At 42.2% G+C, this 57,671-nt stretch carries 43 protein-coding genes and 10 pseudogenes (2 of these 53 only partly in view); 26 read left to right on the top strand and 27 right to left on the bottom strand.

The features are described from left to right. Both ANSO36C_RS19760 and ANSO36C_RS19755 read right to left on the bottom strand, forming a co-directional pair. Window positions 1-1,030 carry the 5' portion of a DUF58 domain-containing protein gene (locus tag ANSO36C_RS19760; protein ID WP_251955894.1) on the bottom strand. Its footprint begins 152 nt before the window's first position, so only the first 1,030 of its 1,182 coding nucleotides appear in the window; it begins with the start codon at window positions 1,028-1,030; the stop codon falls past the left edge of the window. 307 nt (window positions 1,031-1,337) lie between these two features. Further along, the gene (locus ANSO36C_RS19755) at window positions 1,338-1,745 is read right to left on the bottom strand and encodes a Uma2 family endonuclease (RefSeq protein WP_251960383.1); all 408 of its coding nucleotides are present in this window, start codon (window positions 1,743-1,745) and stop codon (window positions 1,338-1,340) included. A gap of 333 nt (window positions 1,746-2,078) precedes the next feature. On the opposite strand from ANSO36C_RS19755, the gene ANSO36C_RS19745 reads away from it, so the two are divergent. From ANSO36C_RS19745 to ANSO36C_RS19720, 6 genes and pseudogenes are all read left to right on the top strand, one after another. Continuing rightward, window positions 2,079-2,438: a hypothetical protein gene (locus tag ANSO36C_RS19745; protein ID WP_251955893.1), complete on the top strand. Its 360-nt coding sequence runs from the start codon at window positions 2,079-2,081 to the stop codon at window positions 2,436-2,438. 82 nt (window positions 2,439-2,520) lie between these two features. Next, the gene (locus ANSO36C_RS19740; protein WP_251960382.1) at window positions 2,521-3,543 is read left to right on the top strand and encodes a spore photoproduct lyase family protein; all 1,023 of its coding nucleotides are present in this window, start codon (window positions 2,521-2,523) and stop codon (window positions 3,541-3,543) included. A gap of 260 nt (window positions 3,544-3,803) precedes the next feature. After that, a complete protein-coding gene (locus tag ANSO36C_RS19735; protein WP_251955892.1) occupies window positions 3,804-3,995 on the top strand; it encodes a hypothetical protein in 192 nt (63 codons plus the stop codon). A gap of 233 nt (window positions 3,996-4,228) precedes the next feature. Further along, a pseudogene (locus ANSO36C_RS19730) lies at window positions 4,229-5,710 on the top strand (site-2 protease family protein). A 5-nt stretch (window positions 5,711-5,715) separates the two neighbouring features. Further along, the gene (locus ANSO36C_RS19725; protein WP_251955891.1) at window positions 5,716-5,892 is read left to right on the top strand and encodes a DUF6888 family protein; all 177 of its coding nucleotides are present in this window, start codon (window positions 5,716-5,718) and stop codon (window positions 5,890-5,892) included. Next, the gene (locus ANSO36C_RS19720) at window positions 5,889-6,080 is read left to right on the top strand and encodes a DUF6887 family protein (RefSeq protein ID WP_251955890.1); all 192 of its coding nucleotides are present in this window, start codon (window positions 5,889-5,891) and stop codon (window positions 6,078-6,080) included. Before ANSO36C_RS19725 ends, ANSO36C_RS19720 begins: the two co-directional genes overlap by 4 nt. Before the next feature lie 85 nt (window positions 6,081-6,165). Here ANSO36C_RS19720 and ANSO36C_RS19715 read toward each other — a convergent pair. Continuing rightward, a pseudogene (locus ANSO36C_RS19715) lies at window positions 6,166-7,426 on the bottom strand (glycoside hydrolase family 10 protein). Window positions 7,427-7,996: 570 nt separating this feature from the next. On the opposite strand from ANSO36C_RS19715, the gene ANSO36C_RS19710 reads away from it, so the two are divergent. Further along, complete coding sequence (locus ANSO36C_RS19710) at window positions 7,997-13,990, top strand: DUF4347 domain-containing protein (RefSeq protein ID WP_251955889.1); 5,994 nt, start codon at window positions 7,997-7,999, stop codon at window positions 13,988-13,990. A 420-nt stretch (window positions 13,991-14,410) separates the two neighbouring features. Here the strand turns inward: ANSO36C_RS19710 and ANSO36C_RS19705 are convergent, their stop codons facing one another. From ANSO36C_RS19705 to trxA, 8 genes are all read right to left on the bottom strand, one after another. Beyond that, window positions 14,411-15,109 (bottom strand): glutathione binding-like protein, encoded by a 699-nt coding sequence (locus ANSO36C_RS19705; protein ID WP_251955888.1) that lies wholly within the window; start codon window positions 15,107-15,109, stop codon window positions 14,411-14,413. A 72-nt stretch (window positions 15,110-15,181) separates the two neighbouring features. Next, entirely contained in the window at window positions 15,182-15,958 is a 777-nt protein-coding gene (locus ANSO36C_RS19700; protein WP_251955887.1) for a class I SAM-dependent methyltransferase, read from the bottom strand. Window positions 15,959-15,992: 34 nt separating this feature from the next. Beyond that, on the bottom strand, window positions 15,993-16,682 hold the full coding sequence (locus tag ANSO36C_RS19695; protein WP_251955886.1) for an SDR family NAD(P)-dependent oxidoreductase: 690 nt from the start codon (window positions 16,680-16,682) through the stop codon (window positions 15,993-15,995). A 74-nt stretch (window positions 16,683-16,756) separates the two neighbouring features. Then, entirely contained in the window at window positions 16,757-18,055 is a 1,299-nt protein-coding gene (locus tag ANSO36C_RS19690; RefSeq protein ID WP_251955885.1) for an MFS transporter, read from the bottom strand. 314 nt (window positions 18,056-18,369) lie between these two features. Then, entirely contained in the window at window positions 18,370-19,035 is a 666-nt protein-coding gene (locus tag ANSO36C_RS19685; protein ID WP_251955884.1) for a nitroreductase family protein, read from the bottom strand. Window positions 19,036-19,282: 247 nt separating this feature from the next. After that, the gene (locus tag ANSO36C_RS19680) at window positions 19,283-20,395 is read right to left on the bottom strand and encodes an alkene reductase (protein ID WP_251955883.1); all 1,113 of its coding nucleotides are present in this window, start codon (window positions 20,393-20,395) and stop codon (window positions 19,283-19,285) included. Window positions 20,396-20,504: 109 nt separating this feature from the next. Continuing rightward, window positions 20,505-21,299 (bottom strand): SDR family NAD(P)-dependent oxidoreductase, encoded by a 795-nt coding sequence (locus ANSO36C_RS19675; protein WP_251955882.1) that lies wholly within the window; start codon window positions 21,297-21,299, stop codon window positions 20,505-20,507. Between the two features lie 186 nt (window positions 21,300-21,485). Beyond that, a complete protein-coding gene (trxA, locus tag ANSO36C_RS19670) occupies window positions 21,486-21,809 on the bottom strand; it encodes a thioredoxin (protein WP_012412473.1) in 324 nt (107 codons plus the stop codon). Between the two features lie 81 nt (window positions 21,810-21,890). Between trxA and ANSO36C_RS19665 the strand changes: the two genes are divergently transcribed. Continuing rightward, window positions 21,891-22,241, top strand: a complete 351-nt coding sequence (locus ANSO36C_RS19665; protein ID WP_251955881.1) for an ArsR/SmtB family transcription factor — start codon at window positions 21,891-21,893, stop codon at window positions 22,239-22,241. 245 nt (window positions 22,242-22,486) lie between these two features. On the opposite strand, the gene ANSO36C_RS19660 is transcribed toward ANSO36C_RS19665, so the two are convergent. The 3 genes from ANSO36C_RS19660 to ANSO36C_RS19655 form a co-directional block, all read right to left on the bottom strand. Further along, entirely contained in the window at window positions 22,487-22,675 is a 189-nt protein-coding gene (locus ANSO36C_RS19660; RefSeq protein ID WP_251955880.1) for a hypothetical protein, read from the bottom strand. Between the two features lie 9 nt (window positions 22,676-22,684). Further along, entirely contained in the window at window positions 22,685-22,810 is a 126-nt protein-coding gene (locus ANSO36C_RS33925) for a hypothetical protein (RefSeq protein ID WP_267145326.1), read from the bottom strand. A 76-nt stretch (window positions 22,811-22,886) separates the two neighbouring features. Further along, window positions 22,887-23,132: a hypothetical protein gene (locus ANSO36C_RS19655; RefSeq protein WP_251960491.1), complete on the bottom strand. Its 246-nt coding sequence runs from the start codon at window positions 23,130-23,132 to the stop codon at window positions 22,887-22,889. Between the two features lie 123 nt (window positions 23,133-23,255). Here ANSO36C_RS19655 and shc point away from each other — a divergent pair, with 123 nt between their 5' ends. Together shc and gatB are read left to right on the top strand one after the other, a co-directional pair. Continuing rightward, window positions 23,256-25,097, top strand: coding sequence for a squalene--hopene cyclase (gene shc, locus ANSO36C_RS19650; RefSeq protein WP_410174621.1), 1,842 nt, complete (start codon window positions 23,256-23,258; stop codon window positions 25,095-25,097). Window positions 25,098-25,635: 538 nt separating this feature from the next. Then, window positions 25,636-27,115, top strand: a pseudogene (gene gatB / locus ANSO36C_RS19645) (Asp-tRNA(Asn)/Glu-tRNA(Gln) amidotransferase subunit GatB). A gap of 97 nt (window positions 27,116-27,212) precedes the next feature. Here the strand turns inward: gatB and ANSO36C_RS19640 are convergent. Then, window positions 27,213-27,389 (bottom strand): hypothetical protein, encoded by a 177-nt coding sequence (locus ANSO36C_RS19640; protein WP_251955879.1) that lies wholly within the window; start codon window positions 27,387-27,389, stop codon window positions 27,213-27,215. 200 nt (window positions 27,390-27,589) lie between these two features. Further along, window positions 27,590-31,189: a GAF domain-containing protein gene (locus ANSO36C_RS19635; RefSeq protein WP_251955878.1), complete on the bottom strand. Its 3,600-nt coding sequence runs from the start codon at window positions 31,187-31,189 to the stop codon at window positions 27,590-27,592. Between the two features lie 159 nt (window positions 31,190-31,348). Here ANSO36C_RS19635 and ANSO36C_RS19630 point away from each other — a divergent pair, with 159 nt between their 5' ends. From ANSO36C_RS19630 to ANSO36C_RS19595, 8 genes and pseudogenes are all read left to right on the top strand, one after another. Continuing rightward, window positions 31,349-31,531, top strand: coding sequence for a hypothetical protein (locus tag ANSO36C_RS19630; RefSeq protein ID WP_251955877.1), 183 nt, complete (start codon window positions 31,349-31,351; stop codon window positions 31,529-31,531). 69 nt (window positions 31,532-31,600) lie between these two features. Continuing rightward, window positions 31,601-32,841 (top strand): annotated as a pseudogene (gene argJ, locus ANSO36C_RS19625) (bifunctional ornithine acetyltransferase/N-acetylglutamate synthase). A gap of 556 nt (window positions 32,842-33,397) precedes the next feature. Continuing rightward, window positions 33,398-34,780 (top strand): CmpA/NrtA family ABC transporter substrate-binding protein, encoded by a 1,383-nt coding sequence (locus tag ANSO36C_RS19620; RefSeq protein WP_251955876.1) that lies wholly within the window; start codon window positions 33,398-33,400, stop codon window positions 34,778-34,780. Window positions 34,781-34,886: 106 nt separating this feature from the next. Beyond that, entirely contained in the window at window positions 34,887-35,726 is an 840-nt protein-coding gene (gene ntrB / locus ANSO36C_RS19615; protein WP_251955875.1) for a nitrate ABC transporter permease, read from the top strand. 171 nt (window positions 35,727-35,897) lie between these two features. Further along, window positions 35,898-37,896: pseudogene (locus ANSO36C_RS19610) on the top strand (nitrate ABC transporter ATP-binding protein). Between the two features lie 692 nt (window positions 37,897-38,588). Next, a complete protein-coding gene (locus ANSO36C_RS19605; protein ID WP_251955874.1) occupies window positions 38,589-39,446 on the top strand; it encodes a nitrate ABC transporter ATP-binding protein in 858 nt (285 codons plus the stop codon). A gap of 213 nt (window positions 39,447-39,659) precedes the next feature. Continuing rightward, window positions 39,660-40,139: a YbjN domain-containing protein gene (locus tag ANSO36C_RS19600; protein WP_251955873.1), complete on the top strand. Its 480-nt coding sequence runs from the start codon at window positions 39,660-39,662 to the stop codon at window positions 40,137-40,139. A 173-nt stretch (window positions 40,140-40,312) separates the two neighbouring features. After that, window positions 40,313-41,041, top strand: coding sequence for a lipoate--protein ligase family protein (locus ANSO36C_RS19595; RefSeq protein WP_251955872.1), 729 nt, complete (start codon window positions 40,313-40,315; stop codon window positions 41,039-41,041). Here the strand turns inward: ANSO36C_RS19595 and ANSO36C_RS19590 are convergent. From ANSO36C_RS19590 to ANSO36C_RS19560, 7 genes are all read right to left on the bottom strand, one after another. Beyond that, the gene (locus ANSO36C_RS19590) at window positions 41,038-41,646 is read right to left on the bottom strand and encodes an HD domain-containing protein (RefSeq protein ID WP_251960381.1); all 609 of its coding nucleotides are present in this window, start codon (window positions 41,644-41,646) and stop codon (window positions 41,038-41,040) included. The genes ANSO36C_RS19595 and ANSO36C_RS19590 overlap by 4 nt on opposite strands. Window positions 41,647-42,030: 384 nt before the next feature. Further along, a complete protein-coding gene (locus tag ANSO36C_RS19585) occupies window positions 42,031-42,819 on the bottom strand; it encodes an ABC transporter permease (protein ID WP_251955871.1) in 789 nt (262 codons plus the stop codon). Then, complete coding sequence (locus ANSO36C_RS19580; RefSeq protein WP_251960380.1) at window positions 42,820-42,969, bottom strand: helix-turn-helix domain-containing protein; 150 nt, start codon at window positions 42,967-42,969, stop codon at window positions 42,820-42,822. Continuing rightward, the gene (locus ANSO36C_RS19575) at window positions 42,935-43,528 is read right to left on the bottom strand and encodes an IS607 family transposase (RefSeq protein ID WP_251955870.1); all 594 of its coding nucleotides are present in this window, start codon (window positions 43,526-43,528) and stop codon (window positions 42,935-42,937) included. The genes ANSO36C_RS19580 and ANSO36C_RS19575 overlap by 35 nt, the downstream gene beginning before the upstream one ends. A 118-nt stretch (window positions 43,529-43,646) precedes the next feature. Continuing rightward, the gene (locus ANSO36C_RS19570; protein WP_251955869.1) at window positions 43,647-44,630 is read right to left on the bottom strand and encodes an ABC transporter ATP-binding protein; all 984 of its coding nucleotides are present in this window, start codon (window positions 44,628-44,630) and stop codon (window positions 43,647-43,649) included. Window positions 44,631-45,076: 446 nt separating this feature from the next. Continuing rightward, the gene (locus ANSO36C_RS19565; protein WP_251960379.1) at window positions 45,077-46,723 is read right to left on the bottom strand and encodes an ABC1 kinase family protein; all 1,647 of its coding nucleotides are present in this window, start codon (window positions 46,721-46,723) and stop codon (window positions 45,077-45,079) included. 193 nt (window positions 46,724-46,916) lie between these two features. Continuing rightward, on the bottom strand, window positions 46,917-47,984 hold the full coding sequence (locus ANSO36C_RS19560) for a mannose-1-phosphate guanylyltransferase (protein ID WP_251955868.1): 1,068 nt from the start codon (window positions 47,982-47,984) through the stop codon (window positions 46,917-46,919). Window positions 47,985-48,099: 115 nt separating this feature from the next. Here ANSO36C_RS19560 and ANSO36C_RS19555 point away from each other — a divergent pair, with 115 nt between their 5' ends. The 3 genes and pseudogenes from ANSO36C_RS19555 (at window position 48,100) to ANSO36C_RS19545 (ending at window position 51,072) form a co-directional block, all read left to right on the top strand. Beyond that, entirely contained in the window at window positions 48,100-49,620 is a 1,521-nt protein-coding gene (locus tag ANSO36C_RS19555; protein WP_251955867.1) for an LCP family protein, read from the top strand. 64 nt (window positions 49,621-49,684) lie between these two features. Then, complete coding sequence (locus ANSO36C_RS19550) at window positions 49,685-50,191, top strand: pentapeptide repeat-containing protein (protein ID WP_251960378.1); 507 nt, start codon at window positions 49,685-49,687, stop codon at window positions 50,189-50,191. A 115-nt stretch (window positions 50,192-50,306) separates the two neighbouring features. After that, window positions 50,307-51,072, top strand: a pseudogene (locus ANSO36C_RS19545) (ABC transporter ATP-binding protein). An 81-nt stretch (window positions 51,073-51,153) separates the two neighbouring features. Here ANSO36C_RS19545 and ANSO36C_RS19540 read toward each other — a convergent pair. After that, window positions 51,154-51,684, bottom strand: coding sequence for an orange carotenoid protein N-terminal domain-containing protein (locus tag ANSO36C_RS19540; RefSeq protein WP_251955866.1), 531 nt, complete (start codon window positions 51,682-51,684; stop codon window positions 51,154-51,156). Between the two features lie 222 nt (window positions 51,685-51,906). Between ANSO36C_RS19540 and ANSO36C_RS19535 the strand changes: the two genes are divergently transcribed. Further along, on the top strand, window positions 51,907-52,281 hold the full coding sequence (locus tag ANSO36C_RS19535; RefSeq protein WP_251955865.1) for a hypothetical protein: 375 nt from the start codon (window positions 51,907-51,909) through the stop codon (window positions 52,279-52,281). A 155-nt stretch (window positions 52,282-52,436) separates the two neighbouring features. On the opposite strand, the gene ANSO36C_RS19530 is transcribed toward ANSO36C_RS19535, so the two are convergent. Then, window positions 52,437-52,967, bottom strand: coding sequence for a hypothetical protein (locus tag ANSO36C_RS19530; protein ID WP_251955864.1), 531 nt, complete (start codon window positions 52,965-52,967; stop codon window positions 52,437-52,439). Between the two features lie 360 nt (window positions 52,968-53,327). On the opposite strand from ANSO36C_RS19530, the gene ANSO36C_RS19525 reads away from it, so the two are divergent. The 3 genes and pseudogenes from ANSO36C_RS19525 to ANSO36C_RS19515 all read left to right on the top strand — a co-directional run. Continuing rightward, entirely contained in the window at window positions 53,328-53,573 is a 246-nt protein-coding gene (locus ANSO36C_RS19525; protein WP_251955863.1) for a hypothetical protein, read from the top strand. 230 nt (window positions 53,574-53,803) lie between these two features. After that, window positions 53,804-54,559: pseudogene (locus tag ANSO36C_RS19520) on the top strand (IS4 family transposase); the annotation flags it as partial. A 147-nt stretch (window positions 54,560-54,706) separates the two neighbouring features. Continuing rightward, window positions 54,707-55,291: pseudogene (locus tag ANSO36C_RS19515) on the top strand (IS4 family transposase); the annotation flags it as partial. 116 nt (window positions 55,292-55,407) lie between these two features. Here ANSO36C_RS19515 and ANSO36C_RS19510 read toward each other — a convergent pair. Beyond that, the gene (locus tag ANSO36C_RS19510; protein ID WP_251960377.1) at window positions 55,408-56,043 is read right to left on the bottom strand and encodes an HAD-IA family hydrolase; all 636 of its coding nucleotides are present in this window, start codon (window positions 56,041-56,043) and stop codon (window positions 55,408-55,410) included. Then, window positions 56,018-56,991 (bottom strand): annotated as a pseudogene (gene queG / locus ANSO36C_RS19505) (tRNA epoxyqueuosine(34) reductase QueG). The gene ANSO36C_RS19510 and the pseudogene queG overlap by 26 nt, the downstream one beginning before the upstream one ends. Before the next feature lie 401 nt (window positions 56,992-57,392). Between queG and ANSO36C_RS19500 the strand changes: the two are divergent. Next, window positions 57,393-57,671 (top strand): annotated as a pseudogene (locus ANSO36C_RS19500) (helix-turn-helix domain-containing protein); its annotated part runs 189 nt beyond the window's last position; the annotation flags it as partial.

The raw sequence follows: 57,671 nt of genomic DNA, 5'->3' as shown, positions 1-57,671 counted from the left end.
TGCCTTGAGGAAGAGTAGCAAGGCTCAGGGGGTTTTGAGTCAGCCAAATCAAAGGATGGCTTTTAGGAACTACTGAACTGGCATCTTCTAATGCTCTGGTTGCTGCTAAAGTTTCTAAAACATAGGCATCGCCTTTAATTAAACTTGTTGATGCTGTCCATAGTTGCACCTGTAATTGCTGTTGCTGTGCATAAAAATACAGCGAGGCTGCGGCAATTACTGCTTGTTCAAAGTTTTCTTCTTCCCAATTGCTAGCACTGTCAAGGGCAATAACTATTTCTTGTCCACCTGTCACCATTTCTAACTCCCGCACCCTTAATTCTCCATAACGAGCGCTAGTCCGCCAGTGAATCAGACGGGTGGGATCTCCTACACGATAAGGACGGAGCGATCGCACCAGCCCCGTTGTCGCTGTCTGCAAGGGTCTACCACGAGGATCGCCCCTTTTGCTCTCTTGTTGCCCCATTTCGTCTACTAGGGGGCAGGTAGCCAAGGGTAACACTGTGGGATAGACGATCGCTGTGGCAGCACAATCACGCTGACGGCGACACCAGAATAATCCCAAAGGCGCACCAGAACCTAGTTCGACTCTATGCCAGCGATAAATGCCCCGGCGCACAGTAGGGTGGTAATATACCCAACGGTAACTACCTTGACTAGGAATTGTCTCAATTGCCTTTTTTACTGGTTTCCCTAAGACGAAGGGCAGTATATCTTCAACTTGCAATAAACTTACAGCCTGTTGTGTCTGATTGCGGATTTCTAACTCCACCGTTAGATCGTCGCCGGCTGATACTGGCTGCATGGGACGGCGGGTGATGGATAGACCTGTGAGCGATCGCGGCGGTAAAATAGCTGCTACACCCAGAAGTGCAAAACTGATGCCGCTAATGGCATACAGCCAACCAGCCATCGTATTGATACCTGCACCAAAAAAACAAATAGCGGTTACTGCTAGTACCCAACCGCCATAAGCAGGGGCACTGGCGCGGGTTTCTAACCAATTGGTGATGGATTTTATAATTTTCATGTTTCTTTTTTAACCCAATACCACCTGAAATTCACAGTGTCTCAAGGGTTACGCTTAATGTCCTGATCGAAACCGCTCTATAATTTGGTTTACTAGGTGGTGTTTGGTCTGAAGCTATAAATCCCTGCATCAATTTTTTCTCGTATATCCTCAATCCCTTTAGCATCGACGCGATCGCATTCATCAAACAAGCGTAAGGTAATCTCAAGGGTTTCTTTTGCAAAGCAATATTTCTCAGTCTGAGGCTTGGTTTGAATAAAGCATTCTTGAGCGAGTATTTAGATTTTTTGATTATTGGGAGTTGCTGTCAAACTTGACGCTGTAACCAAGCAAAGACTTCATTCACAGAGAGCGTCAAATTCAAATCTTCTAACACTGTTAATATATCTTGTCCTGCTAACAAATCTGGTAAAGAATTAGGCTGATAAACTAAAATACAGCGTTCACTTGGATCAATCAACCATCCTAACTGACTGCCATTTTTCAAACAGTGTAGAATATTTCCAGTTACTTTGGTTTGGCTTTGAGCAGGGGAAAGAATTTCGATGACCCAAGCGGGTGCAAAATCAATACCGCTGCTAATAATTTCACCGCTTTCATCCAGTGGTATTTGATTGCTAGAAATAATAACCACATCAGGAACTACTGAACGATTACCGCAGGTACAGCGCAATTCAGGAAAAGCTTCATAGTTACTGCCCAAGGCATCAATCACTGCAACTAAACGTTTTTGCATTGAATCTCTCGACCACAAGCTCATTGCTATTATTAGACAAATTACCAGATGTGCTGGTAACGAACGATGGCGTTAACTGAACCGTATTGGGTTATAACTGCAATCTAAAACTTGAGTTTACTGAGCTTAGTGAAACCCCAGAACAAGCCCAAAAGCTGGCAAAAATAGTGTGATTGACATAGAGATATCAAAGAGTAATTGGGAAAGGAAACTACTACCTTGAATTGGGTATAACCCGTATGCTCTATGGGTTCAAGTCACTTTTCTAGATTTTACAATATAAGTAAGACATAAAAATAACGCTTCAATTATATGAAAATACTCTCATCAGAGCTAGTCCATTTGGGATTTGGCAAATATGTGCGTTCTGACCAAGTGACAGCAGTTATCCCAATAGAAGAGGAGCGAGGCCCTGGGCGACGAACCTTTGTTCACGTTCAAGGGCAAAACGATCCAATTATCGCCTCTCGCGCTGAAGATACCATCATCCGTGATTTGGTACAGGAACCACGCGAAGTTACTCAAGCCCGTCAGCAGCAGGAAATTCTTCAAGATTTATTGGTTAATTTAGCTAATGTTAATTCAACTGTGCGCCGAATTAACCGTGATGAAGGCAGTTTGGATCTTGATTTGTTAGAGCGACGAATTAAGCAAGTCCTTGAAGCAAATTAAATAACGGAGAAAAATATTGCTGAATACCATTACAGACCAAGTTTCAGTATCAGATACACAAACAAGATCATCAAGGTTGTGGATACCTGAACGGGTAATGTTTACACCTGCTGCCCTAGATGAGGATTGGGGGCAGCAGATTTTTAAACGTGTGCAGTCACTCAACTTACCAATAGAAGAATTATCACAGAACCGCCTGAAGGGACTGCGTGGTGAGTCTGAGCGTGATACTTACAACATCGCCAAGCGTACTTTAGCGGTGGTTACTGCACCACCCAGTTCTTTTAAGCTGAGTCCCATTCCACCTTCTGCGGATTGGCAGTTTCACCTTGCCGAAGGTTGCCCGGCTCACTGTCAATACTGCTACCTAGCTGGTAGCTTGTCGGGGCCACCTGTCATTCGCGCTTTTGCCAACTTACCGCAGATATTAGAGAACTTAGGGAACTACGAGCAACAGGGTAAAAACACGAGTTTTGAAGTTAGTTGTTACACAGATCCATTAGGTATTGAGCATTTAACTGGAAGTCTTGCTGAATGTATCCGTTACTTTGGCACTCGTCCCAATGCACATCTACGTTGGGTATCGAAGTTTGATGCTGTGGATGGATTACTCAATTTACCACACAATGGGAATACTCACTGTCGGATGAGCGTTAATGCTGCACCAATTTCTGGTAAGTTTGAAGGTGGCACGGCATCCGTAGCATCCAGACTTAATGCGTTGCGACGGTTGGCGTTACCACAAGAGCGCGGCGGTGGCAATTATCCAATAGGATTGGTTATCGCGCCAATTATGCCGATAGACGATTGGCAGATGCACTATAGTCGTTTGTTTGAGCAGATAAACGAAGCACTGGATTTTGATTGTAACCTTACCTTTGAGCTAATCTCCCATCGGTTCACACCTGGTTCAAAAGAAGTGTTACAAACTTGGTATCCGCAATCGAAATTAGAGATGGATGAGGCAAAACGCAGCGTCAAGCGTAATAAGTTTGGTGGGACGAAGTACGTTTACGAGAAGGATACAATGAAGGCGTTGCGTAGCTTTTTTGAGAGTGAGATTAGTAGGCGCTTTCCAAATGCTGAAATTCTTTATTGGACTTAGAAGACGACTTCGTTCAAATACAGTTTGAACTCTTGACCTACTCATAAGCTAAATCACATCTAGTGGTCTATCGCATTAATTTTGAGGCGCTGCCAGATCCCCGACTTCTTTAAGAAGTCGGGGATTTTACCACCATCAGTGGAACAGCTTATCATGTCCGGTAAATTAGTTGTAATTCCTGCGTGACTTCTCAAGAGCAGCCCCTCCCGTAGTAAAGCTACCCTACGGTGTACACACAAGTTTCTTGACCTGCACGTTTGTTGCATCGACTTGTACCTTTGTTGCATCGACCTGCACCTTTGTTGCATCAACTTGCACGTTTGTTGCATCGACTTGCACCTTTGTTGCATCAACCTGCACCTTTGTTGCATCAACCTACACCTTTGTTGCATCGACCTACACCTTTGTTGCATCGACCTGCAAAAATTAACCTACCCTCTGTTAGGCAGTAACTTTAAAAGACTTGTGTGTACACCGTAGACATCTCCGAAAATGAATGTAAAGACGTTGCATTGCAACGTTTTTACAAGGGTTTCAGGTAACACATAATTAATTTCTGGAGATGTCTAGTAGCTCTACACAAAGCGGGATAATTTGGGCAGATTACAGGCGGCGTTATACATTAATAAGTGTATCTGCAATACCGGACTTGTTCTGGCTTAGTCTCAATAGCAAAGGTTTGGAGATGTTTACTTTATCAGAAACTTCTATCCTAGCGGCAATCCTACTGTTAGCTTTAGGCATTTTGGGCTGGGGCTTTTATCGCGCCAGACCTTTTGGTAAACTGGGAATCTTGGCCTGGTTACAGTCGGTGGTGTTGATGGCTCCCTGGCTCCTGTTTTTTGGATTGTTTGCCGCAGGGATTTACATCAATATAGCTGGTATATTGTTCTTAGTGGTGACATCCGCCGGATTGTACGTCTACTTGGGCAGACAGTTACGCGCAGCTGGGCAAGATGCCATCCTCAAGCAACGCGCCACAGAAAGACTCGCTGCTGCTTCCTCACTTGAAGCAAATTCCCCACAACCAACAGCAGCAGAATTGAAACCGGAGATCCCACCGATACCGGAAGAAGACTTGAATGCAGTTAAAGGAATTTTCGGTATCGATACATTTTTTGCCACAGAAACGATCGCTTACCAAGATGGAGCCATTTTCAAAGGTAATTTGCGGGGAGAACCAGAAGAGACTCACAACCGTCTAACTGCAAGTTTACGGCAACGCACTTGGCGATCAATATCGCCTGTTTTTAGTGGAAAATACAGACGGCAAACCAGTAGTAATCGTCCTACCCAGCCGCAACGATCCCAAGCCGATGTTGCGATCGCAAAAAGCTTTTGCAGGTATTCTGTTGATAGCCACCATTGCCACAAGTTTAGAAGCTGCGGGATTACTACTGAATTTTGATTTCTTTGGCAATCCAGGGCGGTTTCAAGAAGCTTTGCCTATAGGCGCTGGGATATTTGCGATTTTAGTTGCTCACGAAATCGGTCATTGGTTACTTGCTCGGCGTCACCAAATTCGCCTTAGCTGGCCTTTCTTTCTGCCGGCTGTGCAAATTGGTTCTTTTGGTGCAATTACCCGCTTTGAATCTCTATGCCTAACCGGAAGGTATTATTTGATATCGCCTTGGCAGGGCCAGCCGCAGGTGGTATTATTTCTCTGTTAATGCTGGTGACGGGCTTGGTGCTTTCTGTCCCAGGTAGTTTATTTCAATTGCCAAATCAGTTTTTTCAAGGGTCGATTTTGGTGGGAAGCTTGGCGCGAGTTGTCCTCGGTTCGGCGTTGCAGTCATCCCTGGTAAGTGTTCATCCCTTAGTGATAATTGGTTGGCTGGGGTTAGTAATTAACGCTTTGAACTTAATGCCAGCCGGACAACTCGATGGTGGGCGCATTGTTCAGGCGATTTATGGACGCAAAACCGCAGGACGAGCAACAGTAGCAACTTTAATTTTACTAGCGTTAGTGTCTCTCGGTAATACTCTTGCCATGTACTGGGCGATCGTGATTTTCTTCTTGCAACGGGATCAAGAACGCCCCAGCTTGAATGAAGTCACTGAACCCGATGATGCTAGAGCCGCTTTGGGTCTTTTGGCTCTATTCTTGATGATTACCACACTTCTACCCCTAACTCCCGGTTTGGCTGGGCGTTTGGGAATAGGATAGTGTTTATGGAGCCTACACCCAAACAAGCAATATCTGCAATTCGGGTGTGCGCTCAACTTACCAGAGTTTATAAACGAATAGACCTTGTGAGATTAGATGAGCGCACCAGAAATGTTTATATCTTGGCGAATAATTCAATTGAAGCTGAGGTAATACCAACTGGAGAAATTCTTTGGTTATGACAAAACCTAACTTTCAACAAATGCTTTTAGAGCAGCTAAGAACTTATATTTTGGAGCATCGCAACGACGATGATGCATTCCATATTTACATTGATAGGAGACGCGCCCAATCTCCAAAACAGATGCCCATGACAATTGAGGAAGCGGAGGCTGATTTACAGAGACGGTTTGGACAGCAAGCTAGTTAAAAGACGGTGACAGATTCTTAAGTGATTGTCGGTGAACCTTCACTGAACATGAAGTGATGTGTTCACCGACAGATTGCTAGAAAAATTAACTAAATGGTTTCCAACCTGCTAACAAATTTGGGTAAGCCGTTGGTGTAGGGAAAATTTTCTGTAAGGCAGTTTGACGCTCTTGTGGCTTTTCTTTGCTCATGTTCCAGAGGGTTTCATAGAAAAAGAAAGAGACTCCGGCGAAATTGCGATCGCGTACTTTTTGCACTTGTGTCTGAATCTGCTGCATTGGTATAGATCGATTTTTCAACCCAGCCAGAATGCCCACACTCACTGGAATATGGCTCTTAGCCGCTTTCACTTCTGGATATTCTAATTCGCTAACAAAAACATTCAAATCATCACGATATATCTGCAAAACTAAGTCTTCAATGATTCCCATCCGTTCCCACTTCTGCCAGTCTGCTAAAAAGAAATCGTAGGAAAAACGTTGAGGGTTAGGAGCAACGGAAACCAGGCAATTTTTCTTAGTAGCTTTGATGGCTGTAAATACCCGTTTCATAAACTCGGTGATTTTGTTAGCTCTCCAGCGCACCCATTCTGGATCTTTGAAGTTTTTAGAGGGAGCTTTACCACGGTGTTCTTTCTTGTAAAGTGCCACCGTATAGGCATCGTAACCTAATTCTGATGGTAAGCCAAAATGGTCATCAAATTGAATACCATCAATATTGTAGTTTCTAACAATTTCAACGATTAAATCTTGGATAAACTGTTGTACTTCTGGACGAAAGGGATTTAGCCAAACACGATTATGTGTACCTTCTTTGACAATCCGAGTTCCATCGCTGCGACTAGTGAGCCATTGGGGACGATTTTTAGCTAATAGAGAATCTGCTGGTGCCATGAAGCCAAATTCAAACCAGGGAATTACTGTTAAGCCTTTTTGATGTCCCACATCGACAATTTCTTTGAGAATATCTCGCCCTTTAAGTCCGGGTGTGGGAATCGAGCGATCGCCCGATAACTTTTTGGGCAACTTTGCTAGGATACAATGTATATCCCCAATTCCAAACCGCCGGATATATCGTGTTAAAATTGAGTTCGTCAAGGCGTTGCAAAGATCCCTTGAGGCGATCGCGCTCAAATAACACATCACTATCAATATTTGTTAACCACACTCCCCTTAACTCAGATGCGGGCGTTTGCGGTAAATTTGTTTGAGCGTTCAAGGGGAACGACAGCATCACCGTACTTACCACACTCAAGATAAGCATAACGCCAAACAAAAGAGACTTTCTGGTTTGGCGAATACTCCACCAAGAAAGAAACCCAGCAGACGATTTTACAAAAATTTTCATCATTTGGCTACAGACATCATCAAATTATGAACAATCAACATAAATAGCGATCGTTTCGATTGTAAGCGCTAAAACAATCGTCATGAACTGCAACATGAAAGAAGGACTGGAGATTGAGGAATAGAGGCTAGGTGCTAGAAAAATTTTAATTTCTAATGATTTCAGATTTAGTTAAAAAACATCCCATCTCCGGGTAGCCCAGATGTACGCCCTACAAATGTAAAAATAATTTCAGATAATTTATTTTTCTCAGTCCCTAAATTAACTTTCTAAATCTAAATTTTTCGCAGATTTTAGTTATTACAGTAATAATACAGTAGAAAATCAAATAAGGTTTGGTTAAGATAAATTGCTTATCGATAATACTTGTAGAGACATGGGAATGCAATATCTCTACTACACACCATAAAAGCCCATCCATAATCTTAACCGAACCACATTGGTAGAAAATCTAGTATTCTTAGCCTAAATTTTGATTGCAGTATCATATTTCTGTATTTCTAAAGTCATTCTTTTAGAATTGATAGTTTCGAAATTACACTTTATAAATTAATAACAATAATTATGCAAATGCTAAAAACTCAAACTAATTTTGCTAAGGAATTACAAGTGCTAAATCAAAATATCGCCTTTATTGATACCGCAGTAACAGACTACCAAAGTTTGATTGCTGGGATAAAACCAGGAATTAGTGTAGTAGTTCTTAACTCTAACAAGGATGGAGTAGAACAAATCACTCAAGCTTTGCAAGGTGGCAAATACAAATCAGTTCATATTGTCTCGCACGGCAGTACCGGAAGCTTGCAACTGGGTTACACGCAATTAAATAGCAACAATTTAAACTACTACACCAATCAATTACAACAGTGGAGAAATTATTTAAGTGATGATGCGGATATTTTACTCTATGGCTGTGATGTTGCAAATGGAGAAGGCACAGAATTTGTGGAGCAGATTAGCCAAATCACCGGGGCAAATGTTGCCGCCTCTACTGACAAAACAGGAAGTAAAGCTTTAGGTGGCAATTGGGATTTTGAGTTTAAAATTGGAAAAATTGAGTCTTCCTTGGCATTTAAAACCCATGTAATACAGACTTATGACTACGTTTTAGCCGGCACTGGCGACGTAATTATTAATGAATTTTCCCAAGGTAGTGATGGAGCCAAAGAATGGGTTGAACTTTTAGTTGTTAGGGACAACGTAAATCTCCAAAATCACACATTAGTTGACGGTAATGGCTCCCTGAATATCACTTTGTCTGGCTCTGGCTTTAGCTCTTTGAAAGCTGGAACTTTAATAGTGCTGTATAACGGTGGTGATATCGATGCCACTATTACTCCAGACTTAACTTACGACCCGACAATTGGAGACTATGTACTAAAAATATCATCTTTAAATAGTAGCGGAGTATATGCAGTAACACGTAACAATAGCTGGGATACAACAACAGAGGCTTTTAACAACACCGACAATACAGATGTTCCCCAGTTGCTGAACTCTAGCAATACTCCCATATATACCTTTCCTCGAACCACAACTCCTACCACTAGTAAATTTAGTGCTTACACTAGTAACTCAGCTGTGGGTGCTACAAATACTAATAACTGGTCAAATGATGCTATATTTACAAGCGCTACTCCTGGTCTAGGTAATACTGAAAATAATACGACTTGGATTAACATTTTGCGTGGGGCTATTACAGTTTTAACTGCCCCCTCTGTAACAATTAATAACCCATCACCTGCTGCTAATGAGCAATTTGGCTTTTCTCTAGCATCTAATAATACCAATATTTTAATTGGAGCGCCTCTAGCTAATAGTAATAAAGGGGAAGTCTACCAAGTAAATATCAATGGTGTACTCCAACAAACATTTACTAATCCTTCGAGTGGGATAGGAGAGTTATTTGGCTTTTCGGTGGCAATGAATGACATCGATTACCTAATTGGCGCTCCTAAATTTGATGATGCGGTTGCAGATGTCGGACGAGCATACAAATTTAATGCAAGTGGCTCACTTCAACAAACTTTCAATAATTCGGTTAATAATGACGATAGTGAATTTGGTAGTGCCGTAGCAATTCTCAGTAATGGTAACTACGTCATTGGCGCACCAGAAAAGGGCAAAGTGACTGCTAATGATAATGCTGGACAGATACGCCTATTTGATAATGCTGGAGTATTACAGACAATTAGTAATCCTGGATCAGGATTTATTCAAGATGCACGATTTGGCTTTTCATTAGCAGCTGCTAACAATGACATTCTCATTGGTACACCTGGATTTAGTTTTGGTGTTGGACAAGTTGATCGTTACAACACAACAGGCACACGGTTACAGACATTCACTAACCCAAATCCAACAGCGCAAGATTTCTTCGGCTTCTCGGTGAAGTCGAATAGTGCTGGTACACGCTTCCTGATTGGGGCTCCAGGTGAAGACAACGGTGCAACTGATGCTGGGGTTGTATATTTATATGACAGCACCACCGCAACTCCCACACTTTTGAAAACCTTTACAAATCCAGATATTACCAATCTCGGTTTTGGTTCTTCTTTAGCATTTCTTGATAACGATATCCTGATTGGTGCATCTGGTAGTTTTAGTGTTATCGGTGCAAATTTCACCCCTAATCCAGTTCGTGGTGCAGTTTATCTATATGATGGCGATGGAGCATCACCAACCTACAAACTCGAAAAAATCTTTAGCAATCCAGGTACAAGTAATGATGCCTTTGGAGCAGCGATTAGCATTATTGACAGCAATAGAATTGCTATTAGCGCTCCTTATTATGATGCCGATACTAATACTGATGCTGGAATTGCCTATATCTTCAACTTGAAAAATGCCCCCGTACTAGACAACACAGGTAATCCCACATTAGTAGCAATTAACGAAAACTCTACCAACAATGATGGCACTCTCATTTCTGCCATCCTTGCCACAGGTGCAGGTGGCAACCCCATTAGTGATGCAGACGCAGGTGCAGTGGAAGGAATTGCGGTCATTGGTGTAGATAATACTAACGGCAAATGGCAATACTCTACAAATGGCGGTAATAACTGGATTGATTTCGCTGTATCCAATACTTCTGCTACATTGCTCAGAGATACAGAAAAAGTCCGTTTTATCCCCAATGCTAACTACAAAGGCAAGGCTGAAATCACCTTTCGCGCTTGGGATGCCTCAGACGGCAAGGCTAGTGGCACTACTGGCGTAGATGTCAGTGTTGGCGGTGGCACAACAGCCTACAGTGCTGCTACTGAGACTGCCAGCATCACGATCGCACTTCTTGTAGGGCTAAGACCCTATTCTATCGTTACAGGCGACTTTAATAAAGACGGTAATACCGATTTAGTAACGGCAAACAAGTCCTCACAAAGCGTTTCGGTACTTTTGGGAAAGGGTGATGGCACTTTTAACCCTGCCAGCAACTTTAGCGTGGTCGGGTTCAACGGATTAAATCCTTATTCTGTCGCTGTAGCCGACTTTAACAAAGACGGTAATACCGATTTGGTAACGGCAAACAATACTTCCAGTAACATTTCGGTGCTATTTGGAGATGGCAAAGCTACTGGTGGCTTTGGGCCTGCGATCAATTTTGCTCTGCCATCAGGATCATCATCTCCCGTATCCATCGCAATGGGCGACTTTAACAAGGATGGAAAATCTGACATAGTAACAGCAAACAATGCTTCCCAAAATGTTTCAGTGCTGTTGGGAGATGGTAATGGCGGCTTTGCAGTTGCCAAAAATTTTAGAGTTCCCAGCCGTCCGACTTCCGTCACAGTTGGCGACTTCAACGGGGATGGAAAATCTGACCTAGCGGTGACGAGTTCTTACTTCAACAACGTCTCAATCCTATTAGGAAACGGTGATGGCACTTTTAACTCAGCCACTCAATTTGACGTAGGAACAAATCCTCATTCTGTCATCGTAGGCGACTTCGATAAAGATGGTAAATCTGACTTGGCGGTGGCAAATTCGGACTCTAACAATGTTTCGGTGTTATTGGGCAATGGTGATGGCACTTTTAAACCTGCTGCCAACTTTAATGTGGGGTTAAATCCCGTATCTGTGACAGTGATTGACTTCAACGGGGATGAAAAATTTGATTTAGCAGTCGCAAATGCAGATTCAAACACGGTTTCAGTTCTGCTAGGAGATGGCACTGGCAGCTTTGGAAATGCCACGAACTTTGACGTAGGCACAACACCCTATGCTGTCACTGTAGGCGACTTCGACAAAGACGGTAAATCTGACTTGGCGGTGGCAAACAGTGAATCTAAAAATGTTTCGGTGCTATTTAATAATCCTGGTAATCCCAATAATCCTGTTGAGCCCGTTCCCCCTCAGCCGATACTCATCAACGAAATTCTCTTTGATCCTCCAAGTACAGATGGCTCTAAAGAATACATCGAACTGCGTGGTACTCCCGGTGCAACTCTAGCACCCGGAACTTATCTAGTTGGGATTGAAGGTGATTCTGGCTCCTCCAATCCTGGCAATGTTCAAGATATTTTTGATTTGTCTGGTAAGCAGTTTGGAAGCAATGGATTGCTGGTTCTGTTACAAAAAGGCAATACTTATACAGTCAACTCTGGTGCAAATGTCTTAACTAATAATGGAAGTGGAGCCGGATGGGGAAGCGGAGCCTCAAGTTCAATCGGTCACACGGGCGCAACTGACATAGAAAATAACTCTGTTAGCTTTTTCCTGATTCAAACTACTAGCGCACCCATCCTTAGCAATGATATTGACTCAAATAACGATGGTATTGCTGATGGTACTGTGTACTCAAATTGGACTGTATTAGATTCAGTTTCCGTCTTAGATGGCACATCTACTACGGACAGAGCATATAGCTCGATTGTATTTAGAAAAGGTTCTACTGGCGGTTCAGTTCCAGCTAATGCCACAGTTGTTGACACCTCATTTATCGCTGGATATGTAGGGCGTTCAAGTAACACCACTGGTTCAACAGCCTCAGATTGGGTAGCGAGTTTAATTACTGGGACAGCGCCGAATTTAACATTAGGTACTGTTGCTAACACATCACCTGGAAACTTTGCCGAGCAACCATTGAATCATATTGGGGATACTAATTTTGCTCCTGGTGCTAATCTCAATTACGCCATTTCAACTACTATCCCAACTGTGACTGAAGGTAATAGTGGTAGCAAAATTGTCAATTTCACCGTGACTCGCAGTGGTAATACTGCCATTGCCACTACCGTAAATTATGTCTTAGATGGCACGGCAACTTCTGGCAGCGACTACAATAACATTAAAGTTGGAACTGTAACAGGTACTTCATCTGGGACTTTAAAATTCGCCGTTGGGGAAACAACAAAGACCATTTCACTCAATGTTCTGGGTGAGAAGGTGACTGAAACTGACGAAACCATTAATCTTAACCTGAATTACCCCAACCAAACAGTTGCGATCGCTCCTGGTACAATCACCATAGTTGATGATGACAACATTCCCACTATCTCCATCGTAGATAAAAGTGGTAGCGAAAGCGCTGGCAATTTTGTGTTTACTGTCAAACTCTCCAATGCCAGTAGTGAAATAGTCACAGTCGCTTACAACACTAGTAATGATACTGCGATCGCAGGCGTTGATTACACCGCAGTCACAGGCAGCCTGACTTTTAACCCTGGAGTTACCACTCAAACAATCACTGTACCAATTCTCAACGATTTCGTTGCTGAATCCGGCGATCGCTTTTTTGTCAATCTCATTAACCCCACTAATGCCAGCATTGGTGATAACCAAGCTATTGGTACAATTACTGACAATGATACAGCTGGTTTTACTATCTCTCCTCTAACCGGATTAATAACTACAGAGGCTGGTGGTACTGCGAACTTCAGTATCCAACTTACTAGCCAGCCTACTGCTAATGTCACCTTAAATTTGAGTAGTTCCAATGTCAATGAAGGTACTGTTCCAGTTTCTAGCATTACATTTACGGCTGCTAACTGGAATACACCCCAAGTAATCACAGTTACAGGTGTTAATGATGGTATTGCAGATGACAACATTGCCTATAAAATCATTACTGGCACAGTAGTTAGTAGTGATGCCAAATATAACAATTTCAACCCCGCCAATATTGCCGATATTGATGTCATCAACATTAAAAATGGCAACCAAGTCAATAGCGTTATGACAGGTTCAGCCAAAGTTGATAATTTGCAGGGAACTACCTCAGACGATCTGATTTTTGGCTTTGCTAGTAATGACGTAATTGTTGGCGGGTTAGGAAACGATCAGATTTATGGCGGTTTAGGTGTCGATAATCTCACAGGCGGTGCAGGTAATGATATCTTTGTGCTTGCCAAAGGTGAAGGTAGAGATACTATTAGAGATTTCAAGACTGGTGAAGATTTGATTGCCTTAGCAGGTGGTTTGCTCTACTCTGGTTTGTCTGTTACTCAGAGCGGCAGCGCTACCTTGATTAAGGTTACTGCCAATAACGAAAGTCTTGCTCTGTTAACTGGAATTATGGCATCAACTTTGAACGCTAGCGACTTTATTACCATTAGTGTCAACTGAAGCTAAAATTCCGGATTGGGTAGCGAGGTTAATGAGTGGAACCGCACCGAATTCTACCAAAAAATTGGGTCTAAAGCCCCGTCGTTCTACGAGAGTCTCACCTCTGGCTTGGATGACGCAAGAACTCCAAGTTAAGTGATCTCATTGATTCAAGAATCCTCGTCTCTTTAGAGCGAGGAGTGTCAAATTAGGTACTGCTACTCGAGTTCATTCTAGATATCGCAACTTTATACCAATTTAATAAATATCATGTCCGGCTAATTAGTTATGATTCCCACAGTCATTAGACATCTCCAAAGCGTTGGCGAGAAGAGACAAAGCGTAGCTTTGGCGGGGTGGGGTTCTTTGGGTTTAATACAAGCGGACATGATATTAGAGCTAACTTAGCGATCGCCACAATGACAAGACAATTCTAAAGGCTCAAGGCTGAATAGTTTTCGCCGACTGGTTAAATAACAAATTTCGTGACTTATCTGGATCGATCGCTTGAGTTTTCAATGCTTCGGCTTTCTCGTAGGCGCGAATTGTTGCCGGACGAGCTTTGATTGCCTCAAACCAGCGTTTAACATGAGGAAAATCTTCTAGATTTTGACTTTGGCGTTCATGGGGCACAATCCACGGATAAGCTGCAATATCGGCGATGGAATAATCGCCAGCGACAAATTCTCTATCTGCTAGTTGCTTATTTAGTACTGCATATAAGCGTCCCGTCTCATTCACATAGCGGTTAATGGCATATTCAATCTTTTCGGGAGCATAAGTACTAAAGTGATGATTTTGTCCCGCCATTGGCCCCAGTCCTGCCATTTGCCAGAACAACCATTCTAAAACTTGAGTGCGTTGGCGTAAATCTTGCGGGATTAATTTCCCGGTTTTTTCTGCCAAATATAGCAAAATTGCACCAGACTCAAATACAGAAATTGGCGGACCTCCATCTGCTGGTTTGTGGTCAACGATCGCAGGAATACGATTGTTAGGAGAAATTTTCAGAAATTCTGGTTTAAATTGATCTCCAGCCCCAATATTCACAGGAATTATAGTATAAGGTAAGCCGACTTCTTCCAAGAAAATCGTAATTTTATGACCGTTGGGAGTTGTCCAATAATAAAGTTCAATCATGGTTATTTCTCCTAAATTTATCCAATTTTTTTGTAGGTTAATAGTGCCTTACAAACATCTCTTCATTACGAATTACGAATTAGATTGCGGTGATTTTGCGATCGCAGCCCAAACTCGATGGTGAACCTGAAGAATTGGTGTAGGATATTTCGTTTCGAGTAATGTCGCCAATTCTTGGTCAAATACTTCTACCTTTTCTGGTGTCAAACTGGCTCCCACGCCTGCACTAGCACGAATTCGTCCCCGCCAGTCTTCGTGTGTATAAGATACAAAGACATCGTAAGAAAATGTGCGGATTTCTCGGAATCCTCCTTCGCCAATGTCTTGCAACCACAAGGGATACAACCCATTACCGCCATCCATATTCCACGCTGGATTATGAGCCTTGATCAGTTGTTCGGTTGCGTCAACTACATTACCTTTTAAGGGTATCCAATCAAAATGTGCGATCGCAAGCGAACCATTTTTTTTCAATATCCGAGTAATTTCTTGGACAGCACGCGGACGATCAAACCAATGCCAACACTGTCCAGCTGTCACTACATCTGCGCTTGCATTTGGTAACTCGGTATTCTCGGCAGTTGCGACTCGATAATCTACTTTGAGTTCGATAGATTCGCTTAACTGCCTCGCTTGTTCTAAAAGTGAGGCTGATGGATCTATGCCAATTACATAAGCACCTCTATCAGCAAAGCCCCGCGCTAGTGTTCCTGTCCCTGTGCCGAGGTCAACGATATTCTGCCCTGGTAAACCTATACCATATTCAGACAGTTTGTTAAATAATGAACTGGGAAAGCCAGCACGGTGTTTTGCATAATCAGCAGCAGTTGCACCAAAATCAATTTTCATACCTACAAAACCATTCTTGTAATAATAGTCTAGGCTAGAAGTTCTCTACCCAGGGACGTAGTTCTACTTCATAAGTCCAAGCACTGCGGGGTTGGCGGAGAATACTGAGATAAGTTTGAGCGATCGCATCCGGGTCGAGAGTACTATCAGGATTATCTACTGGATCTTGGCGAACTGCTGAACGGATTACACCATCAATCACAAAATGCGCTACATGAATATTCTTTGGTGCTAATTCTCTGGCAATACTCTGAGCCAAACCGCGTAGTGCAAATTTACCCATTGCAAAGGGGGCAGACTGAGCATAACCCTTAATACTTGCTGAGGCTCCAGTAAAAAATATAGCACCGCCACCAAGTTGCAAAAACCTTTTGGTAGCAGCTTGGGCAACCAGAAAGCCTCCATAAGCAGTTACATCTAGGGTTTTTGCTACCTCAGCAGGGTCTAAATCAACAAGAGACCCACGCACTCGGTAACTGGGATTATAAACGACAAGATTCGGGGAACCAACTTTATTATCAATATCAATAAATAACTGTTCTACTTCATCTGGCTTTGAGACATCAGCAGCGAAACTAAATGCGCCAATTTCACTGCTCAATTGAGTCAGTTTTTCAATTTGGCGAGCCGCTAAAGCTACGGTGAATCCCTCTTTGGCAAATAGGCGGGCTAAAGAAGCGCTCAATCCACTACCTGCACCGACAATTAAAGCTGTTGTTGCCATATTTTCAACTTGTAGTGCTTATTCTGCCAAGCTTAGAGCTTTTATTAGTGCCATGCGATTAAAACATTCAAAGATTAAGAATTGAACGTCACTGAAGATAACTTTGAATTGCCCTTAGTGGGACTTTGACCAATTTGCAGTACACAAACTGCGGCAATCAGACAGAGAACACCTGATAAAATAAACGCTTGTAAATAACTACCTGTCCAAGTTCTCAACACTCCGGCTCCGAATGCTGCTGTGGCTGCACCTAGCTGGTGTCCTGCTACAATCCAACCGAACATCACGCCGACATTTTCTTTACCGAAGACGTTGGCAACAAGACGGACTGTCGGTGGTACGGTGGCAATCCAATCAAGTCCATAGAAGACGGCGAAAATGGAAAGTCCATAAAAAGAAAAGTTGAAACTGAATGGTAAGAAAATCAAAGACAAACCCCGTAGTCCGTAATACCAGCACAATAAGTAACGATTGTTCCATCGGTCAGATAGCCAACCGGACATAGTAGTTCCAAAAAAATCGAATAGTCCCATGATTGCTAAAAGACCAGCAGCCTTGACTTCAGGAATACCGTGGTCAATACAAGCGGGGATAAGATGAGTACCAATTAACCCATTTGTGCTAGCACCACAGATAAAAAAGCTACCAGATAGTAGCCAGAAATCTCGATTACGCATTCCCAGCCAAAGAGCGTTGAGGGTAGAGGCGATGGAATTTGCTCTAGGCTGTAACACTTCCACAGTTTCGCTGTTGTCACCAAAGGGTCGCAAACCGACATCCGCCGGACGATCGCGCATAAAGGCTGCGATCGCTGGAATAATTAGGAGTGCTGCACCAGTCAAAGCTAGAGCAGCAGTTCGCCACCCAAAGCGATCGGCTACTGAGGCCAGCATGGGCAGAAACACTAGTTGCCCCGTGGCTGTACTGGCGGTTAAGATGCCCAGAACTAAACCCCGCTTTTCCAAAAACCAGCGATTGACAACAATAGCACCCAAAACCAGGGCAATAACTCCGCTACCAGAACCGACAATTACACCCCACAGCAAAACTAGCTGCCAGGAAGTTGACATCAAAGTAGTTAAACCGACACCGAGAGCAATGACAGCAAGTGAGAACACCATCATCCGGCGAATGCCGATTCGCTCCATAACTGTGGCGGCAAAAGGGCCAATTAATCCGTAGAGTACTAAGTTGATAGAGATTGCCAAAGATATAGTTGCTCTACTCCAGCCAAACTCCTGTTCGAGAGGGACTATAAAAACTCCGGGAGCAGAGCGAATTCCGGCTGCAACAAGCAAGGCTAGGAATGTTAAACCAGCTACGATCCAGGCATAGTGGAACGAACGACGCGCTAGGAAGGAGGGTAGGGACATGGGTGGGGCAGGGGGCAGGGGGCAGGGGGAGCAGGAGGAGCAGGGGAGGCAAGTATCAAAGACTCATTCACGAGTATAAAAGACTCGTTGGCGAGTATCAAAGGCTCGTCGGCGAGTATCAAAGACTCATTCACGAGTATCAAAGACTCGTCGGCGACTATAAAAGACTCGTTGGCGAGTATCAAAGGCTCATTCACGAGTATCAAAGACTCATTTACGAGTATAAAAGACTCGTCGGCGAGTATAAAAGGCTCATTCATGAGTATCAAAGACTCATTCCCTATTCCCTATTCCCTATTCCCATTTAAAGGAAACTACCCTGTATAAGGATTGCCAATTCTATCTACAGAGACGTTGGAGGAGAATGGCAAACGACCGGGATTTAAGCGTGGTTCGGCTGCATAGCCAACAGGAACAACAACAGCGATCGCTAAATCTGGATTATCCCCAGCCCCAATCACTTGTTTTACTTGATCCTCAATCCAACCGTTCATAAAACAAGTGGATAATCCCAAACTTTCTGCTGCTAACACCAAATGAGTAGCAGCAATAATGGCATCTTTGATCGCATATTCGCGTCGCTTCTCACCTAGCCCAGCTTGAAATTGCGGGATAGCGGTTTTAAAGTAGTTTACTGTGCCTTCATTCCATGCCCCAGTTTCGAGTCCCTGCTCTAGAATTGGGGTCAAGTTTTGTTCGCCTGCGTTAGGATCGGCGGCAAAGACGAAAGTTACAGGTGCTTGGACAATTTGCTGTTGATTCCATGATGCGGCTGACAATGCTGCCTTTTGCGCCTCATCTTGCACAAGAATAATTTGCCAGCCTTGGATATTATAGCTGCTGGGCGCTGCCACAGTTAACTCTACCAGTTGCTTGAGTAGTTCTGGGGCGATGGGGTCTGTTTTAAAAGTTTTGATTGAACGGCGTTGAGCGATCGCACTTGGTACATCTAAAGGTTGAGTTTGAGTGATGGAACTCATGAGATTCTCCTGATAGTTGAGTTTTAACCAAATACAGCAGATTGCAACAGGCGTGAGGAAAAGATTATTGTAAGGGCACGGCACTGCCGTGCCCCTACCCCATACTTCATTTACCTGAAAAACGCTGTAATTCGTCAGTCGTAATTACAATACAAGCGAGTTTATTTATTCATGAAACAAAAATAAAAATTATTCCTTGTTTCCGAACAAAAGTCAGAATTACGAATTACGAATTACGAATTACGAATTACGCCCTAGCTACCGGTTCATTAGCAGCCGACCAAAATGGATAATCTGTATAACCTTCTTCACCGCCACCATAAAAGGTTGCTTGATCTGCTTCATTTAATGGTGCATTCAAAGCCAAGCGTCGGGGTAAATCGGGATTTGATATAAATAATGTGCCAAAGGCAACTAAATCTGCTGCTTTGTTGGCTAGTACAGCATCGCCTTTTTCACGAGTATAACCAGCATTGACGATGAGTGTACCTGTAAAGCGATCGCGTAGATGGCTCGTCGGTACAATTATTCCGCCATGTCGGATGTCTGCTTCTGTTGCTTCATAAATATGCAGATATGCCAAATTAAACTGGTTCAACGCTTGAGCCGCATAACCGAATGTCTCCAGGGGATTGGAGTCACCTATATCGTTAAAAGTCCCACTGGGAGATAAACGTACCCCTACTCGGTTAGAATCCCACACACTAGTTACCGCCTCTGTCACTTCTAACAGGAATCGGGCGCGATTCTCAATGGAACCGCCATATTTATCTGTACGTTGATTGGTGCGATCGCGCAGAAACTGATCTATTAAATAACCATTAGCTCCATGAATTTCCACCCCATCAAACCCAGCAGCTAGGGCATTTGCCGCTCCCTGACGGTACTGTTCTACTATCTGCGGTATTTCTGAAGTTTCTAAAGCACGGGGTGTAACATAGGGTTTTGGCCCCTCATACGTTGCAGCCTCACCTTTAGGAGCAATGGCAGAAGGTGCTACTGGTAAAGCTCCATTTGGTTGTAAGTCAGGATGGGAAATCCTACCTACGTGCCATAGTTGCAGAAAAATTCTCCCTCCGTGCTGATGTACGGCATCGGTTACTAATTTCCATCCTTCCACCTGTTCTGGTGAATGAATGCCTGGTGTAGCGGGATAGCCCTGTCCTTCAGGAGTTACCTGTGTTGCTTCGGAAATAATCAGTCCGGCGGAAGCACGTTGAGCGTAGTAGGTAGCATTCAATTGGTGTGGTACATTTCCTTTACCTGCCCTATTCCGGGTTAAGGGTGCCATTACTATCCGGTTGGGTAGTTCCAGATTCCCTAATTGGTAAGGAGAGAATAAGTTGATATCAGTAGTCATTGGTTATATCTCCAAATTATTTTAGTCATTGGTTATTGGGCATTGGGCATTGGTTATTTCTCCTTGTCCCCAGTCCCCAGTTCCTAATCACCGCATCAAAGCACATTAACTAGACAATCGACCGAATAACGCCACCATCTACCCGCAAAGCTGCACCATTAGTTGCTGAAGCTACAGGGCTAGAAAGGTAAACTACGATCGCTGCTACTTCTTCATTAGTTGCAAAGCGTTTGATTAAGGAACTTGGACGCACATTCTGAAAAAACTCAGCCTCGACTTGGGCGCGATCAATACCGCGTTCCTGTGCCAAGTTGGTGATAAACTCTTCAACTCCTTCTGAACGGGTTGGCCCGGGAAGGACTGAGTTTACCGTGACTCCAGTCCCGACAGTCATTTCTGCTAGACCTCGTGCAACAGCTAGCTGCGCTGTCTTAGTTGTACCGTAGTGAATCATTTCTACGGGAATTTGAATAGCAGATTCGCTGGAGATAAAAATTATCCGCCCCCAGTTTTGCTCTAGCTGCTTTTGCAGATATTGCCGACTCAAACGGACTCCACTGAGGACGTTAACCTCAAATATGTTTAACCAGTCTTTATCAGTAATATCAAAGAAACTTTTTGGCTCGTAAATACCTAAATTGTTTATCAAGATATCAACGTGAGGAACCTCTTGAAAGAGTTTCTCTACACCTGATGCAGTCCCTGTGTCAGCAACAACACCAGAAACTTTTGCGTCGGGTGTAGAATGCTTAATTTTAGCGATCGCTTGATTTACTCGTTCTGAAGAACGACCGTTAATAATAACTGATGCACCCTCTTGAGCTAACCCAAGAGCGATCGCCAAACCAATACCTGCGGTTGAGCCACTCACCAGCGCGGATTTACCATGCAATTTCAAGTCCATTTCGCTCTTTTCCCGTTAGTTGAAACAGAATTCAGAAGTAGGGAGTAGGGAGTGGAGAATGGGGCATTGGTAATTGGGCACAAGAGTCAGAGGGGAAAGGGGAAGGGTGCAGAGGAGAGGAATTTTCTCCCTGCTCCCTGCTCCCTGCTGCCTGCTCCCCTAATCCCCACCCCCCTTTCACTTAAATTAAAGATGCTGTGCTAAGGTCTTATTCAAGGTAGTTTTTGGGACTGCCCCGACGACAGTATCAACCTGCCGACCGCCCTTAAAAACCATCAGTGTGGGAATGCTGCGAATTCCATAATGGCTGGCGACAGTAGGATTTTGATCTGTGTTCAGCTTCACAAATTTCACCTGTCCTTCGTATTCAGCAGCAACTTCATCGACGACTGGGCCCACCATCCGGCAAGGGCCGCACCACGGTGCCCAAAAGTCCACTAATACCGGAATCTCACTTTCCAAGACTTCTTGCTTGAATGTGGCTTCTGTGACATTTGTAATGGATGACATAAAATTGCCTTCCTAATTAATTCTATAATTCGATAATATCGAATAATAAAAATATATGCCACCTGATGAGATAATGCAACTATGAGATTTCTTTATCATCCAGATAGAAAAAATATTTCTTTACCGGGCGTATTGTATGCATTGGGCGATCCAGTGCGGTTAGAGATTGTGCGGCGGCTGGCGACTGAAGGGGAACAATGCTGTGCCAGTTTTGATTTTGCGATCGCTAAGTCTACTATGTCCAATCACTTCAAGATTTTGCGGGAGTCGGGGATAGTCTTGACACGCAAAGAAGGTACACACCATATTAACATCCTGCGGCGTGAAGATTTAGAGATGCTGTTTCCAGGGTTGCTAGATGCGGTATTGAAAGCCGCTCAACCATTGCCTGTTGACCCTGCGAGTGCTAAACAAACAGCTTTTAGGATTTAGAGGTATGGGGCATAACCTGTTTAAGAATCTTCTTGTTTTTCAATTTGTGTTTCTAAATCAGCAAAGATATCATGTTGTTCTCGAAAAGTCCTTGGAGTGGGAGATAAACCTACATCCATAGAGAGTAAATCAATACCGTCGATAATTTTGGGTATCTGAGCTTGATCAACTTGCAGACCAAGAAAGCATTTCTCCCTGTAATCTGGTTTTTCCTGAAATAGTGCGATGTCTACGACGGGCTATGCCTACGCTCTTTCCAAAGGGCGCATAACCTGATATGCTCTTTTAGCCTTCTCAATTGATGCTTGAGGGATTGGCGATCGCAGCCTGAGAATTGCTAGATCGATTAAATCTCTTGCTTCAACACTGTCATCTGCGTAACGGTCAGAATTTGACAGCAGCTTAAACTGTAAGAATTTTATTATGGTGTTCAAACCTAGAAGTCATAAACAAACTTGCAACCAGGATTTATAGCGTTTGGCGAGTTCCTTAAGAAAACTGAGTTCTTCACCCTCAAGATTATTAAATAGGTTGCAATATTGCCAACCACGCTCGTAGCGACTCAGCATTTGTTCTGGAGGAAACCGATATACATCAGCAGTTTGCCAACAAATTGACTCCAGAAAAGGCAGCTTTTTGGGGACACTAATTAAGATTATCTTTTGGTGTTGCGGTTGTCATAATTTTTTTAATCAACCACTTTTGGCTTACTTTCATTTTACGGGGTAAACTCTTCCTTTCCAAGCACCGCCGCGCCCTTGCCAGTGTCGGAGTGCTGAGTCTAAAGTCATCATATTGCTCGTCTGTCCGCCAAAACTGTCCCCAAAAACTCAGTAATCCTAACCAAATTGTCAAGGATAAAAGCATCAATCCTAATACAATTACACCCATGACCTATTGCAAATTTTCAGTGACTCAGACACAATACTATGTCTACTGATAGAGGAAAAAGTTTTTTTTACTGTACGGCGGTGTTCATAACTAGCGTTGAGTGTTGAGGTTAGATAGTATTTGATGCAAACACAAGACAGGGTAAAAGTCAATCAAGTCGCAACAGCGATCGCAGCCAGCCAAGAATATCTGCTTTCAATTCAAAATCCGGCAGGTTACTGGTGGGCAGAGTTAGAATCTAATGTCACTATCACTGCTGAAGTCGTTCTCCTACATAAGATTTGGGGAACAGACCAAACAAGACCTTTACACAAAGTCGAAGCCTACCTGCGTCAAGAGCAACGGCAGCATGGCGGTTGGGAACTTTACTACGGTGATGGCGGAGAACTTAGCACTTCGGTTGAAGCTTATATGGCGCTGAGGCTGCTAGGTGTACCAGCAACCGATCCGGCAATGATTCGGGCGAAAGCCTTTATTCTCCAACGGGGTGGTATTAGCAAAACTCGGATTTTTACCAAGTTACACCTGGCCTTGATTGGCTGCTACAACTGGCGCGGTATTCCCTCACTACCGCCTTGGATAATGTTGTTGCCCAAAGCTTTCCCCGTCAATATCTACGAAATGTCTAGTTGGGCACGTTCTAGTACTGTGCCGTTGCTGATTGTATGCGATCGCAAACCTGTTTTTCTCACCGACTCAGCGATCAATCTAGATGAGCTATACGTTGAAGGTGTTGATCGAGTCCGGTGGGAATTACCTCAAAGTGGCGATTGGACAGATTTATTCCTCACCCTCGATCAGGGTTTCAAGTTGGCAGAAAGTCTGAATTTAGTACCCTTTCGTCAAGAAGGCATCAAAGCCGCCGAAAAATGGATTTTAGAGCGTCAAGAGGCTACAGGCGACTGGGGTGGCATTATTCCGGCGATGCTGAATTCAATGCTAGCTTTGCGGTGTCTGGATTATGACCGAAACGATCCCATTGTGGAACGAGGTTTGCAAGCAATTGATAACTTTGTCATTGAAACAGAAAATAGTTACCGAGTACAACCTTGTGTTTCACCCGTTTGGGATACAGCTTGGGCGATACGTGCTTTGATAGAATCTGGCTTTGCACCAGATCATCCAGCTGTGGTAAAGGCTGGAGAATGGTTATTGCAAAAACAAATTTTAGATTACGGAGATTGGGCTGTCAAAAATCGCCAAGGAAAACCAGGGGCTTGGGCGTTTGAGTTTGAGAATCGCTTTTATCCCGATGTAGATGACTCGGCTGTGGTGGTGATGGCACTACATTTGGTGAAACTTCCAAATGAAAAAATCAAACAGGCTGCGATCGCTCGTGCCTTAAACTGGATTGCATCTATGCAATGTAAACCAGGTGGGTGGGCAGCTTTTGATTTGGATAACGATCAAGATTGGCTGAACTCCATCCCTTATGGTGACTTGAAAGCGATGATTGATCCAAACACCGCAGATGTTACGGCTAGAGTATTAGAAATGCTGGGTGCTTGTGATTTGGCAATTGATAGTGATAATTTGGAGCGATCGCTTATTTATCTTCACAGAGAACAAGAAACCGAAGGCTGTTGGTTTGGTCGTTGGGGTGTAAATTATATTTACGGCACTAGCGGCGTCTTGTCAGCCTTGGCGTTAATTGATCCTCAAAGGCATAAACTCAGTATAGAAAGGGGAGCAGCTTGGTTAGTGGGATGTCAAAACCCAGACGGTGGTTGGGGTGAGACTTGCCGCAGCTACGACGATCCCAACCTTAAAGGAAAAGGAAATAGTACTGCATCTCAAACTGCTTGGGCAATAATAGGGTTGATAGCAGCAGGTGAAGCCACTGGTAAATTTGCTCTTGATGTGATTGAGCGCGGAATAAACTATCTGGTGGAAACTCAACAATCCGATGGTAGTTGGTTTGAGGCGGACTTTACAGTACTGGTTTTCCCTGCCATTTTTATCTGAAATATCATCTGTATCAACAATACTTTCCTTTAATCGCTCTAGGTCGCTATCAAGCAGCAATTAAAAAGTTTTGAGAGTTTTAAGCTAAAAAACATCTAATTTGCATAATCGAATTAAATATAACTCTTGTGGAGGGCATCTTGCCCGTCCAGTATATGCCAATACAGTTCAGTTAAGCATCTCTTTCTTCTCTCTGCGTTCTCTGCGCCTTGGCGGTTCGTTAAAAAATTGACTTTGGAACCAGAGTTTTAGCCTTAACTGAACCGTATTGCAGTATATGCAAGTTTATTTGTGGAACAGCTTATCACTGCTAGCAAGAAAACTTACAGGGCTTTAGTGCTTGCTTTGGGGACTGAAGTCCCCACTACAAACTCTGATTCCAAATTTAAAATTCAAAATCTGTTGACTTTTAAGTTTGCACCGAGCTTTTTACGTTCGACAAGGTAAGCATTGCTCACCCCAATAACCGTCTTCAGGGCAACTCAATACGCCGTTACAATAGTAGCACTACAAGGATTATGCCCAAATTATTGATATTATGACCACTGCTACGACCGTAAAAACTGAGTATGAAGCGATTATTGGTTTAGAAACCCATTGTCAACTGAGTACCAACACCAAAATTTTCTCTAATAGCTCTACGGCATTCGGTGCTGACCCCAATACTAACATTGACCCGATTTGTATGGGTTTACCTGGGGTCTTACCTGTACTCAATGAAAAAGTATTAGAATACGCCGTCAAGACTGGTTTGGCACTAAATTGTCAAATCGCTAAATATAGCAAATTTGACCGTAAACAGTATTTTTATCCAGATTTACCCAAAAATTACCAAATTTCTCAATACGATCTACCGATCGCAGAACATGGTTGGTTAGAAATTGAGTTGGTAGATGCTGGGGGGAATCCGATTCGCAAACGCATTGGTATCACGCGTTTGCACATGGAAGAAGATGCTGGAAAATTGGTACACGCAGGTAGCGATCGCCTTTCTGGTTCTTCCTATTCTCTGGTAGACTACAATCGCGCAGGTATCCCGTTAGTCGAAATTGTCTCGGAACCTGATTTGCGTTCTGGAATAGAAGCTGCTGAATATGCTGAAGAATTGCGCCGGATTGTCAGGTATCTCGGTGTGAGTGACGGCAATATGCAAGAAGGATCTCTGCGCTGCGATGTCAATATTTCTGTGCGTCCAGTGGGACGAGAAGAATTTGGCACTAAGGTAGAAATTAAAAACATGAACTCCTTCAGCGCCATCCAACGAGCGATTGACTACGAAATTGAACGTACAAATTGCCGCCATCGAAGCAGGCGCGAGCAATCATCCAAGAAACTCGGCTGTGGGAAGAAGGCGCTCAACGCACAAGTAGTATGCGGGTGAAGGAAGGTTCTAGCGATTAAGTCGATACTTCCCCGAACCAGATTTAGCACCAATTGAGGTGTCAAATCAACAATTAGAGCAATGGCGTAGCGAACTACCAGAATTACCAGCCCACAAACGCCATCATTATGAAAGTGAGTTGGGGCTTTCGCCTTACGATGCGCGAGTGTTGACAGAAGATCGTTCAATAGCCGAATATTTTGAAACTGCGATCGCATCTGGAGCAAATGCCAAAGCTGCTGCCAACTGGATTACTCAAGATATTGCCGCACACCTCAATAAGCAAAAACTCAGTATTACTGAAATCGCCCTAACTCCCACCAATTTAGCAGATATCATCACTCGCATTGAAACGGGCAAAATTAGTAATGCTCAAGCTAAAGAAAAGCTGCCAGATTTGCTCAGTGGTATTTCACCTGAAAAAGCCTTTGCAGGTCAAGAGTTAATCACCGATCCTAGTGTACTAGAACCCATCGTTGATGAAGTCATAGCCGCCAATCCCAAAGAACTAGAAAAGTATCGCAACGGTAACACCAATCTCAAAGGCTTTTTTGTTGGACAAGTTTTGAAAAAGACAGCCAAACGTGCTGATCCTAAGTTGACTAACGAATTGGTAGAAAAGAAACTGAACGGCTAGTACCGCGAGGCGGAAGTCAAAAGTCAAAAGTCAAAAGAATTGTATTCCGAGCTTCTTGCACCATTTTAAATGGTATGTTTATTTCCGCCGTGTTGTACTAGTAGTCTGTCAAATCAAGTTTGCTGGGTAAGGGATGTAGCGTAGGTGAGCAGAGGGGAAGTTGCACTAAATCTTTCCCCCATGCACGATGCTCAATTCCCAATGCCCAACTAAGTATTTTCCCGGTCTTCTTCACAGAATCTTCATATAAAAACTGGTGACAACCCGCATACATAAAATGATATGCTGTGGTAAGTAGATGCACCCTGATGATCTGGAGAGCTGCCTTAGTAGCTCTCTTTTTTTATTTGTTTATGTGGTATTTACGCATAACTTTTGAGCATTCTTAAAAAAATTTAAATAAATAAGTATTAACCCTTAGTACAGAAATAATTTATTTTAGTAAGCAAATACACTGTGATGATTTGATCCAACCTATTCGCTTTGCTCTGGCTTCACCAGTGGTTTAACTTCAGTAGATTTTGAAGAACGTGAATTTGATTCACTAACAGATTCAATCCAACTATTAGTAGCACTCTGAATAATTTCTTGTTTTACCTTTGGCGCAGTTTCTGGATCAAGCTGTTCTGTGGCCGAGAGTAATATCTCCAATTGGCGCACATTATACAATTCTTTATGATATCGATCCATGCGTTCATTTGCTGCTTTCCCACGGTCGAACGCTAACACGGTAACTGCTTGTAACAATACACCAACCAAGGTAGCAATACCACTTCCACCAGTAAAAGCTTGGGAGGTTTTGTCGTTCTTGGCTATTAAATTAGATACACCATAGAATATAAGTATAAGTCCAGCAAGTGAAGTGCATATTGAGATTCCAAAACTTATATTTGCCTGTTTTCGAGCATCTTTGTAGTTATGATCAATGTTTGCAGTAAGCTCAGATGTATTCTTAGAAAGTTTTTGCTTTAATATCTCAGATTGTTTAGCATTAGTGTAAGCTAATGCTATCTGGTTAGCATATACCTGATATATAGCTTTATCTTCTTCTGAAAGCTCTTTTTCAAATGGTTTTGAAAAGAGTATCCACATGACACCTATCTTCTCATATCGAGAGGAGAAGGGAACGCATAACCCACAAGCAATAACTGATTCATTTATTTGCTTTTGATCGGATTTGTTTACATTTATGGACTTAAGAAGAAATTTGATTTTAGATACATGAATCTTTTTTTTGTCATCATACACTCCGGCTTTTGGCTCATAATACACTTGCAGAGATACTTCTTTCAAAGCATTAATTTTATTGCTGCTAACATTCAGAGGAACAATATCTTTGATAAAAATTTCCGATTTACCGTTTTGTTTTTGAATTGGAAAAACAATAACTTCATTAGCTCCAACGGCTTCTCGAGTTTGCCAAACTGCATTTCGCAACATATCTTGAGGATGCGGCGATTCAATTATCTTTTGTAAAGAGCGTTGAAGCCCAATTAATATATTCTTCTGACGGCTGACAGATTCAACAAGATTTTTCTTTTGAAATGCAATTGCAACTTGTCTTGCAAAATGTTCAATAACTTCTCTGTGTACCTCAGTAAAAGCATAGGGTTCTTCATGCTCAAGGTTTATTACACCAATTATCTTGTCAACACCTATTATAGGAACCACAAGCTCTGAGCGAGTTTCTTTTCTAAAGAGAATATATTCCTGCCAATATTCTGAATTTTTGCTTTTTTCTTCGTGAAGATCAGCAATAAGAATAGTTTTTCGTTGCTTGACGGCAAGTTTTGTAATTCCTATTTTGTTTTTATTTATAATATTTTCATTATCACCATGAAATTCATTTAATTCAGCTAAAATAGATTCTGGCCAGGCAGCTTTGTAGTCAAGATTGCTGTCATCAGTCAAGAGAGCTAGATAGCTAAAACTTGGAGCTACCAGCGAATAAGCATAACATACAATATCTCTTAGCAGCAGGGCTGGATCGTCTCTTGTAGCTATAACTTCAATAGCACTAGCAAGATCCGTGTTGGCTTTAGTCCAAGTTAATCTTTCAGACAAAAACCCTTGATGATAAATTGTGCTGGCGGCTTGGCTTGCAAACAACTCAAGTGCGAATTTTTCAACTTCAGAAAAGGGGATTTCCGAATATTTATTTAGATATAAAGCCCCAATAAGACGCTGTTTTTCTTCTTCATCTTTAATCATCAAAGGAACAACTATTTGATACTTAATTCCTAAATTGATTAATTCTTCTTGAATACAGTTAAAGTTTCCAAAGCTTTCGGAAAACTCCGTTGTCTTCTTTTCTCGAATTACAACATCTGTAGTGCCGCTTCCATCCAAGCGGGGAGTTTGCGGCTTATCATTTTCAGGAAAAGCATAAGGCTCACCTTTGACTCTATAAGTTTCCTCACCATTTGCTAATGTTGCGGAATATTCTAACCGATGAATAACTGCCGCCCTAGCACTGGTGACTTTTAACGCGTGTTCACAAATTTTTTTGAGTAAATTTGTCTTGTTTGTCTTGTTTTTATCGAGTACAAGATCATTCATCTTGCTGCTGATATCGTTCGAGTACTCTAAAGTCATTGTACGTTCAATGATAGTTGCCGTACTTTGTGCAACGGTTTCAACAAGATCCCGATCATAAATAGTAAAATGATCTTTCTTTTCCTTATAGCAATTAATTACACCAATCATCCGGTTGGACTGGCTAACCTCGTTTGCATCTATATAAGGTATTACAGGCACTGCCAGCATAGAAAGATTGCTACCTGTAAAGTGCAAAGTTGGTTCAAACTCTGCATTTTCTGCCGCATTTGGTATAATTCTACTCTTACCATCTGTTAACACACAGCCGACAATTCCTTCTCCTTTCTTGAAACGTCTTTTAAATCTTCCCGATTGTTCTTCAAATTTTTTTGAGTCATTGGCTGCAACCCATTCTTCAAGAAAAGTTTCGCTAACATCAATAGAAGAAGAAACGTTAAAATATGTACAATTATCACATTTAAGTTCATCCCTTAGCTTCACAAGTATTTGATGCATCAGAGCCTTACTTTTTAGGTCATCTCCGATTTCACGTGTAATTTCTCTAACTACCCTGGCATTTCTTTCCTGTAAAAAGTCTACGATCGTATCCGCGAGAATTTCACTATAGCCTTTAAGAAAGTTAACTAGTTTGTCTTTATATCGTGCATAATGACCTGGAGTTTTGTGATCAAGAGTAATAATGGCTATACTTTTATTTTGACGTTTTGCAGCAAAACCAACCCAAGAGTTAATATCATTTGTTGCATCCTCATTTTCCCAACCCAGGTTATGTAATTGCTCTGGATGATTATCACGTAAATTCTTAAGGTCATCTATGATCAGTACGCCCTTTTCATTGACATTCTTGATCAAATTATCTTCATTAATTAATTTGAGAAGTTGTCGATCTGGGTTTGAACGAAGACCATCATATTTCAATAAATATCTTTCACTAGTCTTATTATCAATTAATGATATTGTAGCTCTGTCGTATCCAACTATGGGATTAGTTTTCAACTCCAGGAAAACATTTTCTACCATTTCCTCAAAATCAAAATCTTGTTCTTGAAGAAAGTCTTTTTTAAACTTGAACAAAGATTTAGAATTTTTCATTTCTAAGCCTATTGATTCAATATAGGCTTCAAGAACATACGAATTGAAAGGACAAGCAAATGCGTATATCCCCCCTAACATCGCATCACGAGCTTTTTCTTGAATGGTTTCATTGAAGCCAAATACAACAATAATTCCTAGATAGTCAAGTTCTTTATGTTGATCTTTGAAGTTGGCTAAGTCATCCCAAATATGAGAATTTTCAGAATCAATCCACACAAAAAAAACATCCCATGCTAAATCAAAAGCATTAAAGCCTATAAGCTTTTCTTTTGCAGTTTCAAGTGAGTTTGTTTCTTCAATTTCTATTTTGGGAATTGATCTAATATGTTTTAAAGTGTCCTCACGATTTTGTCGAAACTCATCATCCCCATTTGATAGGTTTAGGAATAGAAGTTTAATTTCTTTGATTTGATTGTTCATTTTAAATTCTCCATAAATTAAAGATTAATGAAGATTGATGATATTAGAGCCTTGTTCGCTTAATTTTCATCAAAATAAACCTAAAGCCGAACATTAATTTAATTTGTAAGATTATAAATAGTCTATTATGTTAAGTACACGCTGTGCATAAGCATGAATATGAGCAACTCCTACAGCATTCGGAGTGCCAAAATTCGTAACAGTACGAGGTTCGGGCTACCAGCCGAATTTTATCGGGGGTATCCTCAGTTTGCTAATGTAGATGGCTGGATAGAGCTATTATCGCCGGATACTGTAATTTTGCAGATTATTTTTCTCTCAGAAGAGCGCAATACAGGGTAAAATTTACCCTCAAAACTTTAAACTATTGAGAGGTTGTTCAAATCCCTTAATAGTTTAGAGTGAAGAATAATGGCAGATTGGCAAGAAATAACAGGTGGTATCACAGCACCAAGGGGGTATCAGGCGGCGGGAATCACCGCAGGATTGAAACCTTCGGGGTTGCCAGATTTAGCTTTGATATTCTCAGAGGTAGAAGCGATCGCAGCTGGTGTATTCACCACCAGCCAAGTCAAAGCTGCCTGCGTAGAATATTGTCGCCAACGCTTGCAAGCCAAACATAGCGCTCGTGCCATCCTCTGCAACGCTGGACAAGCAAACGCCGCTACCGGAACTCAAGGCTACCTTGATACCTTAGAATCTGCTATGGCAATAGCCCAAGCCCTAAACATCTCGTCTGAATCTGTATTATTGGCTTCCACCGGTGTGATTGGTCAAAGAATTAAGATGGATGCTTTGCGAAGTGGGATTCCTAAAGTAGTAGCAGCACTATCAGAAACAGGCTCAGATGCCGCCGCCGGAGCGATTATCACTACAGACTTGGTAACAAAATCCATTGCCTTAGAGACAACTATAAACGAGCGCCCGGTACGAATTGGCGGTATTGCCAAGGGTTCCGGTATGATTCACCCCAACATGGCAACCATGCTGGCATTTGTTACTTGTGATGCTGTGGTTTCGCCAGCCCTTTGGCAGCAGATGTTAGCAAGGGCAGCTGATAGAAGCTTTAATTCCATTACCGTGGATGGTGATACTAGTACCAACGACAGTTTAATCGCCTTAGCAAATGGTCAATCTCGCACCCCAGCAATTACAGAATGGGGCGCAGAAGCAGAGAAATTAGAGGCGATGTTAACAGCAGTTGCCAGCATTTAGCCAAAGCGATCGCTCGTGATGGTGAAGGCGCAACCTGTCTAATTGAAGTGGAAGTGACTGGCGCTCATGACGAACTCTCAGCCCGACAAATAGCCAAAACCATCGCTGGTTCATCCTTAGTTAAATCTGCAATCTTTGGACGCGATCCAAATTGGGGACGCATCGCCGCCGCCGCCGGACGTGCGGGTGTGCCCTTTGAGCAAGAAAACCTGCAAATTAAGCTAGGGGATTTCTTAATGTTAGAAAACGGGCAACCTTTGCAATTTGATCGTGCGGCAGCAAGTGCTTATTTGAAAAAAGCAACGGCAGGTGCTTATCTGCAACAGGATACGGTGTTAATCTCCGTTAATGTTGGCAATGGTCATGGTGTGGGTAAAGCTTGGGGTTGTGATTTGAGTTACGACTACGTGAAGATTAACGCTGAATACACTACTTAAAATCTTTACAGGTATACCGTTTCTACTTTCAGGTTGATACAAATACGTTTGGTAGGGTAGTACAACTAGCTGTGCTACCCTAAATCATAGCGTTAACATAATAGTCTTCATAAACAAGAGTTTATATATTAGAAAATCCTACTAAAATTAAGTTTTAGAATAAACGAAAACAGCAAATCATAGTATAAAAGTAATAGTCTCCATAGATAAAATTTGATATATTAAAAATTATTCATATAGTTAAGGAAAATAGATAAATTTTTCCTTATATATCCAATTTAATATTTCTTTAATAAATCGATCCTTCAAGTTGAGCAATTTTGCTTCAAAGGCTGTAAACTGATTTCAACAAGGTGAATGACACCTCTAAAACACACTAGAGCAGAGTCAAGAAATTAGCCGAGTTTTTATACAAGTAGCCGCGTCATTGATGGAATGGCTGCGGTTGCTTTGCAAAATATAGCTTGATTAATCATTAATAGCGCAAGAAACATCACGTTTTTTGCCTAAATTGTCATAGCTATAAAAAATAACATTTACATTTTCAGGAGATATTATGACAGAATTTTTTAATCAAATTTCTCGCCGCAAATTCATCTTCACAGCCGGAGCATCGGCGAGTGCTGTATTCCTCAAAGGCTGTTTGGGCAATCCCCCTGACAACCTGACTGGTGGAAGCACTCAAGTACAACCAACTGCTCAACCGGTTGCTAATACTAGTTCTGGACAAGCACCAGAGACGACTACAGTTAAGCTGGGATATATTCCCATTGTGGAAGCGGCTCCTTTAATTATTGCTAAAGAAAAAGGCTTTTTTGCAAAGTATGGCATGACTAATGTTGACCTTTCCAAGCAAGCTTCTTGGGGTTCAGCAAGGGACAACGTAGAAATTGGTTCTGCCGGTGGTGGGATAGATGGCGGTCAATGGCAGATGCCAATGCCACATTTAATTACAGAAGGTTTAATTACCAAGGGCAATCAAAAAATTCCCATGTATGTATTATGTCAATTAATTACGCATGGAAATGGAATTGCGATCGCCAACAAGCACGAAGGCAAAGGTATTAATTTACAACTCGCTAGCGCCAAGTCTTTAATTAAGGATTTAAAATCTTCAACACCCTTCACGGCCGCATTTACCTTTCCCCACGTCAACCAAGATTTGTGGATTCGCTACTGGTTAGCAGCAGGCGGGTTAGATCCAGATGCAGATGTCAAGCTGCTGACAGTACCTGCGGCGCAAACTGTAGCCAACATGAAAACAGGAACAATGGATGCTTTTAGTACAGGCGACCCCTGGCCTTATCGCCTTGTTCAAGAAAAAATTGGCTATGTAGCAGCATTAACCGCAGAAATTTGGAAGAACCATCCTGAAGAATATCTTGCCATGAGAGGCGATTGGGTTGATAAAAATCCCAAGGCTACCAAAGCAATTTTAAAAGGAATTATGGAAGCCCAACAGTGGTTAGATAATTTTGATAATCGCAAAGAAGCTGCTCAAATTCTCGCGGGACGAAATTATTTTAATCTTTCTTCACCCGAAATCTTAGCCGATCCATACCAAGGTAAGTATGACATGGGTGATGGTCGCAAAATTGATGATAAATCAATGGCTGCTTACTACTGGAAAGATGAAAAAGGTAATGTTTCTTATCCATATAAGAGTCATGATTTATGGTTCATAGTTGAAAACGTTCGCTGGGGATTCTTACCAAAAGATTACATTGACAATAATGCTGCTAAGGCTAAGGAACTTATCAACAAAGTCAACCGTGAAGATATTTGGAAAGAAGCTGCTAAAGAAGCTGGGATTGCTGCTGCTGATATTCCTACAAATACATCCCGTGGTGTAGAAGAGTTTTTTGATGGCATTAAATTTGACCCCGAAAAACCAGAAGAATATTTGAAGAATTTGAAAATTAAAAAGGTCAGTATTTAGTCATTAGTCATTAGTCATTGGTCATTGGTCATTAGTTATTTGCAAAGGACAAATGACAAATGACCACGGACAAATAACAAATAAAATTTGAGGAGAATACAGCATCATGACAATAGCCCAAAAACGCCCTGCAAGTCCTAGATTGAATAATGGCTTTATATCCAGCCTGAAAAAGCAACTTCCTGATCTGATACCACCAACGATCGCCATCACAATCTTCCTCGTTCTCTGGCAACTCTTCGCTTGGATTCCAGGAGCCACATTACCAGGGCCTATACAAGTTATCCAAGACACTTGGGTTCTCATTTTCTGGCCTTTTTATGACCGAGGTGGCATTGATAAAGGTCTATTTTGGCAGATTCTCGCTAGTCTGCAACGGGTTGCTATCAGTTATACCCTAGCTGCGATCGCTGGTATTGCCTTGGGCATTTTAATTGGTGTCAATAAAACCATGTCCAAAGCTTTAGACCCCATCTTTCAACTACTGCGGACAGTACCGCCTCTAGCTTGGGTTCCGATTTCTTTAGCAGCCTTACGACAAAACGAACCCGCCGCCTTATTCGTAATTTTCATCACCGCCATTTGGCCCATCTTAATTAACACTGCTGTCGGCGTTACCCAAATTCCCCAAGATTACAACAACGTCGCCAAAGTTCTGCAACTTAGCCGCAAAGACTATTTCATTAATATTTTGATTCCGGCGGCATTACCCTACATCTTTACCGGCTTGAGAATTGCGATCGGTTTAGCATGGTTAGCGATTATCGCCGCTGAAATCGTCATGTCCGGTATTGTCGGCATCGGCTTTTTTATCTGGGATGCTTATCAAAATAACAACGTCAGCGAAGTTATTTTAGCTCTAGTTTATATCGGTGTCGTTGGGTTGGTGCTAGATAAAATGATGGGTTGGCTGCAAAACAAGATTTTACCAGCAGAGCAAAAATAGTCATGGGGCATGGGGAATGGGGCATAGGGCATAGGGCATGGGGCATGAAAACTAGGAAAGATTTCTCCAATCCCTAATCCTAAATAATCTCTAATTTACAATTCCCAATTCCCAATGCCCAATTCCCAATGCCCAATTACCAATGCCCAATTACCAAATACCAAATATATTATGTTCGTAGCTGTTGACCAAATTGATAAAGTTTTTGAATAACTGGTGGTGGCAAATATATCGCCCTCAAAGGAATCGACCTTCAAATTAAAAAGGAGAATTCGTTTCTTTGATTGGTCACTCCGGTTGCGGCAAATCCACCTTATTAAATATGATTGCGGGTTTAGATTTGCCTACTGAAGGTCTTGTCACTCTCGAAGGACAAAAAATCACCAAACCCGGCCCAGACAGGATGGTGGTGTTCCAAAATTATTCGCTATTACCTTGGCGGACGGTAAGAGAAAATATTGCCCTCGCTGTGGACTCGGTAATGAAAGGCTTACCCGCAGATGAACGCAACGCTATCATCGAAAAACATATTAATATGGTGGGTTTGCGTCCCCATGCTGATAAACAACCGGGAATGTTATCAGGTGGACAAAAACAGCGAGTTGCGATCGCCCGCGCCTTAGCGATTCGTCCCAAATTACTCTTGCTAGATGAACCCTTTGGTGCGTTGGATGCACTCACACGCGGCAATTTGCAAGAACAACTGATGCAAATTTGCGAAGAAAATCAAGTTACCGCCGTCATGGTGACACATGATGTAGATGAAGCGGTGCTGTTATCTGACAGAATCGTGATGTTAACCAACGGCCCCGAATCGAAAATCGGCGACATTTTAGAAGTGGATATTCCCAGACCCCGTAAGCGGATGGAAGTAGTAAAACATCCCAGCTACTACAGCTTGCGAAGTGAGATGATTTACTTCCTTAATCAGCAGAAACGCATTAAGAAAATTCGGGCGCGGAAAACTGCCGACGTTGCCCGTCATGGATTAGAAAAAGTTAACCTAGAAATTGGCTTTTTACCTCTGACAGCTTGCGCCCCCTTAGCAGTTGCTAAAGAAAAAGGCTTTTTTGTCAAGCATGGTTTAGATGAAGTTAACCTCGTGCGGGAAAGTAGCTGGCGGGGTATAGAAGATGGCATCAGTGGTGGTTATTTAGATGCGGCACAAATGCCTTCAGGAATGCCGATGTGGTTAACTTTGGGAGGACATAATAATCAACCTCTGCCCGTTGTCACCGCCCTTACCATGACTCGCAACGGTAACGCCATCACCTTGGCAAAACGCTTTCTCGACCAAGGTGTACAAACCTTATCAGACTTCAAAAGATACCTGCTTCGCACCCGTGACCAACGGCACACAATGGGAGTAGTACACGCCGCATCGATGCACAATTTGCTGTTGCGTTACTGGCTAGCGGCTGGTGGAATCGACCCCGATAGCGATGTGGATATGAAGACTATTCCCCCAGCGCAGATGGTAGCCGACCTAAAAGCTGGAAGCATTGATGGTTACTGCGTGGGTGAACCTTGGAACTACCGCGCTGCTGTGGAAAATGTTGGCTTTACCATCGCTACGGATTTAGAAGTTTGGCTAGGACACCCCGGTAAAGTTCTTGGTGTGCGGGAAGATTGGGCAGAAAATTATCCAAATACGCATATCGCCTTGACTAAAGCATTGTTAGAAGCTTGCGTGTATTGTGCAAATCCCGAAAATACCCAAGAAATTCGGCAAATCCTAGCAGGGCGAGATTATGTCAGCACTGATTTAGAATACATTCAACTCGAAGATCCAGATAGTCTCACCTGTGACTTAGACCATCCATTGCGAGACTATGCCCATCTTCAGTTTTATTCCGATTCCGCAATTAACCGTCCCAGTCGCACCGAACAAATTTGGATTATGAGTCAATTGGCGCGTTGGGGTGATACTCCCTTCCCCAGAAATTGGGTTGAAGTTGTGGAACGGGTGTGTCGCGTGCGTGTTTTCAGCACCGCCGCGCGAGAATTAGGTTTGGATATTAGCTATATTCGCCAACCGATTCAAATGTTCGATGGTACTCCCTTTAACGCTGATGATCCGATCACTTATCTCAACAACTTGAAAATTAAACGTGATTTTTCAGTTGCGGAAGTTGTTCTTGATGCACCAAGAAGGAGACTCGCCTCATAAAAGAATGGTGAGAGAAAGAGGAAGTGGAAGAAGTAGCACATCACACGCGAACCTCTGAACTCCATTAATGAGTCTTTGAACTTCATTAATGAGTCTTTGAACTCCATTAATGAACCTTTGAACTCCATTAATGAACCTTTGAACTTCATTAATGAGCCTTTGAACTCCATTAATGAACTTTTGAACTCCATTAATGAGCCTCTGAACTCCATTAATGAGCCTCTGAACTCCATTAATGAGCCTCTGAACTCCATTAATGAGCCTTTGAACTCCATTAATGATTTGACTTTTTAAGTCATGTGGAAAAACCAACAAAAGACTTAACCCCCTACCCCCTTCCCTTGTAGGGAAGGGGGGAAAGTCAAAGCCTCTCCCCTTCTAGGAGCTACGGTGTACACACAAGCCGTGAAATTCCACCTGACATTTGGTTTCATCCTCTAGCAATAGGGATTGTGCGATCGCTCTGAAAGTCTGTCATTGCGAGGAGGAACGACGAAGCAATCGCAAAAACTCACGGGACTATGTGATTACTTCGCTCCGTTATCACTGCGCTCGTAATGACAATTTAAGGGGTCTATAACGCCTGAAACCCTTTCAGATAGTACTTGTGTGTACACCGTAGCCTTCTAGGAGAGAGGTCAGAATATTCAGTTGCACATCGCTTAAATTAAGTTTTTTAATCCCCAAATACCATGCAAAACCGCGACTTCACAGCTATAAACACACTAGAAAAATCATTCGCCACTGCAAGCACCAGCCGCAGACCTTTTCTAGAAATTAAAGACGTTACCAAAGTTTATCCGACAAAGCAAGGCCCTTTTACCGTACTCGACGGCGTTAACCTCAACGTCGAACAAGGCGAGTTTATTTGCGTTATCGGTCACTCTGGCTGTGGCAAATCGACACTGTTAAATATGGTATCCGGTTTTAACTTTCCCACCTCTGGGCAAGTCTTACTCGAAGGAGAACCCATTACCAAGCCAGGCCCAGACAGGATGGTTGTTTTCCAAAACTATGCCTTGCTACCTTGGCGGACTGCTTTTGAAAACATCTACTTAGCTGTCAACGCCGTTTATCCCAACAAACCACAAGCCGAAAAAAGAGCGATTGTACGCGATCATCTCGCAATGGTGGGACTGGCTGATGCGATGGAAAAGAAACCAATGCAAATGTCTGGGGGGATGAGACAACGGGTTTCTATCGCCCGTGCTTTGGCGATTCGTCCGAAAGTTTTAATTTTAGATGAACCTTTTGGGGCGCTGGATGCCATCACCAAAGAAGAATTACAGGAAGAATTGCTGAAAATTTGGGGCGATAACCGTTGTACAGTGCTGATGATTACCCACGACATCGACGAAGCACTATTTTTAGCAGACAAATTGGTAATGATGACCAATGGCCCCCATGCGAAAATTGGTGAAGTCATGGAAATTCCTTTTTCTCGTCCCCGCGATCGCAGCCGCATCATGGAAGATCCCCAATACTATCAACTGCGTAACTATGCCTTAGACTTCCTCTTTAACCGCTTTGCCCATGATGATGTAGGTTAAGTGCGATCGTCATTAATTTTTGCAGAATAATTCTTTGTTTCTCCCGCCACCATCCCACACACATGGTGGCGGGAGAAATGCGTTGAACTTCCAGCTAATTTTTCTCACATAGCCAAGACGCATCTCAGACTTTAGGCATTTGAAAACTAACTGCCTCTACAAGTTATAAAGTATGTGTAGAGAAAACAGCGAGTATGTTGAGAATAAATCTGTATGACAAGCTACCCAGAAACCCTAACTAGTAACCAATCGATTGATCAGCTAATCGCCGAGACGCCAAGCATTAACCATGTTGAGGTAATTGAAAATGTCATCGATTCTTTAGAACAAGATGATAGTGCGATGGTTAGCCACACTCCAGAGGGTGGTTATCTCTGGAAGTTTAAGTATGGAAGTGTGCAAGTATTTGTCAAACTCAACGGAACAACCGATGAAGACACCATAACGGTTTGGTCTGCGGTGCTAAATTTACCTGCCAAAGATGAACCTAAGTTGATGCGGTATCTTTTGGAGTTAAACTGCTCTAGTACTTTTGAAGCGCGTTTTGGTATTATTGAAAACCGAGTAGTTGTGATATCCACACGCACCTTAGCAGAGTTATCTCCTGGCGAAGTTTCTCGGCTCATTACCGTTGTAGCAACGATCGCTGATAATAACGATGAAGCCTTACAAATTGAATTTGGTACGACTTAAGGAATTTTGGATTTTGGATTTTGGATTTTGGATTTTAGTAGGACTTACACAGAAGAGATCCCCCAACCCCCTAAAAAAGGGGGCTTTTCAGATCCCCCCCTTTTTTAGGAGGGATCGAGGTTTCAGGTTTTCACTGCGTAAGTTCTATTTAGATTGGGCTATAGCTGCATCGGATGCATAGCAATCAGGTTTGGCGACTAATTCCTTTGCTAGAGGCGGCTGGCAATGTGCAGATGGCAATTGATAGATGGTTACTAGAACAGCACCAGTCTGGGAAACATCCGCCAACTCTGCGTTTTTATACTTGGTCGCCACCTGCCATTTCTCTCGGCTATCATCAACGCCAATATCCTGAATATTGGCAAAATTTGATTTGGCAAGGACAAAAACTAGATTTAGTGCAGCGTCCTACTGGTGGAAGGGCGGTGCTACACCAAGGAGATTTAACTTACGCCATAGTCACATCTGGGCTTACCGGTAGTCGTCTCCAGGTATATGAAACAATTTGTGAGTTTTTGATTCAAGGGTGGCGATCGCTCGGCGTAGAATTACATTACGGTACGGCTGGACGAGGTTACATCCACAACCCTAACTGTTTTGGTACAGCAACTAGTGCAGATTTAGTTTTGCCAGATGGTGGCAAACTCATTGGTAGCGCTCAATTGCGACGTAGCGGGGTAATTCTGCAACATGGTTCAATCCGTTTGCAACCTGATGCTGAACTGTTTACTCAAGTATTTGGTACAGAATCTTTTACAACTGTACAACTGCATCAAGGTCTGACTGTAGAAAAGATTATTGCAGCTTTAGTTACCGCAGCTAGTAATTGCTTTGATATGCAAATAGAGTTGCAACCACTCTCACAATCTGAGTGGGAAGCAATTTTGGCCTATCAGCCCTAAATCTTGAGACTAGAAGTCTCTTTTATGTATCCTGCTGTCACACAATCATCAATCAATTGCAGGACAAAGGGCCACAGTTCCGGCGCACCTGTTTCTACTGGCGCTACCCGTTTCATCACCTGATCGCGCCTAATGCCATGAATGCGCCAAGTCCCGCCCTGAGTTTGCTGATTGTGCAGCAAAGGCTGTATGCGGTCTAAAGCTGCGGCAAACTTGGCGGTGGGTGTTTCTCCTGCTTCAAATTCATCCCAGACTAAACGCAACTCCCTACCTTGATCTGCTGGCAAAAGTCCAAATAAGCGCAACGCTGCTTGTGCTTCTCTTGCTGCCTTGCTGTCATTACCCTGCACATCGTAACAAAAGGTGTCACCTGCATCAATTTCTACCAAATCGTGGATCAGCAGCATTTTGATGGCATGGAATATATCAACACCCTCTGGGGCATATTCTGCTAATACACTTGCCATCATAGCTATATGCCAAGAGTGTTCGGCACTATTTTCCCGGCGTGATCCATCAGTGAGTAGGGTTTGGCGCATCACCTGTTTCAATTGATCAATCTCGATAATGAACTGAATTTGTTGAGTCAGCCGATTGATTTGCACCTGAATTTCTAGTTTTGATTGTGGGTGGGGTTGATTAGATTTTGGATTGTAGGTGACTATCTCAAAAACTTTAGTGAATCTGCAAGAAATTTTTTCTGTATACCCATTAAAAAACGCCTGGGAGTGTTGCCGTGTTTCCACCCCAGACGTTCTTTATTTTTAACTTGCTCCTCACACCATTAGATAATATCACTGCTTCCATCAAAAAACGAGTATATTGAGTGACACTTTCAAAACTGCACCACTAATTTAATTTGAGTTTATATTTCTTTACAAGTCGTAAGGTGATTAAATAATTATTAAAGATATATTAATACCTTCGCCAAAACAAAGAGTATGTATGAAGACATAGGGCGCTCTGTAGTAAAGTTATTATTAAATTATTTAAGCTCCCATCCCAGAATACCGCTTTAAACCTGCACGCCAAAGAAAGCGATTCACACCCAAAAATATTAATATCCAACCCACGATTGACCAAAATCCCCGTCCTATATCCACGGGTAGCCCTACCAAAAGACTCGCAGGAAAATCAATCAAATAGGGAAAAGGCGTAAACATGACTATTTTCTGCACAGATTCTGGAAAGACCTCTAAAGGTGCTATTAAACCAGATAAAAATAGATAAAATAACAACCAGAAATTTTCTAAAGCGCTAGCCCGTTCTGTCCAAAAAGCAAACATAGCAAAAGTATACTGAATGGTAAACCGCAAAGTAAAAGCTAGCCCTACCGCCAGTATAAATAGCAAAAATCTATCTAAACTTGGTACCCAAAAAGCCTGGGGATAAAGAATAAAAAATAATCCTACTAATAAAAAAGCAAAGGTTAAACGAGCAAATCTTTCAGAAATATGGGATGCAACGTGATGCCATACTGGATCGAGCGGTTGTAGTAACTTGGGCGATAATTTGCCTTCCACTACCTCCCTTTCAAAGTCCCAAATTACCCAAACAACTGTGATTTGTCTGACAATGAAAACCGTGATGAAGTAACGGGCAAAATCTACAGGTGATAACCCAAATTGTCCTCCTTGTGCTGCCTGTATCCAGACACCCATGAGGATAATCGGTAAAGAGCCAGCTAAAACCCATAAGATTAGTTCTGCCCGATACTCAACCATATAGGCGTAGTATACTGACAGCAAAGTTAAGGCTTTTCTGATTATCTGCTTCATTTATTCCCCATTCAAAATATCAGTCTTAATCGCTTTCCAATTAGCCTTTATTGATGAATCTTGTAATAGTTTGACGGTCGTATTGTAAACAAACCTAGACACACCAAACCATTGTTTAAGAGTCTGCCGTTGTAGTGCTGTGAGGAAGATCCGGATCTTCCTTGATTTTTTTACTGTACTTCTTGAGTCCGTGCATCCTACAAGAGAAGACGTGGAGGATGGAGAGAAGATCCGAGGTAAGTTCTGATTCTGGGCAGTGTACAGTGTTGTCGAGAACCACGATTTGTCCACCGTTTTGCTCGACCATGTACTGAATAAGTTCAAATCCAAACCGCGCGAGTCGGTCACGACAGGCAACAACAAGCGTGAGCTTATCTCCTTGCATAAGTCTGTCCAATAAGGCTTGCAGTCCTTTACGCTTAAAGTTGATTCCACTGCCGATATCTTTGATGATTTCGGCATCTGGGTAGAGGGATTGCATATAAGCAATTTGTCTTCCAAGGTCATCTCGCTGCTTGGTTGAACTAACTCGGCAGTAGCAAATAATGGATGCGTGTGCTGCACCGCGACGGTAGGACTCGACATCAAAGAGTCTTTGTCCTGCTTCGTTTTTGATGCTTTCGATTTTGCCATTGTCTGCGTACTTCCTTAGCGTGTTCGGATGCAATCCAAGTTTTTTGACTGCTTCTCGTAGTGGTACATAAGCCATTCCACTATGTTAGCATTTGTAAGTGATTGTTAGCAAAAAACTAGCTAATCAATTACCTTCCTACTACAAAAATTACCCAGAATTCTCCACTCTTGTAGAGACGCGATTAATCGCATCTCTACTCCACAACACCTGCCTGAAAAACTCGTCCAATTACCTCTTCCACGGGCGGCTCGGTAACTGTTAAGTCAATTACCTCTAAATCCGCTAAAATCTGGGATACGGTGCGGGTGAGCGCCTCTCGTGATACCATAAAGCGCACTGCTCGCCCTTCTAAGAGTTTGACATCACCATAAGTCATAAGTTTTTCTATTGGTAGAGGTTGGGCTAACTCTATGTAGACTTCTCGGTAAGGAGCAAAACGTTCCAGCAGTCCATCTAAGCTGCCGTCATACATCAGGCTTCCCTCGTGAATCAACAGTACCCGTTGACACAAAGCTGTGATGTCAGCCATGTAATGACTTGTTAACAGCACTGTAGCCTGATAACGCTGATTGTAGTCGCGTAAGAACTCGCGCACTGCTGCTTGAGCATTTACATCCAATCCCAGCGTCGGTTCATCTAAAAACAATACATGGGGACGGTGTAAAAGTGCTGCTAATAATTCCGCCTTCATTCGCTCACCCAAAGATAGCTTCCGCACTGGTTGGGTAAGTTTGCCTTCTAGAGAAAGCATCTCTGTTAATTCTCCTACCCGCCGTTGGAACTCTTTATCAGAGATGTTGTATACAGCGGCATTAATTCTCAAAGAATCGAGTGCTGGTAAGTCCCAAATTAGCTGCTGCTTTTGCCCCATCACCAAGGTAATTTTTTGCAAAAATGCTTCTTTACGCTGAAACGGAACTTGTCCCGCTACTTTGACAGTACCGCTAGAGGGGTGAATCAACCCTGTGAGCATTTTAAGTGTGGTAGTTTTACCAGCACCATTTGGGCCTAAAAACCCCACTATTTCACCAGGGGCAATTTCAAAGGAAACATCCTGAACTGCTTTAATTGAGCGGTAGGTACGGCGAAAAAAGTGGGTTATTGTACCTTTAATACCCGGACTTTTAACTGCTACTGGATAAGATTTACTCAGATTTTCAGCAATGATGATTGACATATTTTTTATATTAGAACCACAAATTGAATACTAATTCGCTATGAAGATGCAATTAATTATTAAACGAACTGCCAAGGACACCAAGAGATAAGGAGTAATTATTAAGTGCAAGATTAGGCAGAATTGGGATAAGTGATATCATGTCCGGTTAAAGACTTATCATTAAGACCGCAGTGGTTATGGGGCAGTGAGCAGGGGAAAAGAGAGTTTTAAGATTTTTGCATAGATGCTCGGAATAATAACTAATTAAGCGGACATGATATGAGTGGTTAAGAATAAATTAAACTATGTCTTTTGTAATGCAAAATTAATTAAATTAGCTCATAATAAGCGGCTCTTGCCATATTTTAAGGGCTGGAGCCGCTTACTATTATAAACTTGTTATTATTTTGAGATTTTAGATTTTTTTTTAATCAAAAATCCAAAATCCAAAATCTCAAATGGTTTTACCGTAAACGTCCCGATCGCAATGTACTAACAATTAACCACAAACCCAATAAACTAGCAACTGCAAACAGGGTCGTACTTAAAAAAGATAGCTGTGTTGTCTGCGCTCTGGTGGAAATAATTGCTGCACCCATAATCAGCGAACCCACTAATATACTAAAAGATAGCCTGTTAGCTGCATCATCCATAGTGCGCCGCACACCATCTAACCCCCGCAGCGATAGATTCCACTGTAAAGTTTCTGAGGTAACTCGGTCTAATAACAGTTCAATTTGGCGAGGAGATTGGAGAGACAGACTTTTAATATCTAAAGCTGTCCGTAATAGCGATCGCACTGGATTATCGCCTAGTAACTGCCGACGAAACAAGTCTGTAATTAATGGTTTAACTTCATCAAAAAAGTTAAGATCCGGGTTAAATGTCCGCGCTACACCCTCTAAATTCGCTAGGGTTTTGGCATACAGACCCATATTGCTAGGTAATCTAATTTTATTGTTACGGGCAACTTGTAAAACTTCATAAATTATCTGACTGAAGTTTATTTGCGTCAAGCTGACATTGTGATACTTTCGCAACATGCGATCGTAATCATTTTCTAACCGTGATAAAATTACTGGTTGAGCAGAATCTGATAGCTGCAAAGTTAATTGAGCGCATCTTTGAGCATCTAAATCAACGATCGCTAACAACATCTCTGTTAATATCTGCTGTGTCCGGGGATCAAGTCTTCCCACCATGCCACAGTCTAAGAGGGCGACACGACTATCTTTGAGATAAAACAAGTTTCCTGGATGGGGATCGGCGTGAAAAAAGCCATCAATATATAGTTGTTGGAAAAATACCCGAAATAACAAAGTAGTTATTTCTTTACGCTTGAGGGCAGGGTCTTTAACATTGGGGTCATTATCCAAATCCGCCGACAAGAACGGCACCCCATCCAGCCATTCCATTACCAGTAATTTCTCTGTGGTCAATTCCCAGTTAATTTCCGCAACCACTATTTGCGTGGGATCAAACCAGCGACTTTTAGATAAGTTACGCCGCAGTTGGTCTGTAAAACCCGCTTCCCGTGTAAAATCTAACTCGGCTTCTAGAGCTTTGGTAAATTCTTCGGCGATGGATTTGATTTCATAGGTTTGTCCAAACTCAGTCCGCGCCACTAAATCCGCAATACCTTGAATTAAAGCAATATCTTGGGCAATAGTCAGATCGATTCCCGGACGTTGCACTTTCAGAGCAACTTCTCGACCATCTGCTAATGTAGCGCGATGTGTCTGAGCAATTGATCCCGCCGCTACTGGGATCGGGTTAACTGTCTTGAAGGTTTCTGCTAGTGGGCGTTTTAATTCTTTGCGAAGGATTATTTCTATCTCTGACCAAGGTACTGGCGGTACTTCGTCTTGTAAAGTTGATAGTTCCTCAATATAGGCGGCGTTTAGTAAATCGGGACGGGTAGAAAGTAGCTGACCAAGTTTGACGTAAACTGGCCCCAAATCTACCAAGATATTTTTTAAAACCGCAGGTGTAGGTAGCTGGGGTTCATCAGCTTTGCCACCAGTAAGTAACCTTCGCATATAGTCCCAGCCATTGCGAAGGAATACTTCAAGAATTTCTCGTTGACGGGGAACAGTTTGGGTGAGGAACATTTTGGGGAATAGGGAATTGGGGATTGGGGATTGGGGATTGGGCATTGGGCATTGGAATGGGGATATGAGAAAGATGAAGTGGACAAAGAAAGAATTTTCTCAATGCCCCATGCTCCATGCCCCATTCCCAATTCCCAAAGTCAAGTTATAATGGGAAAATAGGCTTTTTCGCCTCTACCAAGGGTTTTAACTTTTATAGCAGGTCAGTAAATCGGGAATCGCTTTGGAGAATTTTGAGGATCTGCTTGATTTCCTGGGTACGTTCTTTTTTAACAACGAGGGTGACATTGCGATCGCGCACAATCACCACGTCCTCTAAACCAATTGTAACAACTACATCCTCTGGATTTGAGGCGTAAATAATCGCCCCCTGCGTATCTAGCCCTACGTGCGTACCAAGTTCCACATTGGGATTCTCTTCTGTTTTGAGTAGGCGTTCGATCGCATTCCAATCTCCCAAATCATCCCAACCAAAATCAACTGGCAAAACGTATGCTAGAGTTGTCTTTTCCATTAGCGCATAGTCTATACTCTTCTTAGGCAACTGGGGATAGATATCAGGGCCATGTTGTTCTAAAGGTTCGATAATTTCTGGTGCATGGGTATGTAGTTCTTTGAGAACAACCCCTGCCCGAAAAACGAACATTCCACTATTCCAGCTAAAACGTCCCGTAGATAAAAAAGTTTCTGCCGTTTCCCGGTTAGGCTTTTCAGTAAAACGGTTAACGTGATAAGCTGGCAACTCATTAAAGCTACCTATTTTTTCACCTTGTTCAATGTAGCCGTAACCGGTTGATGGAAAAGTAGGCTTGATCCCCAGTGTAACGATCGCTGCTGTGCTTGCTGCTAGTTGCGTAGCCGCCCTTAATGTGTGTGCAAACGCCTCTTGGTCAGCGATCCAGTGGTCAGCAGGGAAAAAGCCAATAACAGCGTCTTCTCCATAGCGCTGTTTGATTTCTAAACTTGTCCAAGCAACGGCTGCGGCAGTGTCTCTGCCTTCTGACTCAATCAGCAAGTTTTCAACTGGTAGATCAGGTAATTGTTGTCTTACCCCTTCAGCTATCTGACTAGAAGTAATTACCCACAAGGAATCCCACCCGCCGCCACCGAGTTCTATTAATCGATCGGCGGTTGCTTGTAATAAACTTCTAGAGCTACCATCAAGACTTAAAAATTGCTTGGGTCGGTCTTTGCGGCTCAGGGGCCAAAAACGTTCACCTTTACCACCAGCAAGGATCACGGGGAACAATAAAGTATTCATGTTGTCATACACGCCTACCGAAGAACATTACAAGTTTACAGTGAGCTTTTCCACTGGCAATATTTGTAGCTTGGATTAACATACTTTTAGGGAGTGGTTGAGTGGGGAGATAATTGTGATAAAACAAGTCGAATGGTCGGAAAATCCGGTGACATCTCAACAAGTAGAATTTCAAACTGAGGTGCGATCGCAGCAACTTCAACGAACAGAAAATCAAGTAACGCCTGCACCAGTAGTAGCCGACTCAGAGGAGGAGGATGTCGAACTAAACCAGCCAGCGAATCCAAACCGTAGTGTCGTCGAATCAGTAGGCGCAATTCCCAATCAGCTTTATGAGAGACTGGGCTTGACCATGCCTCGATGGCTGTTGTGGATCATGACGGTTGTCATCGGCGTTATATTATCTGGGTTGCTAGTATCAACGTTAGCGTTGTGGACTCCTTTGTGGAGCAATCTAGATCGAACAGATGAAGATTTAGGAACTACTGGTAAAGACGACGTAAAAATACCATTACCAGGGGAGTTATGGAGCAAACTCTCCCAGTACCAGCTTTCACGACCGATGAATATTTTAATTATGGGGATTGAACCAGTCAATGGTACGGTTGATGGTTCACCAGAAAGCTTTGCTGGAAAAAGCGATTCCATGCTGCTGGTACGGCTTAACCCTAGTGAAAAATCTGTACGAGTGCTTTCGATTCCCAGAGATACAATGATCGCTATCCCCGAAAAGGGAGAAAAGGGATTAACTAAGGTATCTGATGCCAATGCCCAAGGCGGCCCAGTTTTGGCAGCACGGGTAGTTAGTCGTACCTTAAACAATGCCCCAATCGATCGTTATATCCGCATTTCTACTAGTGGCTTACGGCAGTTAGTCGATCAGTTAGGCGGAGTTGAGGTCTTTGTTCCCCAATCAATGGCATATAAAGACTCCAGCAGTCGATTGTCGATTAATTTAGTCAGTGGCTGGCAAACCCTCAACGGCGAACAAGCAGAACAGTTTGTTCGATTCCGTGAACCAGGTTTGGGAGATTTGCCGAGAGTGCAGCGTCAGCAAGCACTCATAGCAGCCCTGCTGCAACGCTTAAATAGTCCTACTGTCTTACCCAGGTTGCCTCAATTAACTCGCTTAATGCGAAAATACTTTGATACCAACCTGAAGATGGAAGAAATGATGGCGTTGGTAAACTTCGGTCTCAACCTCGATCGGGATAATTTCCAAATGACCGTGTTGCCTGGTACATTTAGCCGTTTTAGCAAAGATCCTGATAGCTATTGGCTGAATATGACTGGACAACAGAGCCTGTTGAATGATTATGTTGGGGTAAATGTACCTGGTCTAAAACCAGATATGCGTCAGGTTCCTAACCTCAAAATTGCTATTCAAAATGCTTCCAATCAACCTCAGCTAACTGAAAAAGTTATTGCTTATCTGAAACAGAAAGGCTTTACTAATATTTACAAAGTGCCTGATTGGCCAGATACCCAACGTCAAACTCAGATTGTTGTCCAAAAAGGCAACCGACGAGTGGGAGTTGATTTGCAAAAAGTCTTAGGCTTGGGTCAAATTGAGGTAGCGGCAATTGGTGATTTAGAATCTGATCTGACAATTCGCATTGGTAAAGATTGGAAATAGGTAAGAGTCATTAGTCATTAGTCATTGGTTAAATGACAAAGGACTAATGACAAATAATAAAGTTATGAAAAAGATTTTACTGCGCTTTTTTGGTTTAATCGTGATTTTGCTACTAGCATTTGGGTGGATAATACTTAACCCCAAACCAGCTTTTGCTCAAATAAACACAATTAATTACAACAATATAAATTTAGAAAATCGTGACTTTTCTCATACTGATTTGGCAGGTGTGACTTTTGTAGCAGCAGAAATGCGGGGGACGAATTTCCAAGGGGCGAATTTAACCAACGCAATTTTGACTAAAGGAGTTTTATTAAAGGCAAACCTGGAAGGCGCAAACTTGAGTGGCGCTTTAGTAGATCGCGTGACTATGGATGGTGCTAACCTGAGAAATGCAATTCTTACAGAAGCAACTTTGACTCGCAGCCGTTTTTATGATGCCGAAATTACAGGCGCTGATTTTACAGACGCTTTAATTGATCGTTATCAGGTGTCACTATTGTGTGAAAGAGCTGATGGGGTAAATCCGGTTACGGGTATGTCAACGCGAGATAGTTTGGGTTGTCGATAGTCAGGTAAGGCGATGTGCAATTTATTCTAAGGTTTAAAAGAAAGTTGCACATTGCGTAAGGAGTGTTATGGCGATCGCAATAATTGCCTTTCTACCAACTAACAACTAAATACTTATGGCAAATACTATTTCAATTACCGATTCTCCAGTTCCCAATCCCATCCCGAAATCAACAATTATTCGTTTGGAAAATATTTTTAAAATATATGGCAGTGGCGAAACTGAAGTTCGAGCGCTAAGTGATGTGAATTTGACTATCCACGAGGGCGAATATTGTTCAATTATGGGGCCTTCTGGTTCTGGTAAATCTACAGCCATGAATATTATCGGCTGTTTAGATCGCCCGACTTCTGGACACTATTATCTAGATAATCTCGATGTGGCCCAAATGAATGATACAAATTTGGCACACATTCGTAATAAAAAGCTGGGGTTTGTCTTTCAACAATTCCATTTATTGCCCCAACTAACAGCATTAGAAAATGTGATGCTGCCAATGGTGTATGCTAGCGTGAGTCCAAAAGAAAGAAGCGATCGCGCAACAGTAGCACTGACACGAGTAGGTTTAGCCAATCGCCTCAATAACAAACCAACTCAACTATCTGGTGGACAACAACAAAGAGTAGCGATCGCTCGGGCGATTCGTCAATGATCCCGTAGTATTACTAGCCGATGAACCCACAGGCGCACTTGATTCGCGCACAACCCAAGAAGTCTTAGATATTTTCGGCCAACTTAATGATAGTGGAATTACCGTTGTTATGGTGACACATGAACCAGAAGTTGCTCGTCAAACCGAGCGCATCCTTTGGTTCCGTGATGGTCAAGTAGTACACTCAAATTTAACCCCAGATGACTTGAGTCAGTTAGCTTTCTCATAATTAAAGTCCGCATTCGCGGACTTGCCTGCGGGAGGCTATGCAAACATTTGTATAGCGGCGACTCGAAGTCGCCAAGGCTGATTACAAACTTGACGTTTTTCCAGTTTCTGCTTGCGTTGCGATCGGCTTGACATCGGTGTAACCCAATTCACCAGCTATTGTCCGAAATATTGAAATTTGCTCTTCAAAATCTAGCCCTTCAGTTTGGGAAAGTAGATCATTAATTTCCTTACTTGGCTCGTAGTTAGCTGGCATCCCAACCACTTGATTTCCCATAGCTACCGCCCAAGCATACCAAACCAACAGCTGGTTGTTTTCTTTGATCGACCCATAAGCGCGAGAATACTCCGTATCTTTGCGGTTAACAATATCCCGCATAATTGCTAGTTGCTCATCATCAGATAATTCAAAATAATCTCCTAGCAAAATTGGTGCTAATTCTGGTTCAGCCGCAGTCGGAACAGCTGGCGTCACAGAATCACCCATTTTTTTATAAACAAAATAAAACCAAGCTAATTTGGCATCGGTATCTAAGGCGTTAAACGCATCCACCAAATTTTGAGTTTCATTGCTTTGGGCTTGAGAAATAGTTTTGTCATAACTTGCAGTCATTATTATTTATCTCCAAGGGAATTTAACAGGCCAAACTAAGTCGTACCAAAGTTTGAGAACCAGATTCTAGTATCAATAGAATGATTTAAATTAATTAAAAATTACAGCTTTTATCTACCTTTTAATAGAGGTAAAGTCACTCCTTAAGAAGCAAGAAATTGGCGAATTGCTTTGCTAATATCGCTTAAGTAAGCAATAAAAAATTTACTTAAGGTTTTAATTATGCCCGATGAAGTAAAGCCCAATTTAAATGAAGCTCCCACCCATGATGCACAATTAGCTGCCGAAAGCATAGCTAGTGGTGAGGAAAAAGCGCCAAAGGTCGATTTTGATGCTGATTATGCAACAGCACAGCAATTCAGCGTGAGTGATGTTGATCGCACAAGTGAAGGAGCAGCAGCAGCCGAAGCAGCCACTGCACCTAATTATCAAGCCTCTAAGCCACAAGAGACAAAAATTCAAGCACAATCAACTGGTAATCCTGATGATTATTTAGAATTAGCAAAAGAAGTTGGGAATTCTAAGACTGAGGGTGTAGGTAATGTCACTGATGAGCTAGTACAACAAGCTTTGGAAAAGGGTCAACCGAAAAAGTAATTTTCCCAACCCAACATTTCTGCTCCCACTGTATTGACCCTTCTCTACGAGACACTACGCTCAGAATCAACGCCTCGACTTCACTCGGCGTTGATTCTCATTACTGTATTCAGAATGGCTAAATTCTTCAAGAATGCCATAATTTACCCAGTAGCTCAAAAGTAACGTTTACCTGCCATCAAACCAATCCCAATTACACACATACCGAATAGTGTTGCCTTAGTGCTTGGTTCTGGAACTTTCTTCGGTGTCTGGAAGGAACCACTCAAAAAAGCTTGACCTTTCAAGGGAGCATTTGGATCTTGATCGAGTGACTCAATTTCACGAAAGTTAAATATACCTGTAGCACCGCTAAAGTTGCCTGTACCACCATTGATAGTGATATTACCAGAACCTACTAATTGGCGGTTGATAAAGTCAAATGAGGCAGTAGCGCTACTCCTGCCAAATAATTTATCATCACCACTACCAAAAAACTCGTCTCTGCCGATTGGTAAGCCTTGCAAACCAAATATTGCTGGATCTTGAACGAATACAAGGTTTCCAGTATCGGGGTCAACCCTGCTGTAATTGTCGATACTTGAAAAGTTAGTTAAACCATACTCAGCATCAGGATTAAAGCCTGAGACAAATGCTTTTGATACGTCGGTTGATGGGATAGGTGTCAGAGTAACTTCTGTACTCATATACTACCTCAAATGGAAAAGTAGTTTGAGCGATCGCTTTTGCTGTACTCGCACCCACGCCGAGTAAAGAGAAAACTAATGGAACAAGACACACCCGACTATATGATCGCAGTGTCATTTAGGAGCCTCCCGGATCAAAAAATATTGAAATTTACAACGAACAGAATCTTTATTTGCTACAAGCCAAAGAATAAGTTCTTTGATCTATAAAGGGATAGGTGCAAAATTTAAATTGGATTTTCCAACAGTTCTTGAAACATCATCTCATGTAATTCCACCTTTAATGCGGATATTTTGCCCAGCAGGGGGTTACAGATGTGGATTGGTGGAACTTAAACTAAAACTTCTTTAAAATAAGTCTTGTTTCCAGCCTCAAGTAAAGTATTCGCCGTCTCCGGCTGGGAACTAGATAATCTGGTAAAAGCTTTTTATAGAGTGGCTTGCAACTTTAACTTTATACCAATTAACACCGTTACTTCTATAGCGGTTCCCACTCAGATGCAGTACAACATTATATCGCCAGGTGTAGGGGCACGGCAGTGCCCATTGGTGTCAACTTTAGTTAGAAATCCCTTCGTGTTGCCCTCCTCACCCGCCAGAGAATAAATTCTCTGGCTAATAGCTTAAGTCTACTTCAGTAGACTCAAAATTTTGGGGGCTATTTAGTCATCTAAAGATGACTTTTGCTATGAGCAAGGAACTGAAGTTCCTTGCAGGACATTGGTTCTACGTTAAGTTGACACGTATGGGCAGTGGCCATTGGTGTCAACTTAAGCAAAAAGTAAGCAAAAGATGTAATCTAAGAACATTAATAATGATGTTCTTAGAGATACATCATGGCAAGAAAACGCCCAGCGCGAACAGGAAACCCAGACCTGCGGCAACAAAAACAAGTACCGATGCCGCCAATAGAGGAAATTGAGCAAAAAATCTACTCATTACTATCTCCGCTCAACTTTAAACCCTTGAAATTTTACGAAACGGAAGAAAAGAAACCATTCCGCGACAGAATACTGACCTTATCGGTAATGATGGCGATCGTTGTGAGTTTAGTATATCGTCAGATTCCTGGATTAAGAGAAGTGCAAAGAGTCCTATGCGAAGAAGGATTGTTGTGGGCAGGTCGGATTGAAGTGAGTGCCCAAGCAGTATCAAAACGATTGAGAACACTGCCAATAGAATTATTTGCACAAATTTTTGAGCAAGTAATGGAAAGAATCAATGTGCAGCCACAAAATCAAGCAGTACCAGAGAATTGGCAGCCAGTATGCGCCAAATTTACAGCTATCTGGATTGCTGACGGTTCAACCCTAGAAGCACTAAGACGCAAACTCAAAGTACTACAAGAACAAGAAAAAACACTTGCTGGCAAAATTATGATGGTGGTAGAAGCATTTAGCCATCGCCCAGTCACAACCTGGTATACGCCTAACAGCAAAGCTAACGATAAAACTTGGTGCGAACAATTACTTGAACGCTTACCAATTGGTGGATTGCTGATTTTTGATTTAGGATTTTTTAAGTTTCCTTGGTTTGATGCGTTCACCCAAGCTGATAAGTTTTTTTTGACAAGACTGCGAGAAAAAACTTCTTAGGGACTTCCAAGAAATAAATTATTCCAATTTCTGGACTCAACACGACTGTTCCTCCCCCTGCTCCCTGCTCCCTGACCCCCTGCCCCCTGCCCCCTGCCCCCCTGCCCTTAAAACGATGGGATATTTTTTTATTTGGAAGTACCTTACAAGGTGATACGTTGTTTGGCCAATACCCCATTCTATCGTGATGAAATTATATCTATGGGGGAATATCGCTCTAACCCTTGCCAGCACCCAGTGCGTTTAGTTTCTGTTTTGTGGGGTTCAACTTGGTACTATTACCTGACAAATGTACTCGACCCACAAATTTTATCTGCACAGCACGTCTGTGAATTATATCGCAGGCGTTGGCGCGTTGAAGATGCTTTTCTGCTCACAAAAAGGCTTCTAGGTTTAGCTTATATTTGGGTTGGGGACAACAATGGCGTACAAATCCAGATTTTTGCTACTTGGATTTTTTATGCTGTTCTTAACCAATTATGTATCGATATAGCGTTGGCGCAGCCCGCCGTAGGCATCGCTCTTAGCCAACCTTTAGACCGAATTTCTACAGAGATGGTTTTTCGTGGTTTATACCATTTCTCTCAAGCTGTTCTACGTAGTGATGCCAGTGAGGTTGTTCCTTATCTTGTGGAACGTCAAAAGCTGTTTGGACTAGTTAAAACCAGGCGTAAGCGCCATCGAGAGATTGACGCTTACACTCAACAAATTTGGGCTTTATCTTCTTAAGTTGACACCAATGGGCACTGCCGTGCCCCTACGGGTGTACCTCACGTAAACGAGAACCGCTATATACAAAGTTGCTGGATGAGTATATTTAATTTCACCAGATGTCTATTAATTGATTAACGACTATTCATTACTTCTAGTAGTTCGCTAGGTTGCTGAATTAAATAATCTGGATTTTGCTTGGCCAGTACTTCCGATGAGTTAAAGCCCCAAGTCACTGCAATCACTTGGATATTTGCTTTCTTTGATGCTTCTATATCTCTGGTTTCATCTCCAACATAAATAACTTCTTGAGGTTTGAGTTGTTTTTGCCTCAGTACATTATTAATTATCGTTGTTTTACCAAAAATTGTAATTCCTGAGTAGATAAAATCAAATAGATGATTTAGTTCGTTAATTGTCAAAAATTGTGTAACATTTTCTTTAGAATTAGAAGTGATAATACCCAGTTTGTATCCTTGATTTTGCAGTTCTATTAATGCTTCTTTAATTCCTGGAATTGGCTTTAATTCTGGAATTTTGCTTTTTAATTCTCCTTTAACTTTTTTAACTAAAAAAGGTATCTTAAATAGAGAAACTCCTGAGTACTTAATGATTTCCCTAGATGTTAAGTTCTTGAGAAGGGCTAATTGCTCTGGGCTTATGTGTCTATAACCAAAGTCTATAGCTAGACGATTAGCAATACTTACAAGGGCATCTACTGTATCAGCAATTGTGCCATCAAAATCAAAAATAATTACTTTTGGGGTCATTCTTTGTCTGGATGCGTCAAGATTAGCTAGGGCGTTGCGTCGTAACATTTCTGGCTTAATCCGCCGCAAGGCAGATGCTGGAAATCGTTTATCCCACTCCTGCTCTGAGATTTTGGCTAATTCTAACAGGTTGGGAGCAATATTCTCAGGATAAGGCTGAAATTCTGTAATATCAGTTGTTTGAGCAAAACGTTGATTCCAAGGACAAACATCTTGGCAAATGTCGCAACCAGCAACCCAACCTTGCAAATGAGGCGTGATTGTCTCTGGTAATTTCTCGGCCCGATTTTCAATGGTATGATAAGCAATGCAGCGATTAGCATCCACAACAAAAGGCTGCGTAATTGCACCTGTAGGACAAGCCTGAAGACAACGAGTACAGCTACCGCAGTGTTCTGTATGCGGGCGATCGCTCTCTAATTCTAAATTAGTCAACACTTCTCCTAAAAATACCCAAGAGCCAAATTCGCGTGTAATCACATTACCATTCTTGGCAATCCAACCAATTCCGGCAAGTTGAGCCAACACTTTATCTTGCACTGGGCCAGTGTCTGCATAATAAATAGCTTTTACGCCTGGATCAAGCGATTCTAGCCACATCGATAGCTGCTTGAGTTTTTTATGCATCACCTTGTGATAATCTCTTCCCCAACCATAACGGGAAATTTTGGCGTATTCCTGACTTTCAGGACGTTGATGTGGTGTGTAGTAATTCAGCGCCACACATACTAGCGATCGCACTTCTGGCATCACTAAGCGGATATCCTGACGTTTTGGGTTGGCCATCCATTTCATATCGGCGTGATAACCCAGTTCAATCCATGCTTGTAACCTCTGCGCTTCTGTGGCATCTAACCTATCTACAGCAGTAATTCCAACTTTGTGAAAACCCAACTCGCTGGCTTTTTCTTTCACCACACTGCTGCTTGTTACGAAATGCTGATTCATTTTTTTATTGGGATTTCGCCTAACTAAAGGCGCTACAATTATACATTAATCTAGTCAATACTTTGTTTAAAATTTGTTACTTTCTCTATAATAGATAGCCTCAAATTCCTACACAGTTGTAATACACCTTACTTTATAAATAGGCTCTAAGCCCGCATTTCTCACAAGCTCAAGGCGTTTAATGGAGCAGAAGAGAAGTAATGAGTAATGAGTAAAAACTTCTGGTTCTTCCGGTAGTTTTATGCTAATTATTAGAATTAGCTGAATTATAATGACTATAATTTACTGATAGCAATGCCTACAATATATATATGATAAATATTTAAGAGATATTAAATATTATGTAAAATTACCAAAATTATAGTATATATTATAATTTTGTTAGTTTTCAGGTATTTACTATGAAGTTTCCTGTAGAGCAAATCTTGAATCTTCCCGATATGAAAGTATTAGATTTTCAAGAACTTGTTGGGGAAGAAATAATTATAACGATAGAAAAAAGCGTGAATTATTCGGCTTGTAATTCCTGCGGAAAAATTACCCACAGTATACATCAAAATCATTGGAGGATGATTCATGATTTACCTTGGAATAAAAAATCGGTGTTATTAAAAATAAATCGTCGCCAATTTAAATGTCACAAGTGTAAAAAAGTCTTTAGTGAAAAACTAGATTTTGTA

The sequence above is a fragment of the Nostoc cf. commune SO-36 genome, assembly GCF_023734775.1.
GTDB classification, from domain to species: domain Bacteria; phylum Cyanobacteriota; class Cyanobacteriia; order Cyanobacteriales; family Nostocaceae; genus Nostoc; species Nostoc commune_A.
Note: the sequence above shows the minus strand (reverse complement) of the source record. Positions and strands in the feature narration are given on the sequence as shown.

Coding starts and splice junctions, on each gene's coding strand:
- ANSO36C_RS19745 (WP_251955893.1), top strand. CDS start 2,079: ATGAAAATACTCTCATCAGAGCTAGTCCATTTGGGATTTGGCAAATAT.
- ANSO36C_RS19725 (WP_251955891.1), top strand. CDS start 5,716: ATGGAGCCTACACCCAAACAAGCAATATCTGCAATTCGGGTGTGCGCT.
- ANSO36C_RS19720 (WP_251955890.1), top strand. CDS start 5,889: ATGACAAAACCTAACTTTCAACAAATGCTTTTAGAGCAGCTAAGAACT.
- ANSO36C_RS19710 (WP_251955889.1), top strand. CDS start 7,997: ATGCTAAAAACTCAAACTAATTTTGCTAAGGAATTACAAGTGCTAAAT.
- ANSO36C_RS19705 (WP_251955888.1), bottom strand. CDS start 15,109: ATGATTGAACTTTATTATTGGACAACTCCCAACGGTCATAAAATTACG.
- ANSO36C_RS19700 (WP_251955887.1), bottom strand. CDS start 15,958: ATGAAAATTGATTTTGGTGCAACTGCTGCTGATTATGCAAAACACCGT.
- ANSO36C_RS19695 (WP_251955886.1), bottom strand. CDS start 16,682: ATGGCAACAACAGCTTTAATTGTCGGTGCAGGTAGTGGATTGAGCGCT.
- ANSO36C_RS19690 (WP_251955885.1), bottom strand. CDS start 18,055: ATGTCCCTACCCTCCTTCCTAGCGCGTCGTTCGTTCCACTATGCCTGG.
- ANSO36C_RS19685 (WP_251955884.1), bottom strand. CDS start 19,035: ATGAGTTCCATCACTCAAACTCAACCTTTAGATGTACCAAGTGCGATC.
- ANSO36C_RS19680 (WP_251955883.1), bottom strand. CDS start 20,395: ATGACTACTGATATCAACTTATTCTCTCCTTACCAATTAGGGAATCTG.
- ANSO36C_RS19675 (WP_251955882.1), bottom strand. CDS start 21,299: ATGGACTTGAAATTGCATGGTAAATCCGCGCTGGTGAGTGGCTCAACC.
- trxA (WP_012412473.1), bottom strand. CDS start 21,809: ATGTCATCCATTACAAATGTCACAGAAGCCACATTCAAGCAAGAAGTC.
- ANSO36C_RS19665 (WP_251955881.1), top strand. CDS start 21,891: ATGAGATTTCTTTATCATCCAGATAGAAAAAATATTTCTTTACCGGGC.
- ANSO36C_RS33925 (WP_267145326.1), bottom strand. CDS start 22,810: ATGCTGAGTCGCTACGAGCGTGGTTGGCAATATTGCAACCTATTTAAT.
- ANSO36C_RS19655 (WP_251960491.1), bottom strand. CDS start 23,132: ATGGGTGTAATTGTATTAGGATTGATGCTTTTATCCTTGACAATTTGG.
- shc (WP_410174621.1), top strand. CDS start 23,256: ATGCAAACACAAGACAGGGTAAAAGTCAATCAAGTCGCAACAGCGATC.
- ANSO36C_RS19640 (WP_251955879.1), bottom strand. CDS start 27,389: ATGTATGCGGGTTGTCACCAGTTTTTATATGAAGATTCTGTGAAGAAG.
- ANSO36C_RS19635 (WP_251955878.1), bottom strand. CDS start 31,189: ATGAACAATCAAATCAAAGAAATTAAACTTCTATTCCTAAACCTATCA.
- ANSO36C_RS19630 (WP_251955877.1), top strand. CDS start 31,349: ATGAGCAACTCCTACAGCATTCGGAGTGCCAAAATTCGTAACAGTACG.
- ANSO36C_RS19620 (WP_251955876.1), top strand. CDS start 33,398: ATGACAGAATTTTTTAATCAAATTTCTCGCCGCAAATTCATCTTCACA.
- ntrB (WP_251955875.1), top strand. CDS start 34,887: ATGACAATAGCCCAAAAACGCCCTGCAAGTCCTAGATTGAATAATGGC.
- ANSO36C_RS19605 (WP_251955874.1), top strand. CDS start 38,589: ATGCAAAACCGCGACTTCACAGCTATAAACACACTAGAAAAATCATTC.
- ANSO36C_RS19600 (WP_251955873.1), top strand. CDS start 39,660: ATGACAAGCTACCCAGAAACCCTAACTAGTAACCAATCGATTGATCAG.
- ANSO36C_RS19595 (WP_251955872.1), top strand. CDS start 40,313: ATGCATAGCAATCAGGTTTGGCGACTAATTCCTTTGCTAGAGGCGGCT.
- ANSO36C_RS19585 (WP_251955871.1), bottom strand. CDS start 42,819: ATGAAGCAGATAATCAGAAAAGCCTTAACTTTGCTGTCAGTATACTAC.
- ANSO36C_RS19575 (WP_251955870.1), bottom strand. CDS start 43,528: ATGGCTTATGTACCACTACGAGAAGCAGTCAAAAAACTTGGATTGCAT.
- ANSO36C_RS19570 (WP_251955869.1), bottom strand. CDS start 44,630: ATGTCAATCATCATTGCTGAAAATCTGAGTAAATCTTATCCAGTAGCA.
- ANSO36C_RS19565 (WP_251960379.1), bottom strand. CDS start 46,723: ATGTTCCTCACCCAAACTGTTCCCCGTCAACGAGAAATTCTTGAAGTA.
- ANSO36C_RS19560 (WP_251955868.1), bottom strand. CDS start 47,984: ATGAATACTTTATTGTTCCCCGTGATCCTTGCTGGTGGTAAAGGTGAA.
- ANSO36C_RS19550 (WP_251960378.1), top strand. CDS start 49,685: ATGAAAAAGATTTTACTGCGCTTTTTTGGTTTAATCGTGATTTTGCTA.
- ANSO36C_RS19540 (WP_251955866.1), bottom strand. CDS start 51,684: ATGACTGCAAGTTATGACAAAACTATTTCTCAAGCCCAAAGCAATGAA.
- ANSO36C_RS19535 (WP_251955865.1), top strand. CDS start 51,907: ATGCCCGATGAAGTAAAGCCCAATTTAAATGAAGCTCCCACCCATGAT.
- ANSO36C_RS19530 (WP_251955864.1), bottom strand. CDS start 52,967: ATGAGTACAGAAGTTACTCTGACACCTATCCCATCAACCGACGTATCA.
- ANSO36C_RS19510 (WP_251960377.1), bottom strand. CDS start 56,043: ATGACCCCAAAAGTAATTATTTTTGATTTTGATGGCACAATTGCTGAT.